At 36.2% G+C, this 57,671-nt stretch carries 56 protein-coding genes and 1 pseudogene (1 of these 57 running past the window's edge); 10 read left to right on the top strand and 47 right to left on the bottom strand.

The features are described from left to right. A protein-coding gene (locus tag ACZLXV_RS04165) for a glycoside hydrolase family 2 protein (protein ID WP_482382579.1) crosses the window boundary here: on the top strand, positions 1-1,273 show its 3' portion. The gene continues 614 nt to the left of window position 1, outside the view; 1,273 of the gene's 1,887 nt are visible here — the last part of the coding sequence; its start codon lies off the left edge, out of view; its stop codon occupies positions 1,271-1,273. Here ACZLXV_RS04165 and ACZLXV_RS04160 read toward each other — a convergent pair. The 5 genes from ACZLXV_RS04160 to ACZLXV_RS04140 all read right to left on the bottom strand — a co-directional run bounded on the left by ACZLXV_RS04160 (position 1,208) and on the right by ACZLXV_RS04140 (position 7,645). Beyond that, entirely contained in the window at positions 1,208-2,371 is a 1,164-nt protein-coding gene (locus tag ACZLXV_RS04160; protein WP_022225476.1) for a YibE/F family protein, read from the bottom strand. The two genes, ACZLXV_RS04165 and ACZLXV_RS04160, sit on opposite strands and share 66 nt — an antisense overlap. 24 nt (positions 2,372-2,395) lie before the next feature. Then, entirely contained in the window at positions 2,396-4,219 is a 1,824-nt protein-coding gene (locus ACZLXV_RS04155; RefSeq protein WP_482382578.1) for an Ig-like domain-containing protein, read from the bottom strand. Between the two features lie 173 nt (positions 4,220-4,392). Continuing rightward, positions 4,393-5,115 (bottom strand): metallophosphoesterase, encoded by a 723-nt coding sequence (locus tag ACZLXV_RS04150; protein ID WP_482382577.1) that lies wholly within the window; start codon positions 5,113-5,115, stop codon positions 4,393-4,395. Positions 5,116-5,181: 66 nt separating this feature from the next. After that, complete coding sequence (locus tag ACZLXV_RS04145; protein ID WP_482382576.1) at positions 5,182-5,850, bottom strand: hypothetical protein; 669 nt, start codon at positions 5,848-5,850, stop codon at positions 5,182-5,184. 220 nt (positions 5,851-6,070) lie between these two features. Further along, a complete protein-coding gene (locus ACZLXV_RS04140) occupies positions 6,071-7,645 on the bottom strand; it encodes a DEAD/DEAH box helicase (RefSeq protein ID WP_482382616.1) in 1,575 nt (524 codons plus the stop codon). A gap of 439 nt (positions 7,646-8,084) precedes the next feature. Here ACZLXV_RS04140 and ACZLXV_RS04135 point away from each other — a divergent pair, with 439 nt between their 5' ends. Continuing rightward, positions 8,085-8,459: a DUF3783 domain-containing protein gene (locus tag ACZLXV_RS04135; protein ID WP_482382575.1), complete on the top strand. Its 375-nt coding sequence runs from the start codon at positions 8,085-8,087 to the stop codon at positions 8,457-8,459. Positions 8,460-8,501: 42 nt separating this feature from the next. On the opposite strand, the gene ACZLXV_RS04130 is transcribed toward ACZLXV_RS04135, so the two are convergent. The 11 genes from ACZLXV_RS04130 to ACZLXV_RS04080 all read right to left on the bottom strand — a co-directional run bounded on the left by ACZLXV_RS04130 (position 8,502) and on the right by ACZLXV_RS04080 (position 17,219). Beyond that, positions 8,502-9,431, bottom strand: a complete 930-nt coding sequence (locus ACZLXV_RS04130; protein WP_022225470.1) for a hypothetical protein — start codon at positions 9,429-9,431, stop codon at positions 8,502-8,504. After that, the gene (locus tag ACZLXV_RS04125; RefSeq protein WP_022225469.1) at positions 9,421-10,032 is read right to left on the bottom strand and encodes an RNA polymerase sigma factor; all 612 of its coding nucleotides are present in this window, start codon (positions 10,030-10,032) and stop codon (positions 9,421-9,423) included. Before ACZLXV_RS04125 ends, ACZLXV_RS04130 begins: the two co-directional genes overlap by 11 nt. 197 nt (positions 10,033-10,229) lie before the next feature. Next, complete coding sequence (clpB, locus tag ACZLXV_RS04120) at positions 10,230-12,812, bottom strand: ATP-dependent chaperone ClpB (protein ID WP_482382574.1); 2,583 nt, start codon at positions 12,810-12,812, stop codon at positions 10,230-10,232. 436 nt (positions 12,813-13,248) lie between these two features. Then, positions 13,249-13,398: a hypothetical protein gene (locus tag ACZLXV_RS04115; RefSeq protein WP_482382573.1), complete on the bottom strand. Its 150-nt coding sequence runs from the start codon at positions 13,396-13,398 to the stop codon at positions 13,249-13,251. An 11-nt stretch (positions 13,399-13,409) separates the two neighbouring features. Beyond that, positions 13,410-13,637: a DUF3791 domain-containing protein gene (locus ACZLXV_RS04110; RefSeq protein WP_482382572.1), complete on the bottom strand. Its 228-nt coding sequence runs from the start codon at positions 13,635-13,637 to the stop codon at positions 13,410-13,412. Next, positions 13,634-14,104 carry a DUF3990 domain-containing protein gene (locus tag ACZLXV_RS04105; RefSeq protein ID WP_482382571.1) on the bottom strand — a complete coding sequence of 157 codons (471 nt, stop codon included), beginning with the start codon at positions 14,102-14,104 and terminating at the stop codon, positions 13,634-13,636. The genes ACZLXV_RS04110 and ACZLXV_RS04105 overlap by 4 nt, the downstream gene beginning before the upstream one ends. Then, positions 14,101-14,340 (bottom strand): DUF3791 domain-containing protein, encoded by a 240-nt coding sequence (locus tag ACZLXV_RS04100; protein ID WP_482382570.1) that lies wholly within the window; start codon positions 14,338-14,340, stop codon positions 14,101-14,103. The genes ACZLXV_RS04105 and ACZLXV_RS04100 overlap by 4 nt, the downstream gene beginning before the upstream one ends. A 12-nt stretch (positions 14,341-14,352) precedes the next feature. Further along, entirely contained in the window at positions 14,353-15,639 is a 1,287-nt protein-coding gene (locus tag ACZLXV_RS04095; RefSeq protein ID WP_482382569.1) for a KAP family P-loop NTPase fold protein, read from the bottom strand. Positions 15,640-15,655: 16 nt separating this feature from the next. Then, a complete protein-coding gene (locus ACZLXV_RS04090; RefSeq protein ID WP_482382568.1) occupies positions 15,656-15,817 on the bottom strand; it encodes a hypothetical protein in 162 nt (53 codons plus the stop codon). Positions 15,818-15,971: 154 nt separating this feature from the next. Further along, positions 15,972-16,208 carry a helix-turn-helix domain-containing protein gene (locus ACZLXV_RS04085; protein ID WP_482382567.1) on the bottom strand — a complete coding sequence of 79 codons (237 nt, stop codon included), beginning with the start codon at positions 16,206-16,208 and terminating at the stop codon, positions 15,972-15,974. A 522-nt stretch (positions 16,209-16,730) separates the two neighbouring features. Further along, positions 16,731-17,219, bottom strand: a complete 489-nt coding sequence (locus tag ACZLXV_RS04080) for a glycoside hydrolase family protein (protein ID WP_482382566.1) — start codon at positions 17,217-17,219, stop codon at positions 16,731-16,733. A 27-nt stretch (positions 17,220-17,246) separates the two neighbouring features. On the opposite strand from ACZLXV_RS04080, the gene ACZLXV_RS04075 reads away from it, so the two are divergent. Next, on the top strand, positions 17,247-17,456 hold the full coding sequence (locus ACZLXV_RS04075; RefSeq protein WP_482382565.1) for an AraC family ligand binding domain-containing protein: 210 nt from the start codon (positions 17,247-17,249) through the stop codon (positions 17,454-17,456). A gap of 24 nt (positions 17,457-17,480) precedes the next feature. On the opposite strand, the gene ACZLXV_RS04070 is transcribed toward ACZLXV_RS04075, so the two are convergent. The 3 genes from ACZLXV_RS04070 to ACZLXV_RS04060 form a co-directional block, all read right to left on the bottom strand. Further along, complete coding sequence (locus ACZLXV_RS04070) at positions 17,481-19,535, bottom strand: ATP-binding protein (protein ID WP_482382564.1); 2,055 nt, start codon at positions 19,533-19,535, stop codon at positions 17,481-17,483. A gap of 105 nt (positions 19,536-19,640) precedes the next feature. After that, positions 19,641-20,240 (bottom strand): hypothetical protein, encoded by a 600-nt coding sequence (locus ACZLXV_RS04065; protein ID WP_482382563.1) that lies wholly within the window; start codon positions 20,238-20,240, stop codon positions 19,641-19,643. Next, positions 20,240-20,767, bottom strand: coding sequence for an RNA polymerase sigma factor (locus tag ACZLXV_RS04060; RefSeq protein ID WP_482382562.1), 528 nt, complete (start codon positions 20,765-20,767; stop codon positions 20,240-20,242). The genes ACZLXV_RS04065 and ACZLXV_RS04060 overlap by 1 nt, the downstream gene beginning before the upstream one ends. A gap of 450 nt (positions 20,768-21,217) precedes the next feature. Here ACZLXV_RS04060 and ACZLXV_RS04055 point away from each other — a divergent pair, with 450 nt between their 5' ends. Then, a complete protein-coding gene (locus ACZLXV_RS04055; RefSeq protein WP_482382561.1) occupies positions 21,218-21,886 on the top strand; it encodes a YoaK family protein in 669 nt (222 codons plus the stop codon). 236 nt (positions 21,887-22,122) lie between these two features. Here the strand turns inward: ACZLXV_RS04055 and ACZLXV_RS04050 are convergent, their stop codons facing one another. From ACZLXV_RS04050 to ACZLXV_RS04040, 3 genes are all read right to left on the bottom strand, one after another. Then, positions 22,123-22,965, bottom strand: a complete 843-nt coding sequence (locus tag ACZLXV_RS04050; protein WP_482382560.1) for a carbohydrate ABC transporter permease — start codon at positions 22,963-22,965, stop codon at positions 22,123-22,125. Beyond that, complete coding sequence (locus tag ACZLXV_RS04045) at positions 22,965-23,924, bottom strand: carbohydrate ABC transporter permease (protein ID WP_482382559.1); 960 nt, start codon at positions 23,922-23,924, stop codon at positions 22,965-22,967. Before ACZLXV_RS04045 ends, ACZLXV_RS04050 begins: the two co-directional genes overlap by 1 nt. Positions 23,925-24,082: 158 nt before the next feature. Next, complete coding sequence (locus ACZLXV_RS04040) at positions 24,083-25,480, bottom strand: ABC transporter substrate-binding protein (protein WP_482382558.1); 1,398 nt, start codon at positions 25,478-25,480, stop codon at positions 24,083-24,085. A 193-nt stretch (positions 25,481-25,673) separates the two neighbouring features. On the opposite strand from ACZLXV_RS04040, the gene ACZLXV_RS04035 reads away from it, so the two are divergent. Continuing rightward, positions 25,674-26,414 (top strand): AraC family transcriptional regulator, encoded by a 741-nt coding sequence (locus ACZLXV_RS04035; protein WP_482382557.1) that lies wholly within the window; start codon positions 25,674-25,676, stop codon positions 26,412-26,414. Positions 26,415-26,526: 112 nt separating this feature from the next. Here ACZLXV_RS04035 and ACZLXV_RS04030 read toward each other — a convergent pair whose 3' ends face one another. The 24 genes from ACZLXV_RS04030 to ACZLXV_RS03915 form a co-directional block, all read right to left on the bottom strand. Next, positions 26,527-29,244 carry a GH36-type glycosyl hydrolase domain-containing protein gene (locus ACZLXV_RS04030; RefSeq protein WP_482382556.1) on the bottom strand — a complete coding sequence of 906 codons (2,718 nt, stop codon included), beginning with the start codon at positions 29,242-29,244 and terminating at the stop codon, positions 26,527-26,529. Positions 29,245-29,291: 47 nt separating this feature from the next. After that, positions 29,292-31,706: a glycoside hydrolase family 94 protein gene (locus ACZLXV_RS04025; RefSeq protein ID WP_482382555.1), complete on the bottom strand. Its 2,415-nt coding sequence runs from the start codon at positions 31,704-31,706 to the stop codon at positions 29,292-29,294. A 295-nt stretch (positions 31,707-32,001) separates the two neighbouring features. After that, positions 32,002-32,829 carry a Cof-type HAD-IIB family hydrolase gene (locus tag ACZLXV_RS04020; protein ID WP_482382554.1) on the bottom strand — a complete coding sequence of 276 codons (828 nt, stop codon included), beginning with the start codon at positions 32,827-32,829 and terminating at the stop codon, positions 32,002-32,004. A 62-nt stretch (positions 32,830-32,891) separates the two neighbouring features. Continuing rightward, entirely contained in the window at positions 32,892-34,550 is a 1,659-nt protein-coding gene (locus tag ACZLXV_RS04015) for an ATP-binding protein (protein ID WP_482382553.1), read from the bottom strand. Next, on the bottom strand, positions 34,543-35,229 hold the full coding sequence (locus tag ACZLXV_RS04010) for a winged helix-turn-helix domain-containing protein (protein ID WP_367336045.1): 687 nt from the start codon (positions 35,227-35,229) through the stop codon (positions 34,543-34,545). Before ACZLXV_RS04010 ends, ACZLXV_RS04015 begins: the two co-directional genes overlap by 8 nt. 36 nt (positions 35,230-35,265) lie before the next feature. Then, positions 35,266-35,901, bottom strand: coding sequence for a phosphate signaling complex protein PhoU (gene phoU, locus ACZLXV_RS04005; RefSeq protein WP_022225101.1), 636 nt, complete (start codon positions 35,899-35,901; stop codon positions 35,266-35,268). A 123-nt stretch (positions 35,902-36,024) separates the two neighbouring features. Beyond that, the gene (pstB, locus tag ACZLXV_RS04000) at positions 36,025-36,780 is read right to left on the bottom strand and encodes a phosphate ABC transporter ATP-binding protein PstB (protein WP_022225102.1); all 756 of its coding nucleotides are present in this window, start codon (positions 36,778-36,780) and stop codon (positions 36,025-36,027) included. Between the two features lie 51 nt (positions 36,781-36,831). Continuing rightward, positions 36,832-37,674 (bottom strand): phosphate ABC transporter permease PstA, encoded by an 843-nt coding sequence (gene pstA / locus ACZLXV_RS03995; RefSeq protein ID WP_022225103.1) that lies wholly within the window; start codon positions 37,672-37,674, stop codon positions 36,832-36,834. Positions 37,675-37,681: 7 nt separating this feature from the next. Continuing rightward, positions 37,682-38,548, bottom strand: coding sequence for a phosphate ABC transporter permease subunit PstC (gene pstC, locus ACZLXV_RS03990; RefSeq protein WP_022225104.1), 867 nt, complete (start codon positions 38,546-38,548; stop codon positions 37,682-37,684). Positions 38,549-38,685: 137 nt separating this feature from the next. After that, the gene (locus ACZLXV_RS03985; protein ID WP_482382552.1) at positions 38,686-39,567 is read right to left on the bottom strand and encodes a phosphate ABC transporter substrate-binding protein; all 882 of its coding nucleotides are present in this window, start codon (positions 39,565-39,567) and stop codon (positions 38,686-38,688) included. Between the two features lie 241 nt (positions 39,568-39,808). After that, a complete protein-coding gene (gene trxB / locus ACZLXV_RS03980) occupies positions 39,809-40,738 on the bottom strand; it encodes a thioredoxin-disulfide reductase (protein ID WP_482382551.1) in 930 nt (309 codons plus the stop codon). 22 nt (positions 40,739-40,760) lie between these two features. Then, positions 40,761-42,203 carry an ATP-binding protein gene (locus tag ACZLXV_RS03975; RefSeq protein WP_482382550.1) on the bottom strand — a complete coding sequence of 481 codons (1,443 nt, stop codon included), beginning with the start codon at positions 42,201-42,203 and terminating at the stop codon, positions 40,761-40,763. A 203-nt stretch (positions 42,204-42,406) separates the two neighbouring features. Next, on the bottom strand, positions 42,407-42,823 hold the full coding sequence (locus ACZLXV_RS03970) for a M67 family metallopeptidase (RefSeq protein WP_482382549.1): 417 nt from the start codon (positions 42,821-42,823) through the stop codon (positions 42,407-42,409). 14 nt (positions 42,824-42,837) lie between these two features. Continuing rightward, entirely contained in the window at positions 42,838-43,644 is an 807-nt protein-coding gene (gene thiF, locus ACZLXV_RS03965) for a thiazole biosynthesis adenylyltransferase ThiF (protein ID WP_482382548.1), read from the bottom strand. Continuing rightward, positions 43,644-43,853, bottom strand: coding sequence for a sulfur carrier protein ThiS (thiS, locus tag ACZLXV_RS03960; protein ID WP_482382547.1), 210 nt, complete (start codon positions 43,851-43,853; stop codon positions 43,644-43,646). The genes thiF and thiS overlap by 1 nt, the downstream gene beginning before the upstream one ends. A 42-nt stretch (positions 43,854-43,895) precedes the next feature. Then, on the bottom strand, positions 43,896-44,216 hold the full coding sequence (locus ACZLXV_RS03955) for a thioredoxin family protein (protein ID WP_022225111.1): 321 nt from the start codon (positions 44,214-44,216) through the stop codon (positions 43,896-43,898). A 60-nt stretch (positions 44,217-44,276) separates the two neighbouring features. Further along, positions 44,277-44,522, bottom strand: a complete 246-nt coding sequence (locus ACZLXV_RS03950) for a sulfurtransferase TusA family protein (RefSeq protein WP_482382546.1) — start codon at positions 44,520-44,522, stop codon at positions 44,277-44,279. Continuing rightward, positions 44,515-45,375: a 4Fe-4S binding protein gene (locus tag ACZLXV_RS03945; protein ID WP_022225113.1), complete on the bottom strand. Its 861-nt coding sequence runs from the start codon at positions 45,373-45,375 to the stop codon at positions 44,515-44,517. The genes ACZLXV_RS03950 and ACZLXV_RS03945 overlap by 8 nt, the downstream gene beginning before the upstream one ends. 56 nt (positions 45,376-45,431) lie before the next feature. Beyond that, a complete protein-coding gene (locus ACZLXV_RS03940; protein ID WP_022225114.1) occupies positions 45,432-46,658 on the bottom strand; it encodes an O-acetylhomoserine aminocarboxypropyltransferase/cysteine synthase family protein in 1,227 nt (408 codons plus the stop codon). 279 nt (positions 46,659-46,937) lie between these two features. Next, positions 46,938-48,458 carry a sodium/proline symporter gene (locus tag ACZLXV_RS03935; RefSeq protein ID WP_482382545.1) on the bottom strand — a complete coding sequence of 507 codons (1,521 nt, stop codon included), beginning with the start codon at positions 48,456-48,458 and terminating at the stop codon, positions 46,938-46,940. A gap of 134 nt (positions 48,459-48,592) precedes the next feature. Continuing rightward, positions 48,593-48,817, bottom strand: a complete 225-nt coding sequence (locus ACZLXV_RS03930; protein WP_022225116.1) for a Lar family restriction alleviation protein — start codon at positions 48,815-48,817, stop codon at positions 48,593-48,595. A gap of 80 nt (positions 48,818-48,897) precedes the next feature. After that, positions 48,898-49,842 (bottom strand): TlpA family protein disulfide reductase, encoded by a 945-nt coding sequence (locus ACZLXV_RS03925; protein WP_482382544.1) that lies wholly within the window; start codon positions 49,840-49,842, stop codon positions 48,898-48,900. A 37-nt stretch (positions 49,843-49,879) separates the two neighbouring features. Continuing rightward, on the bottom strand, positions 49,880-50,767 hold the full coding sequence (locus ACZLXV_RS03920; protein WP_482382543.1) for a 4Fe-4S binding protein: 888 nt from the start codon (positions 50,765-50,767) through the stop codon (positions 49,880-49,882). Then, positions 50,760-50,900 (bottom strand): CD1871A family CXXC motif-containing protein, encoded by a 141-nt coding sequence (locus ACZLXV_RS03915; protein WP_482382542.1) that lies wholly within the window; start codon positions 50,898-50,900, stop codon positions 50,760-50,762. The genes ACZLXV_RS03920 and ACZLXV_RS03915 overlap by 8 nt, the downstream gene beginning before the upstream one ends. A gap of 61 nt (positions 50,901-50,961) precedes the next feature. On the opposite strand from ACZLXV_RS03915, the gene ACZLXV_RS03910 reads away from it, so the two are divergent. The 4 genes and pseudogenes from ACZLXV_RS03910 to ACZLXV_RS03895 all read left to right on the top strand — a co-directional run bounded on the left by ACZLXV_RS03910 (position 50,962) and on the right by ACZLXV_RS03895 (position 55,035). Next, on the top strand, positions 50,962-51,687 hold the full coding sequence (locus tag ACZLXV_RS03910) for a response regulator transcription factor (RefSeq protein ID WP_482382541.1): 726 nt from the start codon (positions 50,962-50,964) through the stop codon (positions 51,685-51,687). 11 nt (positions 51,688-51,698) lie between these two features. Further along, a complete protein-coding gene (locus ACZLXV_RS03905; protein ID WP_482382540.1) occupies positions 51,699-52,907 on the top strand; it encodes a sensor histidine kinase in 1,209 nt (402 codons plus the stop codon). A gap of 193 nt (positions 52,908-53,100) precedes the next feature. Then, positions 53,101-53,704: pseudogene (locus tag ACZLXV_RS03900) on the top strand (substrate-binding domain-containing protein). After that, on the top strand, positions 53,704-55,035 hold the full coding sequence (locus ACZLXV_RS03895; protein ID WP_482382539.1) for an MATE family efflux transporter: 1,332 nt from the start codon (positions 53,704-53,706) through the stop codon (positions 55,033-55,035). Before ACZLXV_RS03900 ends, ACZLXV_RS03895 begins: the two are co-directional and overlap by 1 nt. Before the next feature lie 3 nt (positions 55,036-55,038). Here ACZLXV_RS03895 and ACZLXV_RS03890 read toward each other — a convergent pair whose 3' ends face one another. Beyond that, positions 55,039-56,736, bottom strand: coding sequence for a recombinase family protein (locus ACZLXV_RS03890; RefSeq protein ID WP_482382538.1), 1,698 nt, complete (start codon positions 56,734-56,736; stop codon positions 55,039-55,041). Positions 56,737-57,024: 288 nt separating this feature from the next. On the opposite strand from ACZLXV_RS03890, the gene cptIN reads away from it, so the two are divergent. Then, positions 57,025-57,513 carry a type III toxin-antitoxin system CptIN family toxin gene (gene cptIN / locus ACZLXV_RS03885; RefSeq protein WP_482382537.1) on the top strand — a complete coding sequence of 163 codons (489 nt, stop codon included), beginning with the start codon at positions 57,025-57,027 and terminating at the stop codon, positions 57,511-57,513. The last annotated feature ends 158 nt before the right edge of the window (positions 57,514-57,671 follow it).

Here is a 57,671-nt window from a genome sequence, read left to right as displayed (position 1 = left end):
ACAACCTGACCTCGATAAAAAAATACTGCGTATAAAGATTATAACAAATTCCAGCCAGAGCAGAGATAAAAATAATAATAAACTTAAATACAAATCAACAAAAACTAATGAAATTAAAATCTGTATCAACAATCCCGAAATGTATACAGACATTGATGTTAATAATAATTCAGAAAATGATGTCCGTATAAAAGAAATGCACTCAAAAAAGCACGGCATACCGTTTACATATTATGGGATAAGCGACACATATATCGAAATTCCTCTAAATGAACTCAATATAAAAGCATGGACACCTGACACGCCTTATCTTTACACTTTTTCAATTGATATGGGTAATGACCATGTTGAAAGTTATTTTGCCCTGCGTACATTCACAATAGAAAAAGACAACAATAACATTCCACGCATCTGTTTAAACCACAAACCGCTGTTCCAAAAAGGTGTTTTAGACCAGGGTTACTGGCCTGACGGACTTTACACTGCCCCATCCGACAAAGCACTTATATATGATATAAAAACAATGAAATCACTCGGTTTTAATATGCTCAGAAAACATATCAAAATAGAAAGTGAACGCTGGTATTATCACTGTGACAGACTCGGCATGATTGTATGGCAGGATATGGTAAACGGAGGTTCACACTATAAATCATGGTTTGTAACTTACCTTGCCACCTTTATGAGCATCTTCGATATTTCATGCAGCGACAAAACAACTTATCTTTTTGCCAGAAAATCAGATAACGAAAAAAAAGAATTTATCAGAGAAACTTTACAGACTGTAAGGACACTCTCAAACCACCCCTCAATCGCCACATGGGTTATATTTAATGAAGGCTGGGGACAGTTTGACACAAACCGTATTACAAAGCTTGTCAGAAAAGCTGATAAAACAAGACTTATAGACCAGGCAAGCGGCTGGTTTGACCAGGGAATGGGCGATATTAAAAGCATACACAATTACTTTTTCCCACTCCGCCTTTTTAAGAAAGACAAACGAGCATACGCACTCACTGAATTTGGCGGCTACACACAAATAATAAAGCACCACAACCTTGCACATAAGTGCTACGGCTATGGTGCCTGCAAAAATTCCGCCCATTTAAAGAAGCGTTATATAAAAAGAGAAAATGAGATTTCTGCCCTTATACCATCTGGATTGTGTGCAAGTATTTACACACAGCTTTCAGATGTAGAAAACGAACTAAACGGTATCCTCACTTACGACAGGGCTGTCAATAAATTTAAATTTGATTTTCATAAGCACTGAGGCAAACAATGACACAAGCGGAACCGTAAGGATAATTCCTATACTTCCTGCTACTCCTCTCATAAGCTCTATACCTATCGTATACGAATTTACAATTTGTAAATACGGTAGGTTATAGGCATAATCAAGTAAAAGTTCACTAAGCGAGCCGCCTGCAAAAGCAAGTATCAGTGTATTTGCCATCGTACCCATCATGTCTTTTCCTACATTCATACCTCTTTTAAACAATTCACCCGTATTCAATTCAGGATTTACATCATGTATTTCAGTAATTGTCGATGCAACAGATAACCCCACATCCATAACCGCACCAAGTGACGATATTAAAATTCCCGCAAACAGCAAATCTCCTATTTTTATATTCGTGCAATTTGCAACAGATACAAGATTGTCTATATTACTTACATTGTATCCTGATATGCCTGATATTTTGCCAAAAAGCCATGCTGCAATCCCTGATATTATAACTCCAGATATTGTTCCTAAAATAGCCGCAAGAGATTTTCTTGTGTAACCTGTCAGCACAAATATTGTTATTATTGTAGTCAGAATAACAGTTATAACTGCTGCATTAACAGGGCTCATGCCTCTATATATCGCCGGGAACAAATACAGCAAAACAAGTATAAATGTAATCACAAGACCTATTACAGCTTTTAGACCGTTCTTTCCGCCTACAATACACAACAACAGGAAAAATAAACCGATAAAGCCATATATAAACGGTTCTCTGTTAAGACTGTAAACGGATGTAACTGTCACTTCTCCCGATTGATTTGTGAGTGTAACCACTTTCAAACCCTTGTAACATGTCGCTCCGTAAAGACTGCCGTTCGTGCTTACAGCCTCAACAACCTTACCTTTTCTTTTTCCGCTCAGAAACTTTACTTTCACTTTCTGGTTTCCAACCCTGCTTCCGTCCTCCTGAAGGTTATCCGTTATCACTTCCGTGACAACGGCTTTTTCAAATTCCTGAGATTTGTTTGACACAAGGTCAACCTTTTTTACATCACTCCATTTTGCAAGAAATATGCCAAGCAATGCCAGAAAAAGTATGGGTATCAGATATTTTATAACCTTTAACGGTTTAACTTTCATTTACTTTGTGCCTCCGGTTTCTTATTATTTTACTACAATCTTACATGTAGCCTTCTTTGTGCCTGCTTTTGCAGTAATAGTTGCCTTTCCTGCTTTTTTTGCAGTCACAACACCTTTTGCATTCACTGTTGCAACCTTTGTATTTGAAGAAGTAAATGTCACATTCTTGTCTGTTGCATTTGAAGGTGCAACTGTTGCTTTAAGCTTAACTTTTTTGCCTTTGGACAAAGTAACCTTTGTCTTGTTGAGTTTAATGCTCTTTACTTCTACATTATCCTTTGTTGTATCGTCTTTCTTATCTTCTGCCTTTTTTGTGATTGTGAATGAATTATCAATCTTGTCACCTGTATTTACATCATATGTATTTATTGTAAATGAATCACTTGTAACATTTACAACTGAATATGTCGGTGTCCATGTCTGGCTTCTTTCAGCAATATAATCCTGCTGTGTTGAAATAAGATTATAATACTTACTTCCTGTTGCAGAGTTTGCTTCCATATAAAGTACACCCTCAGGATTATTTATTGTACCCTGTGTCTTATCTACAATTTTATAGCAAAGGTTCTGGTTGAGATATTCCTGCTTAGATGAAAGTGCGGCACTATCGTCTGTTTTTCCGTCTTTTACATTGAGATATTCATCTTTTACATTGTCTTTTGTGTATGCTGTATGTGTATTTCCGTCACTTGTAAGCATATAACTTCTTGAATATGTATGGTCATGTCCCTGAAGAACAACGTCAATGTCGTATTTGTCGAGAAGTGTTGTAAGCTGTGTACGAAGTACAATACCATCTGAATCTGAATGGTCATAACCTGAACCGTAAATGTCATGATGGAATGTTACAATCTTCCATTTTGCGTTTGGAGCTGCCTGTTCAGCCTTCTTGATAAGTGCCTCGTGGTCTGCACAATTATAATTATTTGTATTTAAAACAATAAATAATACATCGCCATATGTGTAATAATAATCGTTTCCTGCCGGTGTTGCATTCTGTTCTTCCGTATATGCATTTGGTACATTGAAATGATTCTGATAGTTTGCGAATTTAGAATCGTGATTACCGATAGTTGGGGCAACAGGAACATTTGAAAGAACATCTGCTGAGAGAAATCCTGCATACTCCCGTTCCTGTCCGTTGTCATCACCTGTATTGTTTATCTGGTCTCCCGCTGACACAATAAAATCAACATCTGAATGTTCACTTATTGCTGCTGTAAGAGTCTTATTCCAGCTGAACGCATCGTTTCTGGCAGCAATATCTGCCGACTGCACTTTTGAACTTTCAGTCGGTGTCTGACCTTTAGATGCACCAATCTGAGGATCTCCAACATAGAGAAAACTGAAATTTGATGTATCACCTGTCTTGAATTTTTTAACTGATGTCCACTTACCGTCAACAAGACACTGATAATAATAAGTTGTATTTTCCTTTAATTCTGTTATTGTAACTTTGTTTGCATAATATGTTACATCATCAATTTTTTTGTATTCTTTAGATGTTCCTGTAAACTCTTTATAATTTTCTGAATATGTATTACTTCCATCTGCTTCTGTTGTTTTTGACATATCAACATTTGTTGAGATGCGAACCTTTGCTTCATCTGCTTTCTTTGAATACCATGCATAATTCAGCTTTGTTGCATCCGCACCCGGCACCATAGAAACTTTTTCATAATCTGTCTTAATTGTTTCCCATTTTGTTTTCCACTGTGACCATTCATCAGAAATTGCTTTCTTTCCTGAATTGTCATTCCAATGCTCTGTTGCCGCAAAACCTGTTACTGCCATTGTACCTGCAAGACAGGCTGCTGCCGCTGACATAAATAATCTTGATTTTCTCATGATTTGCCTCCTTGTGTTGTCTTTTATTATCATGTATTTCCTTTACATGACAGATACTAACACAAGGTTGTAAATCACAAATCATGATATAGTAAAATAAAAGTAAAACATTTTGAGTTTAATGGTTTTAATAATTTTAATACCGTTAATAATTTTTAAATTTTAATTCTAAGTTACATTATAAGTTTTGGTACAAAATCAAGATAATCCGCTGAAACCAGCGTATATTTTATCCCTTTTATCTCACCTGCTAAACTGTAATCAAATCTTTCTTTTCCGTGAAGATGCGAATAAACAACCTGCTCAACCTTAAATTCCTGTGCCAATTTTGTAAATACCCCCTCTTCTTCATACATATTTGTAGGCGGATAATGAAGAAACATGACAAAATCATTGTATCCTGCTTTTTTTGCAGCTTCATACGATTTTGTCATTCTTTTGCACTCATTGTCAAATCTTTTTTCTATTTTATCTGCTGCCAAAAAACAATAGTTATCAGTCGAAAAGCCTTTTGAACCGATAAGCGCATATTTTTTCCCACCCTTTTCATCCGTATACTCATAAAAATTATCCTGAAGGAAGAAAAGTTTGTCTGCAAAAAGTTCGTTTAACTTTTCGGTTTTATTAGTCTTATTCCAAAATCTGTCATGATTTCCACGCAGTAATATCTTTCTTCCCGGAAGTGCTGCGATAAACTCAAGGTCTTTCATACTGTCCTCAAGTTTTTTTCCCCATGAATGGTCACCCGTAACTACTACTGTATCTGTTTCTTTTACAATACTGCACCAGTTTTTTTTTATTTTATATGAATGATTTTTCCACTCTTCTCCAAACACTTCCATTGATTTGTCCGACTGAAAGCTAAGATGTAAATCTCCTATTGCATATAGTGACATAAATATTTCTCCTGCTAATTATATATTTATTTTAAATTTTTCTAAATATAGACAAGAATCACACATTTATTCATTGTCTTGCAGCTCATCAGCCTGCTCAATCGCCTTTTTGTCTTTATTATCCTCAATTTCCATCTTTGTTTCCTGAGCTTTTCTGTCCTGTGCAATAGCACGGAGAATATTTCCTATATCTTCCGGTGAGAACATACCGATTGCCCTGCCAAGTTCACTTATGTTATCACGATTTACTTTAAGTGTTCCTCCTCCTGATAAAGGAATAGTGATTACTTTTGACGGATCACTCATATCGCCTAGACTTATTGAATTATCCTCCTCGTTGCACACAAAGCATACACCTTTATAAATAATATCCGCACCATCTCCGAGTGCAAAATATTCATTTTTATTATTCTTTAATAACTCCTGCTCCTTCTGCTTCTCCTGTATATTTTCATTATTTATCTTCTCTGCCACAAATGTCTGTCCCATCTGCATAAGTTTTGAAATATCTTCAAGCCATACTGCCCTGTTTTCTTCCCGCTCTTTATCAGCTGTTTCGAGATTCTTTTTACCGTCTTCGACAGTAATCTGTTTATAAAAATCCAGTACATTGTCTATTTTATTAAGATAATCATCCCATTCCTTATCATTCATGCTTTTATCCGGCTTTGTCTGTGCATCTGATACACTAAACATTTCACTTTTTTCACTAAATAAACTTTCTACTCCTGTCATATAATTCTTCCTTTCTACACACATCTTTTATAACCAATTGCAAAACTCATTTTTTACATATACCAGATTTGTGTCACATGCGTACATCCGCAAATAAGCAAAACACAATTTAAAAAAATATGCGCCACAATACACTAAAATGTATTATGACGCATTCCCTTGCTGATAGTTATATCGGCACATTATTCTATTTCTTTAATTTACTTTTGAATATAAATTTTTATTTCCTGTTTGCAGGTTCTACATTTACATTTTTTCCTTTTATCTTTGCATGCTTCATAGCTTCTATAACATCAGCCGCATATTCCCTAGGCACTTCAACAAATGTATACTTATCATACATATCAATTGCTCCTACAAGATTTCCCTGCATTCCTGACTCTCCTGCTATTGCACCTAAAATATCGCCTATTCTGACACGGTCTTTCTTCCCTATGTTTACAAAAAGACGCACCATTCCAGGCTCTGCTCCTGTATCTCCGAATTCTTCACCCTGATTGTTGTCAAGTGCCGAGTCTCCCATCTCCATTGAAAGAAGTGCTGCTGCCACTTCAATTGCCGAATAATCACTGTCCTCAAGATGTTCTTCAAGAATATCTACCATTTTTCCAAGATTATCCTGCTCAATTATTCCGCTTATCTTCTCGAGAACTTTTTCAACTTTTATATCTGTAATATCATTTATTGACGGTATCGGCTGACGTTTTATCTTTGTCTTGCAATATCTCTGTATATCCTTGAGTTTATATATTTCCTTTCCGACAACAAGCGTAAACGCCCTTCCTGTTCTTCCGGCACGCCCTGTTCTTCCTATACGATGTACATAATACTCATCATCCTGCGGCACATCATAATTAAATACCGCCTCCACATCATCTACATCTATTCCTCTTGCAGCTACATCCGTTGCGACCAGTATGTCTGTTCTTCCGTTTCTGAATCCATTCATAACCCTGTCACGCTGGCTCTGTTTAAGGTCTCCGTGAAGTCCTGCCGCAAAATAACCTCTTCCTTTCAAATCCTCAACAAGTTCATCAACTTTTCTTTTTGTATTACAAAATACAAGTGAAAGCTCAGGGTCGTACATGTCAAGAAGTCTTGAAAGAACCTCTGCTTTCTTTCTCGGATTTACTTCATAATAATACTGTTCAATCTTAGGAACAGTAAGTTCTTTCTTTACAACCTTTATTATCTCAGGCTCCTTGAGATATGTTTTTGCAATCTCCATTATAGGCTTTGGCATTGTTGCCGAAAACAGGAGTGTCTGGTGTTCTTCCGGAAGTGTCTGAAGCACTGTTTCTATATCCTCCCTGAAACCCATATTTAACATTTCGTCAGCCTCATCAAGAACTATGGTTCCCACTGTAGCCATTTTTAATGTATGACGGTTTATATGGTCAATAACTCGTCCCGGTGTTCCTATAACAACCTGTGTTCCACCTTTAAGTGAACGTATCTGCTTTGTGATGTCCTGTCCTCCATATATAGGAAGCACCTTTATTCCATGCATAAATTTAGCAAATTTACGCATCTCATTTGCACACTGTATTGCCAACTCTCTTGTCGGGCAAAGCACAACTGCCTGTAACTTTTTGTTGTGCGGATCTACTCTCTGTAAAAGCGGTATTCCAAACGCTGCTGTTTTTCCCGTTCCTGTCTGAGCCTGTCCTATCATATCCTTTCCTTCAATAGCAACCGGTATAGCCTGTGCCTGAATAGGACTCGCCTGCTCAAACCCCATCTCCGTAACAGCTCTTAATATACGCGTATCCAAACATAATTCTTCAAAATTCATCTTTATTTTCCAATCTCTGTACGACGCACACATATGCAAATCTACCGTACAGTTATAGATTTGCAAAAACGACCTCGTCGATTATACCACATAAAGACTGAAAAAGAATGAATAAACAGTTAATTTTTCAGCCACCCGCAGCGAAATTTTTTCTCACAAACTTGATTTTCCGTAATTTATCCAATATACTTATTACAATTTTAATGATGTTGGGGGCAAAAAGTATTTTGACCCAACTAATACCACGGATTGCTTCATTGCTATGCAATTTTCGCAATCCTGCAAACACCTCCAATCTCGCATATTTGCAAGCAAATCTGCTACTTGTCGGTGTTTGGCGGGTCAAGCCACCAGATAGCAATTTGTATGTAAACATACATTGCTATCTGCTTTTGACCCTTGTATCATTTTAATGATGTTTAAGAAAGGACAAATCCATATGTCAAAATTACTTCTTATAAATATAACTGATGCCGATAAAATCCGCCGTCTTGTTTCTCCCATGAATATTCCGGCTGAAACAGTACATCCTTCTGATTTTGACAAAACTCTTGTATCTCTTGCTTCAGCAAGACAAAAAGAGACACCTGCACCAATTGGTACAGATGCCTCAGTTTTTAAAGATAGTCTCCTGATTTTTTGCGATGTTCCCGAGAAAAAATTCGATAAAATCCTTTTCAAACTGCGCCAGTCAAAGATTTCCGTTGACTATAAAGCTATACTCACTCCGACAAATTCAAAGTGGACTGTCAAAAGGCTTATGCTCGAACTTGGACGCGAACATGCTGCTTTTATATCAATGCACAAGGGATAGTATAACACTTCCCTGTGCATCAATGTCTGCATATACTTTTTACTACTTCAATTCAAAAGTTGTAAAGTAACTTTTCTCATCTGAAAGCATTTTGATTTTTTTATCACCTTTTCCATGATATGCCTCTTTATATGTCATTATCTTTTCTTTTACGGCAATATCCACATTTTCAGACGTACCATCCTTATATGTGATTTTGCAAGTCACAGTCAGATTATCAAATGCCGCATTTATGCCTTCAACAAGCTTCTCCAAATATACATTATCATCTGAATCCGTATTCCACATTTTTTCAAACACATTTTTAGGCACCTTTTTATAATCATACAAATATATAACAGCTTTCTGCTGGGATTTTGCAGCAATCGTAAATGTAGAATAGAAATTCTTTACCATTTTAACCTTAGATTTCACTTCAGAATCACCGATTTTGCCTTCATCGTCATCATACTTATCTCCGCTTAACACATATGAATTTTTCTCAGGCTCTACAACACGAAAACCTCCATGGTTTACAGAATATGTTATTGTATCAATCTGGTCACCTTCAATAATTATCGGACACGAAATCAAATAATCTATTTCTTTTGTTTTCTCGTCACCGCCCCAGACCGCTCCGTCACTGTCTTTCTCAGAAATGACAGGTATCTCTTTTCCTTTTTCCAGTTTCTGTACTTCTGCTGCTTTTACCTTAACTGCAAAGCTGTTTACCACACTTTCTTTTTCTCCCGGTGCAGATGTGCCTGAATTTGTCGATACTGTATTATTGTTCATAATTTTTCCCGGCACATCGCCATAGGCAACCCCTACTACTAATGCTGCACATGCCACCAATGCCACTGCCGGTTTAATATAAGTTTTTCGTTTTTTCATTGAATAATCCCCCATTTCAAATTTGATTTTTGTTTCATCATCTCTAATATCCTGAGTAAGGGCTTTTTTTAACATTTGGTCCAATTCCTTATCCTTCATAGCGAATATCCTCCAAATCTTTTTTTAACATGTTTTTTGCCTTGCGCATCCTGCTCTTCACGGCACTCTCCGTAATATGAAGACATTGAGCAATTTCTTTAATTTTAAGTTCCGCAGAATAATACAGATAGATAACAACCCTGTATTTATCCGGCAGCTGCTGCACCTTCTGCCTGATTATCTCATCTGTTTCTTTGCGTAAGAACTGCTGCTCAGGTTCTTCTGCCTCTTCTCTGATACATTCTACTCCACCGCTTTCCAAATGTTTTTCATAGCTTTCAAATGCCGCTATTCTATGGCGCCATGCAAACTTTCTTCGTTTATTTTTCCATATAAGGATTGCGACAGAAAGTGCATAACTTTTCAGCGAATCCCTATTATCTAATTTTTCTGTCTGCTCCCACAGTTTTAACATTGTATCCTGATAAAGGTCATCCCCCTGTGCAGTCCCACCTGTAGTCATCCTGCAAAATCGGAGAATGTCTTTTCCATCTTTAGATGCAAACTGTTCAAATTCCTGTTTTGTCACTCCTGTCGTTCCTTTCTCTTCCTTTGACGTCTCGGGTAGAACCCTTACACCTGTATATTGTAATAACTTCAAAAAAAGTTGCTTTTTATTTTTTTACATATAAAAAACATTCCAAATGTGGAATAAATTTAAAAATTTATACTTCAATACACAAGAAGAGACATCTGCACCAATCGAATCGGTACAGACGCCTCTTACTTATAATATATTATGATATTGTGACCAAAAGGTATTTTTACTATTTGTTTTTAACCCTTGCATCATATTTTTTACTTTGTGCTTACTACAAAATTTCCACCAACAACACTTATAGTTATAACATCTCCCGTATGAACCTTATCACCGAGGATTTCTTTGGCAAGAAGTGTCTCTATATTCTTCTGCAGGAAACGCTTCAACGGACGAGCTCCAAATGCCGGTTCATATGCATTATCTGCAATATATTTTATAGCATCATCAGTAAGTTCCACTTTAAGTTCCTTATCTGCAAGCCGTTTATTTAAATCATCCATAAGTATTGAAATAATACCCTGAATATTATTCTTTGTCAGCGGCTTAAACATTACTATCTCGTCAAGGCGGTTAAGGAACTCAGGTCTGAAGCTCGCTCTTAAATCAGCCATTGCATGCTCTCTTGCCTCATCACTTATGCTTCCGTCTTCCTCAATTCCGTCAAGAAGATATGAAGAACCTATATTTGATGTAAGAATAATAATTGTATTCTTAAAGTCTACCGTTCTTCCCTGTGAGTCTGTCACACGTCCATCATCAAGCACCTGCAAAAGTACATTGAATACATCCGGATGTGCCTTTTCAATCTCATCAAAAAGTATTACCGAATATGGTTTTCTGCGGACTGCCTCCGTAAGCTGACCGCCTTCCTCATATCCCACATATCCCGGAGGTGCTCCTATAAGTCTTGACACTGAATATTTCTCCATGTATTCGCTCATATCGATACGAACCATGTTGTTCTCATCATCAAAAAGACTTGCCGCAAGCGTTTTTGCAAGCTCTGTCTTACCTACACCTGTTGGTCCGAGGAAAAGGAATGAACCAATAGGTTTTGTAGGGTCTTTAATGCCCGCTTTTGAACGGAGAATAGCCTCAGATACAAGCTTTACTCCTTCTTCCTGACCGATAACTCTCTTATGAAGTTCATCTTCAAGATGAAGTGTTTTTTCTCTCTCACCTTCGTTTAATTTTGTGATAGGAATCCCTGTCCATCTTGACACAATCTTTGCAATCTCATCGTCTGTTACATTTTCCTGCACAAGTGTCCTGTCTTCCTTCTTAACCTTTGCTTCTTCTGCCTCAAGCTGTTTTTCAAGTTCAGGCAGTCTGCCGTATTGAAGTTCTGCAAGCTTTTCAAGATTATACTCACGCTTTGCCGCATCCATTTCAGTATGAAGTGCATCAATCTGTTCTTTCACTTTGTTTACTTTATCAACAGATGATTTTTCCTGATCCCATTTTGACTTCTGAGCCGTAAAACTTTCTTTAAGTTCGGCAAGTTCTTTTTGAAGCGTTGCAAGTCTCTCTTTTGAAATATGGTCTGTCTCTTTTTTAAGAGCAGCTTCCTCAATTTCCATCTGCATAATCTTTCGCTGTACTTCATCAAGTTCTGCCGGAAGTGAATCAAGTTCTGTTTTTATCATCGCACACGCTTCATCCACAAGGTCTATTGCCTTATCAGGAAGAAATCTGTCTGAAATATATCTGTTTGAAAGTGTTGCTGCTGCAACAAGTGCGGCATCCGTAATCTTTACGCCATGATATACCTCGTATCTGTCCTTAAGTCCACGAAGTATTGAAATCGTGTCCTCGACAGTCGGCTCACTCACCATAACAGGCTGGAAACGTCTTTCAAGTGCAGCATCCTTCTCAATATACATACGATACTCGTCAAGCGTTGTCGCACCTATACAATGAAGTTCACCTCTTGCAAGCATTGGTTTAAGCATATTGCCTGCATCCATGGCACCATCTGTTTTTCCGGCACCTACAATTGTATGAAGCTCATCAATAAAGAGTATAATCTGACCTTCGCTTTTCTTTACTTCCTCAAGAACCGCCTTAAGTCTTTCCTCAAACTCACCTCTGTATTTTGCACCTGCGACGAGTGCCCCCATATCAAGTGCAAATATTTTTTTATCTTTAAGCTCTCCCGGCACATCACCTCTTACTATACGCTGTGCAAGCCCCTCAACTGCCGCTGTTTTACCGACGCCCGGCTCACCGATAAGTACCGGATTATTTTTATTTTTTCTCGAAAGAATACGGATGACATTTCTAATCTCACTATCTCTGCCGATAACAGGATCCATTTTTCCTTCCTTTGCTCTTTCTACAAGGTCGGTTCCGTATTTTTCAAGTGTATCATAAGTTGCCTCAGGATTATCACTTGTCACACGCTGGTTTCCTCTCACCTGTGAAAGCACCTGGAGAAATCTTTCTTTAGTTATCTGACACTGCTTGAAAAGTGCCTTTACTTCTTTGCTAGGATGTGCGAGAAGACTAAGGAACAAATGCTCAACAGAAACATATTCATCTCCCATGCGTTTTGCTTCATCTTCCGCATATATAAGCGTTTCATTAAGATAACGGTCGATACGCATATCTCCGCCTGTCACTTTCGGACGTTTATTTAAAAGTCCATCTATCTGTGCCAGAAATACTTCAGGTTCAATTCCCATCTTTTCAATGAGTTTGCTGATAAGACTGTCATCAACTTTCATCATAGATGCAAGCAAATGTTCCTCGCCAATCTCCTGATGACCATAGTCCATAGCAATCTTCTCACAACCCTGAACTACTTCCTGCGATTTCTGAGTAAATTTACTAATGTTCATGTAATCTCCTCCCCTCTATGAGAATGACATTGTTTTTTATTCAAAACTTATATGTCAATAACATTGTTTTCTTTATCTGCAAGACATAATAGCACTGATTGTTAGCACTGTCAAGAGGTGAGTGCTAATTATTTTTTAAAGAATTTGTGCTACACCTTGCTGAATCTTCTGATTTCATAACCTTATCCCGATAAATACTTACTGTAAACTATCCATCCTACATTATTTTCCTTCCATATTTTTTACATAAATTGTGCTCCGCGCCGTACCTTCTTTTCTCAAGCAACCACTATTAACCATATTCCTTAAAACAACTCTAGCTCTACGCGGTTTGACCTCTAAAAGCTCTGCCGTCTCAGCAGTAGTAATAGATTCATTTTCCGATACATATCTATAAATTTTTTGTTTCTGTTCATTATCCGGCACTTTGTTGGCACTATCCGGCACTATCCGGCACTTTACTCATAGTATCCGGCATTTTATCAATAGTATCCGACATTTTGTTGGCGTTATTGAGATTATCTGTAGCAACCTGACCTCGATAAATATTGATACGCAAATCAACTTCACCACTACTGAACCGCAATTCGGCACCTTTTACTTTATCAAAAATTTATTTTTGTCTGTATATTCCTGTTTCAATTCTTCTGCTAGATACTCATCGCTCATGCAGTGCATATCAGAAACACCGTCACGGATTAGCTGGTAAACCTGGGAATGATAAAAGAAATTCAATGCTGCATCCAGTGAAAGTCCCTGCTGTTTGGCAAAGCATTCGATAACACGGCTATATTTTTTCTGAAGCAAAATCGGATTCGCTGTCATAGTGTTTCACTCCCTTCAAAATGCAACAAAGACAATGCTTTCTCTGTGCGAAAACATATTTGCTGATTCGGCTTTTCATACCGCAAGCGATTGATTGCTTCTGTTTTATCAATAAGTCCATCAAAGAACAATTCCACTGTATTGAACACTTTATCATTGGCAACACCACCTACAACAAGGTCATAATTTGTCAAATCTTTTCCACTTCGACAGTTCAGAATGAAATCCAGCCATTCTTCGGAATAAGAATCGAACTTCAACATTTTCAGTTCGGCTTCCCGGTTTTCATCGTATTCATACCATGAGATAATTCCATCCTTCCCACGGCGTTTGAACTTGCTGCACCATTTCGCCGCCTGTTCATACATCGGTGTGACATAAAAGCCACGCCCAAAATCCACATTGGAACGAGAATGAACCAAATCCGGATTTGCAATTTCCAAAAAAGAGCCATGATAAAGAATCATATTTCCACGCCCCTTTCTCTCATAACATCGAGAATATCAGCTACAATATATTCACGCCCCTGGGTATGCAACACTTCATATTCTGGCACGATATATCCATTCAGAATATCGCTTTGTTCGGTAAAAGCCTGATAAACACGTTCTGCATCCACGCCCAGCTTTGCCGCTACATTTTCAATACAAAATATAGCAAACTCCAACTCATCAGAATTTTTGATTTTTTCATCCGTCATCATACGCAAGCCCTCCTATATTCTTAATAATTCATATACTCTTTTTGAAAAATCCAACTTTTCTTCCATTTCCTTATCCGAACAATAAAACGAACCACACATATTATTTTTATACTCATTATTCAATCCTGAAATTATAAAAATCATTTTGTCAATAAAATAACTTTGCTTGCATACAAATTTGTCGTTTATTCTTGTAGGATATTGTCTGATATTCTCTGCGTAATTCCTTATTGAATCAAAATAATCTTTTCCAATTTCAGTTTCGACATCTGGATAACCCGATGCATCAACTATCCAATTCATACTAACTGTTGACATTTTCTCTTTTATGCATAAAACAAGTAACTCAGATGCTAATATAGCACTATCCATTTTATATTGACATGCCATCAGTTTATGTATAGTTTCTGCTTTTTCAAAAATTTTTTCCTGCGTACGAATTTCTATTCCAAAAGTAATTACCTTTAAAAATTTCTCCAGCTCATCCTTTTCTTGTTCTTGGATGACAAACATTTTCATAAAACTCTCATATTTCTTAATAAAATTAGTAGCCGACCCATTATCCAGCTTAAAACTTAATGAGATTATTTTTTTCATATATCGATCAACATCCATTTCATTCCCATAGATTTGCTTCAATGAATTCGACATTTGTTTTTTCTCCATTGCAATTATAACAACTACATTTTTCAACTCATTGAATACATGATGAATACGTTCCAACACTTTAATCGCATACAAAGGCAAGCACCTATCTAATTCATCAACCATAATAACTACTGTTTGATCTTCTGCTATCTTCTTAATTTGCTCTCGTACTTGTTTAACTACATTTTGAAAGCCAAAATATTTATCATATATTTTTCCAGCATCTTCAGATGTTTCAGTAATACCATCTAACTCTATTCCAGTCTTTGATTTTATTGCTTCGACAGCAATTTTGGTTATTGTATTTTTAATAATCGCTAACATTTCCTTCTTAGTTTCATTTGATAATAAACTCACATACTGTTCAATCTTCTCTTTTAATACAGAAATAATAGCAACTATAGGTTCTTCATAGTAATCGTACTGCCAACAATCATATCTAACAACAAAAAAACGATCTGTATGTGTTGCCTCTGTTTGTTCCTCTTGAAGACATTTCTGAATCTTTTCCAATACAAAGCTCTTACCACTTCCCCATTCCCCTTCAATAGCAAAACAACAATTCTTATGTTTGTCTGAGAGGAGCTTTGTCAAATCAACTATCTGTTTGACAAATGGCTCTCTATTTAAAACATCCTCTTTTGACTCCACTTTCCCACCATCTTTCCTATTTTATTTTAGCCAAAACATCCTGAAAAATTGCATAATTCTTTTTTACACCATCGTCTAAATCAATCGAAATCATCTGGTCGACAATATGATGAATCTTTTTCTCATAAATTCTTATTTCATTATCCTTTACCTGCAATTTGCACAATTTCTTTTTCAATTTCACACACTCACTCACCAGTAGATGCATTTGCAATACACTGTTCTAGTTCAGCAATAGCACCAACATACATAAGTCCTTCTTTGTAAATAGAATAATTTCATTCTCCGGTTCTTAAATCAATGCCCGAACCTTGTCCAGGCATTCTTTAATATCACTTATCGGGTACCTTCTCACTATTCCTCTTTTTTTCAGGTACAAATTCCATAATATCTCCAACATCGCAATTTAATACAGAACAAATTTTTGATACAATTTCTGTACCAACATTTTCGTCTTTTGATAATCGAGACATCGTTGTTGTACTGACTCCTGTCATTGCACGCAGATCTTTCTTCATCATGTCTTTATCAATCAATAATTTCCATAATTTCTTGTAACTAATTGCCATCTTTTCACCTCAGTCTTATTTAAAATATCTGTTTACATTGTATTTATTATCATATCACAGAAATGCGTTTTAGACAATTTAACACAGCAAAAACACAATAAAATTCTGAAATATCGCATTTTATATCTTATCTGACTGCAACTTCATTCTTTTTTCTTCAATCTTCAAAACTTAGCGAAACTTAAACTTATTGGCATTTTCACCTTTTATCATAACAAAAAAGCACTTAAAAACGCATAAATTGTATGGCTTTCAGTGCTTTTTCACATATATTATTTTATCCAATTTTTTCCATCAAGCTACACAAGTGAAACTTAGCGAAACTTAACGTAAATTCAAAAACAAATGCCAGACCATCTGCAACAGTGCCATCCAATAAGACACCTTTGATTGTCATATAATTGCACAGAATCATTACAGTAGGAATCAAAAATACTATCTGACGGCTCAAAGAAATTGCACCGGATAATACAGGCTTTCCAATAGCTTGAAAAAAAATTGCAGCAACCGTTTGAAATCCATTTAGGAAATTCCCTTTGTTTCTTCATATGGATTAAATGCTTTTATCTGCGAAACTCCGGTAAGATGCTGTTTTACCGGCTCGAGTGTACCATCTGCGTTTACTGTAAGTTCATTTACATGACTGCTTCTGAAACCGAGGTCTGAACCAAGTGCTGTCTCCAATGCTCTTGTATGATAAAACATGTAATATTTATCATTAAACTTTATTATTGAGTGATGATTATTACCCGCTACTCCAAATACATTTCCGCAATTTTCCAATTTTTCTCCCCTTTCATAATGCTGGGAATCATTTGTCATATATACATATATTCTTCCGTTGTATTCCATAACCGCCGGGTCTGCCACATAACAATTTGTAAGAATAGGATTGTTTTCTGTTGCCTTTTTAATTTCAGGAGCAAAGGTTGGCTCTGACTGTGATGTACCGGTCTGCTTAACAATGACCTGACATGTCTTTTTTACTGTATCTTTTCCTTTTTTATACAATATGGACATCACGATTCCGATGCGAAAATGCATTATCATGCAGATTTTTATGAACTGATGATTGTTCTTGACGTAACTTCAATGCAACAGGTGAATAATAAAACATACTATATAAAGCGTGGCGACGTTTTTGTATTCGGCGAGGGAGTTTCGCACAATTTTACAGATGTTCACGACCTTCATATATGTAATATACTCTTCCAGCCCTCTTTCGCTTTTGACCGGTACAACAAATAAATGATATATTGACCAATCTATCATTTAATCATCAAATATACTTCCGAGTAAAAGAACAAGTTTTTTTATATCAATAGGCTTTCCTATATGAGCATTCATTCCGCTTTCGATTGCTCTTTGCTTATCTTCTTCAAACGCATTGGCAGTCATAGCTATGATAGGTATCTTAGAACGTCTTCCATCCATCGACCTTATTTTCTTTGCCGCCTCATATCCATTCATATTTGGCATCTGAATATCCATAAGTATTGCGTCATAATAATCTTCAGGCTTCTGTGCCAAGTTTTCTACACACGCCTTTCCATCGGCAACACATTCTGCCTGGATTCCATTCTCTTTCAATACAGTCATAGCTATCTCGGCATTTAATTCATTATCCTCAGCGATAAGAATATTTTTTCCTTTTACATTTTGGATAATACGATTTGTCACTTCCTTACGCTGCTTTTCAGCCTGTTCTTTCATTGCAATAGGAAATGTCAGGGTAACAATCATTGTAGTTCCAACATTCACTTTACTTTCAACATCTATTGTTCCACCCATAAGCTCCACCAGCGATTTTACTATCGGAAGTCCAAGACCTGTACCAGCTATTTTGGTCTCTGTGCTTGTATGTTCTCTCGAAAATTCCTCAAAAATGTGCGGAAGATATTCTTTACTCATACCGATTCCGGTATCTTCAACTTTGCTCACATATGTTGCATAACCTTCCCTGTCACACGGTATTTCCCGAAATTCAACATTAACACTTCCACCCGGATTTGTGTATTTTATTGCATTACTTATTATATTAAGATATATCTCTTTAACTTTCGTCAAATCACATATAATATACCCATGCTCAATATTACACTTACAAGTATATTTAAGGTTTTTATTTTTTATATCAGATTCAAACACAGCATTAAGAGAATCTATAAGCACTTTTATATCCGTTATTTCTGATTTTAATTCGACCTTACCGCTCTCTATTCTTGCCATTTCAAGCACATAATTGATAAGCGACAGCAAAAATGAACTCGATTTTTTAATCTTTGCAACATAATCGGCTGCTCTTTCCTTATCATCAAGATGTTTTTCAAGAAGCTCCGAAAAACCTACTATAGCGTTCATAGGCGTTCGTATATCATGGCTCATATTGAACAAAAATCTTGTTTTTGTCTCATTCGCAATCTGAGCCTCTTTTGCCGCTTTCTTAATATTTTCAGCATATACCGCATCTTTGTAACGTCTCACAAAATACTGCCAAAATGCACTGTATACTATTATGAGAACAGATACTGCTACTAATGTTCCGATAAACAACTGCATTTTTGTAATCCATCCGGCTTTCGGTGCAATTTCAAAATACCATGTATCATTTGGAACCGCACATACAACCTCGAGAGGACTTTTAATATTTTTGCTGTTTCCCTCCGCAATTGTAACTTCTGTTCCCTCAGAAAGATTTTTCTTCCATATCTGATAATCATATCCTGCATCTTCAAGATTGCTTAAATTTATCTCATCTATAAATTTATCCCAGTCTATTACAAGAATAACAAATCCCCAAAATTTCTTTTCTCCGTTTTCAGATATGTAAACCGGGTCAAATAACAGCGCTCCTATACCACCCTGTTTTAATTCATACGGGCCTGCTATCGTATACTGTCCTGTTTTTTCAGCTATCTTTGCTTCTTTTTTTCTTTTTGGATTAGTCAGCATGTTTAATCCCATCGCAGGTTCATTTCCCTTTAACGGATAAATATTTCCCACAATACCATCTTTAGCAAGCTCAATGGCTTCAATGACATCCTTTTTATCATACAAAAGTGCAGCTGTCTGACTAAATTTTTTATCATCAAAGTCATATTTCTCTTCAATTATATTTTTTATAAAATCCGCTCTTTCCAAATATTTATCAAGTCTTGACTCTATTCTGCTGACAGTCATCCTTGCCGTATATCTTACTTTCATCTGTTCAGATTTTTTGTTATTACTTCCCAGATAATGACCGCATGCCAATATTATTGAAAGTGTCACCATAAAAACACAGAATAATTGTATTTTCATCCTTTTTTTATTCATTCTGTTATCCATAAGCTAAACCTCATAATACATAAATTTCCATACTTTTTAATCCAAATTATATTATAACAGCTATATAAAAAATGATAAATACAATTATCGGTCAATTCCTAACTATTATCTCTCTCTAAACATCTGAATAAGAAGCAATATAAATGCCGCTCCCCATAAAAGAAATGCCGGCAGTAAACTCAGGCTGCACGAACTTTTAACTCCGTCCAGAAAATAAGCTATGGCAAATCTGTTCATTTTTAAAGCATTTGGTACTTCTACTGACAGCTTATTTATATACACCATCGGCTGAATCAGTCTGTCCGTAAAATAATACTGAAAAAATATAATCAAAGCATATGAAAACACATAAAATATTCTGCCTTTTTTGCAATTCTTAATATTAAAATATTGCTTTACGGTAAATATTACACATAATAAAATACTAAACCATAAAGTAAGCATGGAAACATAAAATGAACTGTTTTCAAATAAATTTCCAATCTCTAAAAAAGTCCTATCGACATTCATATATCTGCAGCTTCCCGCAAATATATATGTACCGGTTATAAGATAACACCCTGCTGCCGCCATTAAAATATACATTATTATTATTCTTATCCCAATTTTTTTTTGAAATTTAAGCTCTGTCTCTCTGACATCAGGCGACATTGAACTGTAAAGAATTTTTTCCAATTTATCATCTGTTATTTTTAAGTCAGCCATTACAATTCCTCCTCAAGCTTCTGCTTTAATATTTTTTTCGCTTTAACAAGTCTGCTTTTTATCGTACTCTCAGGAATTTTATATAGTGAAGCTATATCTTTTATTTTCATATCTGCCGTATAATACAGATACACCACCATCCTATATTTTTCCGGAAGTTCTCTCACCTTATTTCTGACAAATTTTATAAGTTCACTTCGTATGACTTCCTCTTCAGGATTGTCAGCATTATATTCAATAAATTCAAGTCCACTCTCAATATGTACTTCATAGCTCTCCTGCTTTGCAATTCTCCTTCTCCATGCATATTTTCTTTTCTTATTTTTCCATAAATTTATTGCTGTAGAAATTGCCCATGCTTTTATATTTTCTGATACCTCAAGTTTTTTATAATGCTCGACCATCCTCAACATTGTTTCCTGATAAAGTTCCATTGCAAGTTCATCATCATTTGTAGTTATCTTGCAAAACTTCATCAAATCTGTTCCATATTTTAAAATAAATTCTTCCAATTCTTCCTTTTTCATGTCTCTTCTCTCTTTAACTGTCTTGTTATCACTGCTTCTATATATTACATTGTAACAAGCAGATAAAAAGTTTAAAATATCTGTATTTTTAATTTTTATTTATCAAAAACTTCCAATTTTTCAAGCTTTTTTAAGTCCATTTTAAACTATTTTCAACATTATATTAGCTTAATTAGTCAATATATTTTATAAAAGAATAAATTTCGCTGTGTATATTTCAACGCCATTTTCCACCCACCATATAATATCCACTGCAATTACATTCTGACAGTTTAACCGGTCTGCATCATTTCATATACATAACATATATCTCACATATTATATATACATTGTACATATATGGATTATATAGTATATAATTAGTAAAAATGCTATGGACTGTTTCATTGCTGTGCAATTTTCACAATCCTGCAAGCACCGACAATCCCGCATATAACGGAGTACAAAAAGATGAAAAAAAACAAATTAAAAAAACAGACTTCAGAAACTTTTAGACTTAGTGCAATCCTTGCCATATCAGGCGGTTTTCAGGATGCATACACATACAATGTCAGGGATGAAGTATTCTCAAATGCCCAAACCGGAAATGTAGTGCTTATGAGCCAGAATTTTATGTCCGGCGAATGGCTACGCGGGTTACATTATCTTTTTCCTATAATAGCATTTGCTCTCGGAGTCTTTGTTGCAGAAAGAATACAGAAAAAGTTAAAATATGTGAAAAGAATACACTGGCGGCAGATAATCGTACTTATGGAGTTAGCCATATTATTTATTGTAGGTTTAATTCCCGGACAATATAACATGACAGCAACAATGCTTGTATCCTTTGCCTGTTCAATGCAGGTACAGACTTTCAGAAAAGTAAACGGCTATGGCTATGCAAGTACCATGTGTATCGGAAATCTCAGAAGCGGTACAGAAAGTCTTTCTATTTATCTGCGTGAAAAAAAGCCGGAAATCTTAAAAAAAGCACTTCACTATTACGGTATAATACTTGTTTTTGCAATCGGTGCAGGTATCGGAGGAATTTTATCATTATATATAGGTATCAAAGCTATATGGGTATCATCAATTCTATTAGCAGCAGTATTTATAATGATGTTTACCGAAAAAATGTAATATTTCTTAAAAAATGATATTGTGGTCAAAAAATATCATTTTTATATTCAATACCTATTCTCCTTGACATATAAATCAAATGTGCCCCGCAAAACATACCCAAAAAAGACCTCTAAACTTTAGAGGTCTTCTTCTATCTCATTTATTATCCAAAAACATTTTCCATTTAATTTTTTGCTTCATACTCCAAATTTTATAATAATATAAACAACATATATTTTATAACATATCAATTCTTACTCTTTTACACCACCAAGTGTGACACCCGAAATGATAAATCTTGAAAGTAAAAGATATACTACTACGATAGGTACGATTGCTACTGTTATCATCATATAAATCTTACCCATATCAAAATTCATATAATCAGCTCCACGAAGTGTTGCTATAAGAATAGGTACTGTCATCTTCTGTTTTGACTGAATCACCAATGCCGGAACAAAATAGTTATTCCAAGAACCTACAAATGTAAATATTGCCTGTACTGCAATTGCTGGTTTCATTATCGGAATAACGATCTTGTTAAATGTCCTGAATTCTCCTGAACCGTCAATTCTTGCTGCTTCAACAAGTGAAATAGGAAGTGATGACTGCAGATAACTATACATAAAGTAAAATACTGCCGGTGATGCGATTGATGGAACTATAAGTGGTGCCCATGAATCATACATTCCCATATTTGTTACAAGTCTTAAAAATCCCATTGCCGTTACTTGTGTTGGCATAACAAGTATCGCCATAATAAAGGTAAATGCAACTTTTTTTAACTTAAAATTATATGCATAAAGTCCATATGCAGTAAGTGATGAAAAATATGTACATATAGCTGCTGAGGCTGCTGATATAAACAAACTGTTCAATATTCCACGCACCATTGGAAAACTTCCATCATTCACTACATTTTTCAAATTGTCCAGGAAATGTGTACCCGGCAATGCCGAAAAACCTTTTTGTAATTCTGAATGTGAACGGGTTGCATTAACAATAAGTATATAGAAAAAGAACAGGCATAAAAATGCTAAGACCACCAAAACTATATGTGCCAAAATACTTCTGAATCTGTTATGTCCTTTTTTCATTATAATAACCCCCTTCTTCTTCTACGTTTTTCTGCTTTTGCAGCAGCTTTGGAGCCATCAGGATCATTGTCATTTGTCATCTTATAAACTATGAAACATAATATAGCACTTACTATAAACAGATATACTGATAAAGCACCCGCCATTCCATAATTCTTACTCTTCAAATGGTTATTGAGGAACATTATAAGCGTCATAGAAGTTCTATCCGGATTTCCCTGTCCATTTGTAAGTATCTGTGGAACATCAAACATCTGAAGTCCACCGATAATAGATGTTACTAATGTGTATGCAAGGATTGGTCTTATCATCGGAAGTGTAATATAAAAAAATCTCTGTATGCTATTACATCCATCAAGATCACAAGCTTCAAAAATTTCCATGCTTATTCCGTTTATTGCTGCTATAAGCATGATTGTTGTATTTCCAAACCACATAAGGAAATTCATAAATCCTATAAGCGACCTCGTTCCAAATATAGAACCTAAAAAGTCAATCGGCTTCTTAATAAATCCAACAGACAACATTATTGAGTTTACAGGTCCGTTTGTAGAAAAGAGTGTAAAGAACAACATCGCAAACGCTGATGCCATAATCAGGTTTGGAAGATAAATAACGACCTTAAAAAACTGTTTGCCACGAATCTTTAAACGAATATCAGTAAACCAGTTTGCCAAAATAAGTGCAAATACTATTTGAGGAATAAATCCTATAACCCACATTATAAGTGTGTTTTTTCCATATACAATCATATCTGATTTAAGAAGACTTGCATAATTCTTCATTCCAATAAAGTTTGGTCCTACTTCTTTTATTCCGGTACGATAATACTCAAAAAAACTATACCTTATTGTATCTAACAGCGGTATTAATGAAAATATAATATAAGTTATGAAAAATGGAAGTATAAATATATAACCCCATTTAGCGTAACTTACACTTTTTTTCTTCTTTTTCATAATCCCACTCCTTTCCTAAATATCATTATAAACTTGAAGTATTTCATTTCTTATAACAGGATTCAGCCATACTTTCATTATAACTAAATCCTGTTATATTGCCACATCTTTGTGACTGTATAATACAATATTTTTATTTGTCCCTTTTATAATTGCTGCTACTTAGCCCAATTTACCTTCTTAACATCTGCATAACGCTCTTCAATTGCTGTCTCGAAGTTTTTCTTTGCCTTGTCATAAGTAACTTTTCCCTGGAAATAATCACTGAATGAGTTTTGTATAAGCTCTACACACCCCTGATCATATGCTGACAATGGTGCAATTTTAATATTTTCTGCAACAGGTGCGAAATACTTAAACGGATTCTGACCACCAAGGAATTTAGAAGCATATTTTTCATCATTTTCTGCTGCCTCTTTCATTCCGGATTTCGTGTTTGTAAAGTCAGAATATTTTTCTGAAATCTTTAAAAGATTGTCTTTATCTGCTGTGAGTGCAAGAATAATTTCTTTTGCATGCTTAGCATTATCTGTCCCTGCTGCTGCGTGTATGTAAGAACCGCCCCAGTTATATTCCTGTGGAGGATTTGTAACAGCCCACTCGCCTTCTTTTCCATCCCAGTTTGGCTTTAATGTAAAGTCAATTCCCCATGCTGGGAAGAGGAATGCAAATACTTTAGATTTTGAACCCATGGCTTTATTCCAGTCATCATTCCACTGCCCCTTTACAGTCTTGTCAAAGTATCCTGCATCAAGCCACTGTTTTGAATCATTTATCCAATCCATGACTTTTGAATCTACATCAACTGTAGTATCTGGTGAATCACCAGGTGTAACCCATGATTTTGAAATACTGTTTCCATATAAACGGAATGTGTCAGCATATGATGAAAATGTATAATATCCTTTTGCTTTTAACTGTTCTGCTGATTTCTTAAGTGTATCCCAATCCTTAACCTTCTCACCAATCTTTTCCGGATCATCTGTTCCAAATACTTTCTTTGCGATGTCTCTTCTATAAACGAGAAGTCCCGGACAGCACTGCCATGTAGAACCTCTCATAACACCATCGCTGTCTGAAGCTGTTGTCTTTGTAAAGTCATACTGATCTTTAAACTCTTTATCCGTATCAATTCCAAGATCTTTTAAAGGCATCGCAACATCCGCATCTTTATCAGTATATTTGAATACATAATCTGTCTCTGAAAGGAAAATATCAACTTTGTCATCTGCTGATGCATCAGCCTGTCTTCCAAGTGCTTCGTCAAGTTTCTGCTGATATACACCATCCTGATTTGGATTGATAATCCAGTGAATCTCACAACCATCCTTAAGTTTTGTAACTGTTCCATCCTTTGATGTTGATTCTACCTGTGGATAAACAGCCTCTAATCTCTGACGAAATTCATCGTTCCATGAATAGATATTTATTATCTTTCCCTCTTCTGTCTGAGCACTTTTTCCTGATGTCCCATCATTTGCCTTGTTTCCACATCCGGCAAGCATTGTAACACTCATTGCCGATGCAAGCACTAAACTTAAAAATCTACGTTTCATTTCTCATTCCTCCTAGAATATATTTTTAATCGTTCGACATAACTTTATGTCATTTCTCGTTTACAAGTCATATATTACTCCATTTGTCGCATACCTTATACTAATTCACTTGTAAAAATAACAGATTCATGTCATAATGTTAAATATTAACACTATCATATCAGATTTTAGCACTATTTTAGGAGGAAAAGTTATGTCATTATCAGAAGAATGGGTAAATACAGAACTTTCAAACAGCGAATTCGAAATACTTCATCGTGCTCCTGATGTTGAATATTCTTTTTATAATTCAGTTAAAGCAGGTGATATGGACGCTGTAATTGAAAATTGCAAACAAGATGCTTTTATAAACCTTGAAGGCACAGGCGTTCTCTCGCAAAATCCTCTGACAAACATAAAATACCATTTTGTTGTCACTACTGCTATGATTACAAGATATTGTATTGATGGAGGTCTTGAAGCTGAGCAGGCATATCGCCTAAGTGACTTTTATATACTAAAGATGGACTCATGCAGTACAATACGCCAGGTAGCCGATCTTCATCATGAAATGGCAAAGGATTTTACCGGAAAAATGGTTCTTTTAAAGAAAAGTTCAATTCTCTCCAAACCTGTTATGCAATGTGTAAACTATATATACAGTCACATCAAAGAACGTATCACAATAACCACTCTTGCTGATTATACAGGGCTTTCAGAGAACTATCTTTCCCGTGTATTTAAACAAAATCTTGGTGTTTCCATCAGTGATTATATTCGCGAAAAAAAAATAGAAAAAGCAACTCATCTGCTCCGCTATTCAGATAAATCATTGATCGATATAGCAAACTATCTTTCTTTTTCGTCACAAAGTCATTTCACTAAAACTTTTGAAAATTTTATAGGTTTAACCCCAAAGAAATATCGTGACAAATATTATAAATCAATGTGGTAATGGTACACCATTTTTATTCATAAAAAACAAAAGAGAAAATTAATTTTCACATCAATTTTCCCTTTTGTTTTTTAATAACATCTTATTATAAGATATATTTCAATTATCTTCTTTAGTATTTTATAAAAACTTCAATTTCATGACATTTTTTACGAGACATTTCTTCAATCGTTTTTTTCATTATTACAACTTTCCCTAAATCAGCAGTCTCAAGTTCATTTCCATCACACTCTACCCTTATTATTTTGTCATACACTCCATTGTTATGATGTATATTGTCAACATCCGCATGAATCGTAATCTTTAACGTTGTTCCTGCAAATTTAAGTTTTATTGCAGCTTTACCCTCTTTATCGAACTGCTCTGGAAGAAGTGCTGGTTTTATAACAAGATTTCCAAATTCTCCTCTTACTCCAAAAACTTCTGTTATCATTGTAAGCATATACCAGCTCGCTGCACCTGTAAGATACGCATACAGTCCGCGTCCCTCATTGTCAAAATACTCAGGTATTCCCGGATACATAACACTTTTTTCAAAATCCATTGCACTGTCAAGCAAATTTTTAAGTACCTTGTAACCCTCTTTTATAAATCCTCTCTTATATAATGCATTTGCATACATGACTGCCATATGTGAAAATACGGCTCCGTTTTCCTTTTCACCATATGCAAATCCAAACATCCTTCCAAAATCAAATTTTTCTTCTTTAAAATCTGTATTAAGACGGTATCCTCCTGCATTCTTTTCATAGAGGTATTTATCTGCACTATTACAAATTGCTTTTACCTGCTTTTCATCTGCAGTACCACTCATTATCGCAAATACCTGGCTTGTAAGCATCATACGAACATCATCTTTTTTATAATACTCTACTTTTTTTCCATGATTATCATAATAACCGTTAAACCAGCCCGTATTGTCATCTTCTTTTATCCATTCATTTTCACGAATGTTTTTCATAAGCCAATCTGCTTTTTCTTCGAGATTTTCACATATACTGCCTATTTTTAATACAGCTTTTTCACCACTTATATTGTGACTGCACAGTGAAGTATATTCAGAAAGAAGCTCCTGTTTTTTGTGAGGACTTTCATACAATTCCTCCCCTTTTCTAAACAGACATTCCATTTCCTTTGCGACCTCAATAACACAAATTCCATCTTTACTTTCAAACTTTCTTAAATAATATGCAATATCTTTTAAATTTCCCGCATATGCACATGTAAATGCAACACTTTCACCCTTTTCCCATGCCATATCAAGAGCATCATTCCAGTCGGCTCCGTGAAGTCTCATTTCATTGTGTTCTCCAACATCATAGAACGCACAAAGATTTTGTAAAAGAATATGCTCAATAACAGTTCCAAAATAATCAGCACCACAAACCGTTTTCTGAGTATTTCCATATTCAATTTTCCAATCATCATCATGTGCCATTCCTCTTAATGACTGTCTATCCTTAAAATATGACACTTTATCAAGAAATATATTAAGATCACCTGTCTGATCTATATAAAGCTTAGTCGTAACAAACGGCCAATAAGCATGATCCATCCATACACGCGTTATATTATTTCTATCTGCTATAAACTCACCCTGTCCGTTTCCTATTATTGTTGCATTTGTTCCATCAATCCTCACACCGCCATAATTAGAAACTATCATTTTGCGAACCATATCAGGTTCCATAACAAGAAGTGCAAGACAATCCTGCCATAAATCTCTCCAACCTCTTCCTCCTTTGCCATAGTCATGATAAGGAAGGAAAGAACAGCCGTAAATTCTTCTAAGTATTGGCTGGAAACATATCCATTTAAGATAATTGTCAACTGAGTCATCGTTCATTTCAAAGTCAATATTTACTTTTTCAACCCAATGTCTTTTTGTATTTTCAAAACATTCAAGCACAGCTTCTTTTGTTCTGTATAAAACAGTAGTTTTTTCTATTTCTAAAACATCATCAGTTATACCTGCCACTACTATATAACCTGTCTTTTCACCTGCTTTTAATTCTACACTTTCAAACGCTAAAGCTCCGACAGCTTCCTTTCCTTGAATCTTTGCTCCAGCCTTTACACCTTCCTTTACAGTTCTTACTGCTTCCGGATTCAGAAAACTTCCACCTTCACCTATAAACATTTCATTTGTAGGATAAAATGTTTCAGGCTTTGTTCCATCCTCTTTTGAACCATAAACAAAATATGTTGTACTATTTTTCTGATGTCCTCTTTCATCAAATGATAAAACAGGTGAAACCTCAATACCATATTCCTGTGTTGAAATTCTGTGTAAAAGAGAAGTCACATGTCTATGGTCTCTGATATTATCTGCACTTCTTCCATATAATGGAATTGCTGCAACAGGTGTAAATTTAATACTCTCAGCCGATGTATTTTCCAATGTAACATACATAATCTCAATATTTTTATCAGTTGGCACAAATGATAGCACTTCTGATTTAATTCCATATTTTTTTGAGATTCTTGTAAGTTTTTGCCACATAAGTCCTGCTTCTATTTTACTTTCGTCCTGAGAAGCCGTAAATTTCTCAGCTTCCTGCAAAGCAGATGCTCCTGATACAGACCAAATACCATTTCCCTCTATACGACACCAGAAATTTCTTCCATTTTTATTGTTATGTAAATTTTCAATACTGACAGGCTCAAGTAAAAAATGATTCTGATCTGTCTTTGCATCACCTGCCATAGAAGGTGTAATATTTGATTTTAATCCCATCTCCCCTGCTAATGGAAGATATAAGCCACTGTAATTTTCAGGATTTTCAATAACAAAAGATCCATTCTTATCCGTAAATTTGATTTTGCCCATCTATAAAACCTCCTGTGATTTTTTCAAACTTCAAACAACTTTGAAGCTTATGACATCATAAGCTCTATTTCAGTATTTTCAGTAAGCATATCCTGAGTTATATAACTTCCTTCAACTTCAATACCATTGACAACCATCTTCTTACAGCCACTCTGTATATGTCCCGGATTTTTAATAACAATATGAAGATTGCTGCCTCTGAAACTCTTTGTAATTTCAAATTCACCCCATTCTTTAGGAACAGAAGGTTCAATGTGAAGTCCTTCAAAATCCGGACGCATTCCAAGAATCCCCTCTACACATCCTACCATTACAGTAGAGGCTGTTCCTGTAAGCCAGTGAACATGTGAACGTCCAAAGTTTGGACTTGCTTTTCCTTCCGTAAACTGTCCATAGCAATATGGTTCAAGAACCCTTGTTTCCGCCCTGTCATTCTGTGCAGCAGGTGAATTCTCCATAAAATATTCAAACGCTCTGTCGCCATGTTTTAATAATGCTTCTGCAAGTATAAGCCAGCCCTGTGACTGTGAAAAAATACCTGAATTTTCTTTTGTACCTGCATTGTAGATAACTGCAAGCGCACCTGAGAATGCTTCTGCATGATATGGTGGATCCATAAGAATAGCACCATATTTAGTATTTAATCTGTCATGTACACTGTTCATTATAATCTCGCCCTGCTTTTCATCTGCAACTTTACTGATTACAGCCCAGCTCTGAGGGTTAAGCCACATATTAGCCTCTGCATCCGTGCGCTTTCCGATAACTTTTCCTTCTTCTGTAAAGCCTCTTATGAAACGATCCTCGTCATAGCAGATTTCCTGAATAAGCCTTCCGAGTTCCTCCTGCTGTTTATCAAGCTGTTTTACATATTCATCATCATTTTTGTATTCTGCAAATTTTCTGAGTATTGTCATTGCATAATAATACTGCATTGCAACAAATGAAGATTCTCCGTCTTTTCCAAGTCTTAAACAGTCATTCCAATCTGCATAAAGACCTGCCGGCATTCCATGTTTTCCAAGATGCTCAGCAGAGAATTTAACTGCACGCTGTAAATGCTCATATACTGTTGCTTCATCTTTGTTTGCAAAAGGAATTACCTCATCTAAAAATTCCATATTTCCTGTCTCAGAAATATATTTATATACTGTTGGGAATAACCATAATGCATCATCGGCACGATATGCAGGATGTCCTGTTTCCTGAACATAAGATGCATCATCAGGTGTATCTTCATGACCTGGGTTGTGTGTGAATTTTACAAGTGGAAGTCCTCCACCGTTGTCTACCTGAGCTGAGAGCATAAATCTTATCTTCTCTACTGCCATTTCAGGTGCAAGATGTATAATTCCCTGAATATCCTGTACTGTATCACGATAACCATATCCATTTCTAAGACCACAGTATGTAAATGATGCAGCTCTTGACCAGATAAATGTCATAAAGCAGTTATATGCATTCCATGTATTTATCATTGTATTAAATTCTTCGCTTGGTGTTTTAACCTGGAATTTTTCAAGTTTTCCATGCCAGAATTTCTTTAACTCAACAAGTTCTTCCTCACATAAATTCTCATTTTCATCATATCTTGCAATTATCTTTGCTGCTTCATCATCGTATTTCATTCCGACAATAAAGATAACTTCCTTTGTCTCACCCGGTACAAGTTCAAGTTCTGTTGTAAGCGCACCACAGCCATTTCCATTGTAATTACCCTTATTATCAAGTGCTCCGTTAATTACACCGTTCGGATTTGAATAATCATGATATCTTCCTAAAAATCCTTCTTTACTTCCACACCAAGATGAAACCTTCTGTCCTGCCATTCCTAAAAATCTCATCGAAACATTTTTATTGTCAATGTATTCGCTTTCTTTTAAAGCATCAAGATTTCCATGTACATGATGCATTACACGATTTCCAGCAAAATGAGTTGATGTAATAAACTGTGAATACTGAAGATTTACCTGATCCTGCTCATAATTACAGTTATTTGTAAACTCAGCATAACCTGTTACATTAAGTTTTCTGTTCTTGTCTGAATTGTTTGTAACCTTTAAATCCCATATTTCATAAGATTTATCAAGTGGTACATAATAAAGAACTTCCGAACTTATACCTGCATATTGTGCTATCATTCTTGTATAAGCTGTTCCATGATGACATTCGCTCTTATATTCCTCTAAATCTTTTCCAACCGGCTGCCATGATGCTGACCAGTAATCTTTTGATTCATTATCCCTAATGTAAATATATCTTCCTGGTTCATCAAACTGATTAAATACATATCTTAAAATTCTTCCATTTGCACCTGACTTCTCAAAACTGTATCCCCCCGCATTATTTGAAATAATAGCACCATACTCAGGTGAACCAAGATAGTTTACCCAAGGTGCCGGTGTGTCAGGTCTTGTAATAACATACTCCCTTTTCTCATCATCGAAATAACCGTATCTCATTTTACTCCTCTTTTCTTCATACAAATAATTTTCTCGCCGCATTTTCTGTATCATATATGCACGATACAAAATTTAATTTTTTTATAAAATATAACTGACTCAAAAAAAATTATATACAATATTTTTCATTAAAATAGCAGATTCATGACATACCTTTTTTTAACATAATATGTTACACATTTGATTAAGATTAAATGAAAAGAACTAAAAAAACAGACTTTCAAGATAATATTAGAGAAAAACTTTTTTCAAAATATATATCAAAAAAATACAGTCTGAGCATAGAAATAACTTTCTATGCCGGGCTGTATTTTTCTAAAATATAAGCAACACCGTCTTCATCATTGCTTTTAGTAACAATATCTGCAATCTTTTTAAGCTCTTCACAGGCATTTGCCATTGCAACTCCACATCCTGCTGTCTTTATCATATCAATGTCGTTGCCGCCATCACCAAATGCTATAAGTTCCGATATATCAATGTCAAGCTTTTCACAAAGCCATTTAAGGGCATTTCCCTTGTTTACCTCACCATGGTTTATCTCGATATTGTTAGGCATGCCCGAGCACACCTTAGATGTCTTAAGTATTTTAAGTTCTTCAAGTGTTTTTCTTCTATCATCCATATCACTGAAAAACATGTTTATCTTCTCGACGCTCTCAAGTTCTTCAATATTCTCCCAAAGATTTTGTTTTGAACCTCTGCTTGAAAGATAATATTTTCTAAAATCATCATTTTTTATATAGTTCTCTGCTCTGTCATACGTTTTTTTATCACCGATGCCAAGTCCTCCGGAAGCAACATCCGTAAGTGCATCGTGTCTTAGAACTATATTTCTTACAAGCATAACTTCTCTTTTATCAATACTTTTTCTGTAAATAATACTGTTGTCGGCAAGTTGATATACCAGACCGCCATTTAATGCTATTGCATAATTTGTCCCGGGAATGCTTCTCAATTCCTTTAATATACCTGCAATCGGTCTACCCGTTGTAAATACAATCTCAGTCCCTGCTTTTCCGTATTTTTCAAGTATTTTTCTTGTCCTGTCAGTCATCTCTCCCCTGCTGTCAAGGCATGTTCCGTCAAGGTCAAGTGCTATCATTGATATTTTCATGTTCATTATCTTCAACTTCCTGTTATTTAATCTGATGAACAAAGTATATCATATTTATTATTTAACAGCTACTCCTCCCGCGGAAAAATAACCGTAAACTTACTGCCCTGTCCTTCTTTGCTCTCCAACACAACTTCTGCATTATGATACATTGCCGCATGTTTCACTATAGACAGACCAAGACCTGTTCCTCCGGTTTCCTTTGACCTGCTTTTGTCTACTCTGTAAAAACGTTCAAAAATTCTTGACTGCTGTTCTTCTTTTATTCCAATTCCTGTATCTTCAATAACAATAATATTTTTTTCAGCTTCCTTAGACAGCGTCATGTCAACTCTTCCTCCGTCTTTATTATACTTTATACCATTTTCACAAAGATTATATACAATTTCATAAAGCAGACTTCTTACACCACGGAGTTTTATGTCGTCCCCGCTTACATTTATTGTCACATTCTTTTCTTTCGCCGCATTTTCCAGAACTTCTTTTGTCTCTTCAGCAATATCTTTTAAGTCGACAAGTTCCATTTCCATGTCCCTATTTTCATCAAGCCATGAAAGACGTATAATATCTTCTACAAGTTTTACAAGTCTCTCTGCCTCCTTACGGATATGTCCGACAAATCTTGGCATATCTTCCTCTTTTACAAGATTATTTTCCATAAGTTCTGCACTGCCAATAATCGACTGAAGCGGTGTTTTTAACTCATGTGATACATTTGCCGAAAATTCTCTCCTTGTCCTTTCTGCATTACTTTTCTCTGTTTCATCTACAGCAAGTAATACTGCACCAAGTGTCTTTCCGGCTGATTCTATCTTACTTATTCCAAGGCGGTACTCAAGTCCATATCTTTTAAGTACCATCTCTGATTTTCCTTTTTCCATTGCCTCTTTTATCGTTTTTCCGACAGAGAGATTTCGTTCTATCATAAGAAAATCTTTTCCGACACACTCATCGGTTGCGCCAAAAATCTTTTGTGCTGCCGGGTTTATACTGATTACATTATTTTTTGCATTGAGAAGTATAAGTCCCTCATCCATATTTTCAATAGTAGCCTGAAATTCATCTTTCTTTTTCTGAAGTTCTTCAAGCTGTTCATCTATTTGTCTGTGCTGATGCTCTATATGTCTTAAAAGCGGTGAAATTTCCCCATATGCATCATTTTTCAAAGGTTCATCAAGATCAAGATTATTCAAAGGTTCTACTACTTTCTTTGATACCCCCTTTGCAAGAATTGATGATAAGATTATTGCTAAAACTATTGTTATAACTATAGGTGAAATCATCGAAAATAAAAGCTTAAAAACCGTATCCTGGCTTACTGATATTCTTACAACACTTCCGTCACTTATTTTTTTAGCATAATAAAGTGTTTTCTGCATAAGTGTAACTGAATATCTCGAGCACTCGCCCCTGCCAAATTTCAACGCATCTTTAACCTCTTCCCTGTCTGCATGGTTTTCCATTTTCGATATATCTGATTTATTGTCAAACTTAACAGTTCCGTCTGCTTCTATCCATGTAATCCTATATTTCTTTTCTTCAAGATTTTTGAGATAGTCCTCCCCCTGATTTTGAACACCCGTGACAACAAAACCAAGCTGTGATTCGAGCTGTTGTTCTTCTATGTTTGTAAAATGCCTGTACAAAATTCCAAGAATAAATGTACAGCAAAACAGCACCATAATTACCGCAATCAAAAGTACCGATTTAAATATTTTTTTAGTCATTGTATCCCTCCATTTTATATCCGACATTCCTAACAGTCGTGATATATCTGCCACCATCACCCAGTTTCTGCCTGAGCGTCTTTATGTGCATATCTACTGTCCTTGTCTCTCCGTAACTGTCAATGCCCCATACTTCTGATAAAAGCTGATTTCTTGTATATGCCATCCCGGGATGCATAAGGAATATTTTTAATATTTCATATTCTTTATAGGTGAGACTGACACTCTTTCCATCAACCAATACAGTATGTTCTTCAACATTCAGCTCTATTATACCATTGACATATTTGGTTTTGTTTTCTTTTTTGGGCATACATCTTCTAAGTACAGCCTTTATCCTTGAAACCATCTCCATCATTCCAAATGGTTTTACCAGATAATCATCTGCCCCAAGGTCAAGACTTTTAATCTTATCGTACTCAACACTTTTTGCCGTAGCCATAATAACCGGTATATCCTTAGTTCTTGAGGATGCTTTTATCTTAGTTAAAAGAGAAACACCATCCTCCCCCGGAAGCATTATATCAAGTATCACAAGTTCCGGAAGCTCGTCTGTCGTTGCAAGTTCCATCCAGAAACTGTCTCCATCACCAAATCCTTTTGCTATAAAACCTGTCTGCTCCAAAGTGTATACTTCTATGTCTCTTATGCTCACATCATCTTCTACACACCAAATCATATCATTCCTCATTTCCGTGCACTATGATATATACTCTTAATGATTTCCGGTTACTGAAAATACAACCCACTTAGCCACATTTACCGCATGATCTCCAATACGCTCAAAATATTTTGCAATCATCAGAAGATCAAGTGCATACTCACCGTCTTTCGGATTTTTAGCTATCAAATCTATAAGAAAAATTTTAACCTTGTGAAAATAATCATCCACAACGTCATCATAATCAATAATACTGTTTGCAAGGTCAAGATCACTTTTTACAAATGAATCAATCGACTCAGTAACCATTTTTATTGTTGCAGATGCCATCTGATCAAGATATTCACACTCTTCACTTGTTCTTCCATTTAAAAATCCAATAATCTCCGCAACATCTGATGCCTGATCACCTATTCGTTTTATATCAGTTATCATTTTAAGAGCTGTTGATACCTGTCTCAAATCTTTTGCAACAGGCTGCTGCTGAAGCAAAAGCTTCAGGCAAAGCGACTCAACATTCCTCTCAAGGTCATCAAGTGAATTGTCAAGCGGCTCGACCTCCCACCTTATATTAACATTACCTTCTTTCAACGCCTTAGCAGCAAGAGATATGCATTCTTCACACATTGCACCCATCTCAATAAGTTTTTTATTTAAATCCGCAAGCTGCTCATCAAATCTGCTTCTCATTTCCAAAATCCTCCTATTATTAAATTCAACTTTATTGCGAAACTCTCTTATCCTTCACCGGCTTGAATGAATATAATAAATAATGCAAGCTGTCACAGCATAACAACAGTTTCGCAATCCAAATTAACCGAATCTTCCTGTAATATAATCCTCTGTTCTCTTATCCTCAGGTGATGCAAACATCTTTTCCGTATCACCGTACTCAATAAGATCACCAAGCAGGAAGAATGCTGTTCTGTCAGAAATACGAACTGCCTGCTGCATATTATGTGTAACTATAACAATCGTATATTTTTCTTTAAGCTCACTTGCAAGTTCCTCTATCTTTGATGTAGATATAGGGTCAAGAGCACTTGTAGGCTCATCCATAAGAAGTATCTTCGGTTCAACGGCAAGAGCTCTTGCTATACAAAGTCTTTGCTGCTGGCCGCCTGACATACCAAGTGCCGACTTTTTAAGCCTGTCCTTTACTTCATCCCAGATTGCTGCACCTCTCAAAGAATTTTCAACAATCTCGTCAAGTCTTGCCTTATTTTTTATTCCGTGTGTTCTTGGTCCATAAGCAATATTGTCATATATGCTCATCGGAAAAGGATTAGGTTTCTGAAAGACCATCCCTATATCTTTTCTAAGTTTATTTACATCCGTATCAGGTGCAAAAATATCCATATCTCCATATTTGACTTCACCTGTTATTTTTACATCCTGAACAAGGTCATTCATTCTGTTCAGTGTCTTTAAAAATGTTGATTTTCCACATCCTGACGGACCTATAAGTGCAGTAATACTCTTTTGTGGAATATCAATATTTATATTTTTCAATGCCTGTGTCTGTCCATACCACAAACACAAATCCTTAACTGTCATTATGTTATTCATCTGCTTCCTCCTGCTATTTCCTGCAAAATAATAAATACCGGCTGCCTTAATTTATCGTTCTACTTTTTTCTTAAAATATAAACCGGTAAACTTAGCGGCAAGGTTTACCAAAAAAGCAAGTATCATCAATATTGCCGCTATTGCAAAAGCAACTTCAAATTCTCCCTGTTCTTTAGCGTATACATAAAGTGCTACCGTGAGTGTTGCTCCTGCTCGTCCGAGTCCGTCTATAAAACCGTTTATTGTATGAGCAAAACCTGCCGTAAACAATAATGCCGCTGATTCTCCGAGTATTCTTCCTACTGCAAGAATACATCCTGTCATAATACCATCTACACAACTCGGAAGCACAACTGTCCTTATAACTCTCCATTTGCCTGCACCAAGTCCAAAAGCACCTTCTCTGTAACTTTGCGGAACTGTCTTTAAACTTTCCTGCGTTGTTCTCATTATTGTTGGAAGATTCATAATAACAAGTGTCATTGCTCCTGCAAGAATTGAAGTCTGCATTTTAAGAAACTCACAGAAAAATAACATTCCTACAAGACCATATATTATTGACGGAATACCTGAAAGTGTCTCCGCTGCATATTCTATAACTGCAACCATCTTTTTATTTGTCGCATATTCCGTAAGGTAGATTGCTGCCCCTACTCCAAGCGGAAGAACAAATACAAGTGTTGCTATCACAATATAAAATGTGTTTAATATATCCGGCAGAATACCTATGCTCTGCGTAAGATAACTTGGTTTCGTCGAAAGAAGTTTCCATGTAATATTAGGAAGTCCTTTATACAATACAAAACCGATAACAAATATAACAAGGCTGCATGTTATAGCAACTGATAGCAACATTAAAATTTTCATTATCCAAATATAAGCTTTTCTCTTCATTTTCCAATCACTCCTTTTCCTTCTTCAAAAGACTGTTGAGCAATGCATTTATCAACATGATAAACAAAAATAGTACAAGGGCAATCGAAAACAATGCCTGCTTTTGTAATCCGGATGAATATGACATCTCACTCGCAACCGCTGTTGTAAGGAATCGTACACTTTGAAAAAGCTTTGGCATATTTGCCACGTTTCCTGAAACCATCATTACAGCCATTGCCTCTCCTATAGCACGTCCGACTCCGAGTACCACCGCTGCTGCTATGCCGCTTTTTGCCGCCGGAACTGATACTTTAAAATATGTCTCAATAGGTGTTGCGCCAAGCGCAAGTGATGCATCCTCGTATTCGGGCGGAACTGCTTCAAGTGCCGTAAGTGACACACTTATAATAGAAGGTAATATCATTATCGCCAATACTATAATTGCTGAGAAAAGACTGGCACCGTCTGCTATATTAAATGTATCTCTCACCCACGGAACAAGTACCAGCATACCGACAAGACCGTAAACAACTGACGGAATACCGGCAAGCAGACTTACCGCCATCTCTACCACTGCCTTTACTCTCCTGTTTGCAACCTTTGCAAGATATACTGCTGTAAGAAATCCTACCGGAACACCTATTATAATAGCTCCCGCCGTACCATATACACTTGTAAGAATAAATGGCAGTATTCCATATGAAGGTGTTGCTGCGGTTGATGCCCATTTCTTTCCAAATAAAAATTTTAATATCCCTATTTCCCTTATTGCCGGTATTCCTGCAATAACAAGATAAACAGTTATAAGTAAAACAAAACCAACCGTTATCAATCCAAGTATCAAAAATATTCCATGGATAATTGTTTCAAATTTGTTATGACTTTTTCTCATATAAAAGCTCCATTCCGCAGACGCTTTACAAACATAGCCGATTTGTGACGCCTGCGGCACAAATTGCCTGATTAAAACGGGCAAGCCTTACGACTCACCCTTAATGCAGCATATATAAATATTACTCTTATTATTTATTACTTTTCGTTAGCCGGCACTACACCTGCTGCTGTGATAGTATCTGCTGCGCCCATTGCATAATCAAAGAATGCCTGGGCTGCGTCGCTGAGTTTTGTATCTTCTTTTGTTACAAATACAAATGGTCTCTGAATTTTATAGCTTGCATCTTTTACAGTATCTTCTGATGGTGTTACCCCGTCTACTGCGAGAGCCTTTACACTGTCATCAACCGAAGCAAGTGACGCATAACCGATTGCATTTGGATTGTTTGCAACTGTTGTGATAACATCACCTGTTGATGTAAGTTCCTGTCCATATTTACATTTATCTTCTGTTCCTGTAATAGATTCAAATCCATCACGAGTACCGCTTCCTGCTTCTCTACCTATAAGAACGATGTCTCCTTTATCTCCTCCGACATCACTCCAATTCTTAACTTTTCCTGTATAAATGTCAGCAATCTGCTCAACCTTTAAGTCTTTTACTTTGTTTTCAGGATTTACGATAATAGCAATTCCGTCATATGCAATGATTGTTTCTTTAAGTCCCTGTTTTTTCTCATCGTCTGTCAATGCACGGCTTGAAAGTCCTATATCACATCTTCCCTCTGTTACTGCTGTGATTCCTGAACCTGAACCTGTAGGATTGTATGTAAATTTTACATCTGGGTTTGCTTCCATAAATGCCTCACCCAAAGCACCAACTACTTTTTCCATTGATGTTGAACCGTCTGTTGCAACAGAACCACTGAGGTTTCCGCTTGATGATGCATCTGCACTGCTTGATGAACCTGAAGAAGATTTGTCACTGTTTCCTGATGAACTTCCACATCCTGTAAGTGATGTAAGTGTTAATGCTGATACCATAGCAGCTACTAATAATCTGTTTTTTGTTCTCATAATTTTTTGTCTCCTTTTGTTTTAAGTTTATTTGTTTTTTGTTTTCCTTTTTACAAATATTATGATATAGCCGCAAAGTAAAATTCAAAAGGCAGGTTTTGTAAAAGATATGTAAAGAATTTTGAGAAATCAAATGGGCTTTTTGGAGAATTGTAATTTCTATAGGTTTATATTTTAAAGCAGAAAGAGGATATAATAATCATGCAATTATTACATCCTCTTTTTTATCCGTTCTTATTTATTATCTCTGATGAAGATACCTTTCTACTGACTGTACGGCAGTTGCTCCGTCTGCCACTGCTGTTACTATCTGTCTGAGTGGTTTTGTTCTTATATCTCCTGCCGCATATATACCCTCACTGCTCGTCTTGCAGTCCTCGCCGGCTTTTACATATCCCTTTTCATCCAAATCCACAAAATCTTTAAATATATCTGTTTGAGGATTCATTCCTACAGCTATAAACACTGCCGATACTCCAAGTTCTTTTTCCTCACCTGTTTTGTTCTGAACAAGTTGTACTGATGTTACTTTTTTGTCACCTTTTATTTCTTTTATTTCATAAAACGGAAGTATCTCTATATTTGCTGTTTCCTTTACTTTCTGCTGGATATTTACTGCTGCCCTGAACTCATCTCTCCTGTGAATTATATAAACTTTTTCACATAATGATGAAAGATGGAGTGCATCTTCAAAAGCAACATCCCCACCGCCTGCTACAGCAGTTACTTTATTCCTGAAAAATGCTCCGTCACATGTTGCACAATATGAAACTCCCATTCCCATAAATTCTTCTTCACCTGCTGCACCAAGTTTTCTGTGTGACGCTCCTGTTGCAGCTATAATTGTCTTTGTCTCAATAGCTTCACCCTTGTCAAGCATAACTTTATATGCTTTTTTTCCTTCTGAATCTGTAATTTCTTCTATTTTTAATGCCTCATCATCTATAAACTCTGCTTCAAGCTTATCCGCATGTTCTCTAAATCTGTTCCCCAATGAAAATCCATCAATCTCAGGCAGTCCAAGGTAATTGTCAATCCTCTCTGTTGTAATTATCTGACCTCCACTGTATCCTGCCTTTTCGATTACTACCACATCAAGTTTTGCTCTTTTTGCATATATTGCTGCTGAAAGACCTGCCGGTCCGCTTCCTATAATAACTAAGTCTCGCATATTTCCTCCAATTTAAATAAAATTATTTTAAAGTAACCATTTCAGGTTTAGTTCTGTAAAACATTGCTCTTGAAACCTTATTCTTTTCTAGATACCCGTTTGTTTCCAAATTTCCAATTACTTTTTTTCTTAAATATGTTGAATCACTAATTCCAAGATACTCTGCTATATCTGAAACTTTGTGTGATTTATAATAGCAATATGACAACACTTTCTCATCAAACTCTGTGCCATTCGGGACAGGAACAAACACTAATGCCGGTATGTTACTATTTTCCAAGCCGGCATCATAAGTCAAATCCGGGAGTACAAGTGTAAAATGGTCTGATGAAGAATATACATATGGTTTATGCTTTTCATCTGCATCTGTATATTCTTCTATTATTTTATCAAATCCCGTTCCTGCTGCCTCCATAACATTACATGCTACAAGCACACCTGTTATAAGCTCATTTCTTCTTTTTGAAATTATTCCTGATAAATCATATGTTTTTCCGATTTTTTCTCCCCTATAAAATCCTCCGGGTGATGAAATTTCAAGCCTGTCCTTAAACATATCTATCTTAATTTGTGTTCCATCAAGAAAATAGTCACGATGTGCAACCGCATTTATAACTCCTTCAAATAGTGCTCTTTTTGGATATGCATCTATGTTTTTTCTTCCATCCTCAAGTTTAATCAATGAATGATTCATTCTTTGATTAATAAAATCTATAATGTATTCAATTGATGCTATTAAATTTCCGTTAAAACGGTTTATGGTCACAATTCTCTCGCTGCCTTTAGTAAAACCTGAAAATACAGAGCATTGTACTTCCGTCTTTTTTCCATCATAATCATCCAAAAATAATATTGCACCATTAAGAAGATAACCATTTTCATTATAAAAACCAAGTGACTGTAACGCTTTTTCTTTCAGTATCTTTCCGTCATTGTGCTCGGAATAAAACTTCCGTAAATCTGAAATTTTTGACGAATCATATTTTTCATCCGAAACAAGAATATCATACTGTGTATTTTTACTCTTCACACTCATTTCTATTATTTCTTCATATGTCGCACCATTTGTAAAACCGTCACGCCTCATAAAAATAGCCGGGATATTTCTATATTTTAAAATCACAGGTTTTACAGCAGATTCAGGAATTTTGACTTTTATAATAAATCTTTCACTGCTTCTTATTTCATATCTAATAAAAGAAATATTCATCTGTGGTCTTGGCACCAAATGTTCATTTACCTGATTGTTAAAATAATTTCTCTCATTGTCAGCAGTTTTTCTGTCAAAGCCTATCAACTTATTAGTTTTGTCCTCAACTCCTATATAAAACTCACCACCCGATGCATTAGCAAAGCCCGCTATACTTTTAAGCCACCCTACAACATCTTCTCTATTTAAAATGCTTTTACATTCAAGTTTGTCACTTTCTATCTGTAATCCCTCAACAATTTCATCCAAATACAAACAATCACCTCACTCATACCTCTTTTATTACTCCACTTCAATGTAATTTCAATTTTACTTCAATATCACTTCAACGTCAACTTCAATATCACTTCAAGCAAACTTCCATTTAATTTGAACTAAATGAAGTATTCCACATATCAGCTTTCTCTATACCAATAATCAAAAAGAGGCTGCATATTATACAGTCTCTTTCGCTCAGTCTACTCTGTAATCTTAATTTCTTCTATAGTCACATTTTTTTCTTCATCAATTATAAATGCTTTGAGAACAGGATTTTCTCTGTCCATCAAAGATAAGATAAGATAATTGACTTTTGAATCATATGCAAGTCTTTTGTCTTCTTCAGATGGTCTTGATGGTGATTCCGGATGTGAATGGAAATTTCCAAGCAATTCAAGTCCGTTCTGACGCATATCTTTTACAGCCTGAAGCTGTTCTTTTGGATCCATTGAAAAATGTTCATTACTATGGTCGATATTTGTAAGAAGATACACCTTCTTGATATATTTGTCATTGCCTTCCTTTGTTCCTCCGATAAGACCACAAGCCTCATCAGGAAGTCCGGTTTCACAATGTTTTAAAATCTTGTCATAATCATTTTTTGTTAAAAAAAGCATATTCCCCTGCCTTTCTATTTACCGTCACATTCTGCCTGCTCATAATCAATAAGCTCTGTGATTGTAGGATGGTCACCGCAGATTGCACATTTACCGTCAGCTTTTGGAAGCTTAACTGTTCTAAACTGCATTGTAAGTGCATCGTATGTAAGAAGCTTTCCTACAAGAATGTCACCTACACCGATGATGTATTTGATTGCCTCCATTGCCTGAAGACTTCCGATTACACCACCCATAGCACCGATAACACCGGCCTGCTTACATGTTGGAACAGCATCCTTTGGAGGTGGATTTTTGAATACACAACGGTAGCATGGTCCTTCTCCCGGAACATAGGTCATGAGCTGACCTTTAAATCTGATAATTCCTGCATGTGAGAACGGTTTCTTTGCCATTACACAAGCATCATTTATAAGGAATTTTGCCGGGAAATTATCTGTTCCGTCAATGATAAAGTCATAATCTTTTATAAGATCCATGATGTTTTCTGATGTTACAAATGTACGATATGTATTTACTGTAACATCCGGGTTCATAGCATTGATTGTCTCTTTTGCAGACTTAACTTTCGCTTTGCCTACATCAGCAGTTCCATGAATTATCTGACGCTGAAGGTTTGAAAGGTCAACCTCATCAGCATCTGCAATACCGATAGTACCAACACCTGCTGCTGCAAGATACATTGCGGCAGGAGCTCCAAGTCCGCCGGCACCAATGATAAGTACCTTGCTGTTTAATAATTTTTTCTGTCCTTTAACGCCCACTTCCTGCAATATAATATGTCTTGAGTAGCGTTCCATCTGTTCATTAGTAAATGCCATTAGAAGCTTCCTCCTCCCATGAAATAAAGAAATTCGATAGAATCTCCTTCTTTAACTGTTGTTGTATCGAATGTGTCTTTATCAACAAAATCATCATTTAATGAAACTGTTACATAAAGTGGATTTTCTACCTTCTCAGTTTCAATAATCTGTGCAATAGTTGTTCCGTCTGCGTATTCTTTCTTCTCGCCTGCTATTGTAATAGTCATTTTTAATATCCTCCTGCTTTTAATTTTTATTTTATATGTTTTTTACACTAATAAAGCACTAAGTTTTTCTTCTATCTCGGCTTTCTTTACAAGACCTCTTGTTCTGTCTTTTTCTTCTCCGCCTTTAAAAAATACAAGAGTTGGCGAAGCCATGACTTCATATTTTTCCATAAGTTCTTCATCAAAATTGATGTTTACTTTTACAACTTTTGCTTTATCCTCGTAGTCATCCTCAATATCACCAAGAATAGGTGAAAGCTGTTTACACGGAATACATGAATCTGAGTAGAAATCTACAATTACCGGAAGTTCTGATTGTAATACTTCCTTATCAAAATCATCTTTAGAAACTCTCTTTGCCATTACTCGCCCTCCTGTTTTTAATTGATATGCTGTTTTCAAATGACATACCACTTTTTATTTTTATTCTTCAACCTTTTTAACAATAAGGTCATATGTTCCATTTTCATTGTCAATAAGTTTAAGAATCTGCTGTCCCTCTTCCTTAAAACTTCTTGGAACGTTCTGAACCGGCTCACCATCATTCATAGTAACGGCAAGCACCTGTCCTACTTTGATTTCTTCCATTGCCACTTTTGCCTTAACAAATGTCATAGGGCAGACAACATCAGTAATATCTACTCTCTCATCAATTTCAAAATCAGCCATTATATGCCTCCTTTATAACCTTTTCAAATTTATCTAATCCTACTCTGTCCAAAGTAAATTTAAATCTCTCACTTGGTTTCGCATTATCATCAAAGAACTGAATAGCCGCATCTGTAATTCTGAAAAGCTGCTCTTCTGATTCAACAACAGGAAGTAATTCCTTTCCCTTAACAATCTGATTTCCAAACAAGCCGCCAAATGATACAAGATATCCTGTCTTGACATCCCATGCGTCAGTAGGACAGGCTTTGGCACAACGGCCGCAGTAGTTACATTTTGACTCTTCAACTTTAACTATGCCATCAGCTATAGTGATAGCACCCTCTCTACAGGCTTTCTCACATACTCCACAATTTATGCATGCATCCTGTTTCCAGTCAACGATTGCAGCTCCCTTAATTCCTACATCATTTTCCTCTGCCTTAAGACAGTTGTTCTGACAACCTGTTACACCAAATTTAAATTTATGTGGAAGCTCTCTTGCATAATATCTGCTGTCAAGTTTCTTTGCTATATCATAAGAATCAATGTTGCCACCCGGACAAATCTGATTTCCCTGACAGGCTGTAATAGTACGAACTCTTGGTCCACATACACCCGGCTTACATCCACCCTTTGCAAGTTCTTCTTTAACTTCATCTACATTTTCAAGTTTGATAAATGGAATTTCAACACTCTGTCTTGATGTAAGATGTACATGTCCGTCTCCGTATTTCTCAGCTACTTCAGCAATCTTTATAAGATTTTCTGCTGTAAGATTTCCACCTACAACCTGTAATCTGAGTGAAAAATTATTCTTCTGTTTCTGACGCATAAATCCGCCTTTTTTTAATGCTGCATAATCAACTGCCATATTTTCCTCCTTGTTTGCGAAACATTTATATAAGAAGTTTCACATTTGATGGTATTTTAGTTTTCTTTTAGTACTCTGTCGAAATCTTCAATAAGATCTTCAATATCTTCTATTCCGACACTTATACGAATCATATCATCAAAAACATTAGCATCCTTCTTTTCCTGCTCAGTGCTGTGAACGTTGAGCGTTGATGAAGGGTGAACTATAAGCGTCTTTGTATCACCTATATTTGACACGATTTTTGGAATTTTAAGACCATCCATTATCGAGAATGCTCTTTCCTTGCTTCCTACTCTTACTGTTATGATAGCTCCAAATCCATTGTGAAGAACTCTGAGTGCTGTCTCATGCCAATTGCTGCTCTCAAGTCCCGGATAATTGACCGTAAGGTCGTTATATTCTTCAAGATGTTTAGCAAGTTTAAGTGCATTACTACAGGCTCTCTCCATTCTAAGACCGAGTGTTTCCATTCCGAGAAGATTGTAAAATGCTGTCTGCGGTGCAATACATGCTCCTATATTTCTAAATAATCCGTTGCGGAGTTTCGCTGTAAATGCAAGTTTTCCAAACACTTTAAATTCTTTTATTCCGGGATATTTTTCCAAATCCCACTTGAACTTTCCGCCATCCGTGATAACACCGCTTATCGCATCACTGTTTCCGTTTATATACTTTGATGTTGAATTGATAACAATATCAGCTCCAAGTTTTAACGGCTGTGTAAGATATGCTGACGCAACCGTATTGTCTATAATAAGTGGAATTCCTGCTTCATGTGCAATGGCTGCAAGTGCCTCAATGTCAGCGACATCAAGTTTCGGATTTCCGATTGTTTCAGCAAATACAAGCTTTGTCTTTTCGTTTATGGCAGATTTTACAAGCTCAAGATTATTTATATCTACAAATTTTGTAGTAATTCCATAAGCTTCAAAATCATGGAAAAGGTCGATGGTTCCACCATACAAACCTGTACTGACAACAATCTCATCACCTGCCTGAGTAATATTTAATAAAGCACATGATACTGCTGCCATACCAGATGCACAGGCAATGGATGCCATACCACCCTCAAGAACGGTCATCCTGTCTTCAAATGCCGCTATCGTCGGATTTCCAATTCTCGTATATGAAAAACCCGGTGCTTTGTTTGCAAAAAGTTTTTCATGCTGTAAAGCTGATTCCTGATAAAATGCACTGGACTGGTAAATAGGTGTAAGCGTAGCTCCTGTAGCCTTATCTCCCGGTGCAGCACTATGTAATAATGCTGTATTAAATCTCATAATCTTTATCACCTTTCCTACTAAACATATAATTCCTATCTCTTTAATATGAATTACTATGTTTAGTAATATACGCTACTTTAATGCTCTTGTCAAGATAAAAATTCGCAATTACCTGATAATTATATTAAATTTTGGGGTATGGGGCAAGTTTATGAAGAATTTTTGTGTTTCAAATTAACGAAAAAACAGGGATTGTTTTGTAACCTTTGATTTACAAAACAATCCCTGTTTCTGTACTATTTGCAAAATGTTCTAAATTAAAAAATTATATATACACTACTTTTCTGCCGCTTTATCAAATTCAGCTAACACTTCTTCTGAAGGCTTCTGAGTAAGAAAACTTACTACTACTATTACAACTAATGATACAAGGAATGCCGGTAATAATTCGTATATGTCAAATGCTCCTCCCAGCGGACGCACAAGGTATTTCCATACAAATACCATTACTCCTCCTGCTACCATTCCTGATATTGCACCTGCAAGTGTACTTCTTTTCCAGAATAATGCACAAAGCATTACTGCTCCAAAAGCAGCGCCGAATCCTGCCCATGCAAATGATACTATACCAAACACGCTTGAGTTTGGATTTCTTGCCATAAATACCGCAACAACCGCTATAGCTACTATTGTAAGTCTCGCTGTTAAAAGGCTTTTCTTTTCATCCATTTCTATATGGAAGAAATCGTGAAGTATATTCTGTGATACACCTGATGCCGCTGTCAGAAGCTGGCTGTCTGATGTCGACATTGTCGCTGCAAGTATTCCTGCAAGTATAACACCCGCTATAAGCGCCGCAATCACACCATGTCTGCTTATAAGGCCGGTGATTCTTACGATAACTGTCTCACTGTCTGCAAGATTTTCAAGTGAACCTGCCTTTGTCATAGCAAGTCCGACAACTCCGATAAATATACCGACTGTCATGGCGATAACAACCCATACACTAGCAATTCTTCTTGAAAGTGTAAGTTTTTTCTCATCCTCAATAGCCATAAATCTTACAAGAATGTGAGGCATACCGAAATATCCGATTCCCCATGCAAGTGTTGATACTATTGAAATAAAACTAAAACTGTTTGACGCATTGTTTGCAGCATCAAATGTATTATTTAATGAAAGATAACCTGGAAGTGCTCTCGCGTTATCCATAACTGCCGCAAATCCACCTGCGGAATTGATACCGTATGTAACAACTGTTACAAGTGCAATTGACATTACAATACTCTGTATAAGGTCTGTAGTACAAACTGCACCAAAACCACCCATAATTGTATATCCTATGATAACAAGTGCAGATACAATCATAGCTGCCATATAATCTACACCAAATAATGTGTGGAAAAGTTTTCCGCATGCTGCAAAGCCTGAAGCTGTATACGGTACAAAGAATATTATAATAACAATTGCCGCAATGGCATTGATAATATTTTTCCTGTCATGATACCTCTTTGAAAAGAAGTCAGGAACCGTAATAGCTCCGATATTACTTGAATATCTGCGAAGTCTTCTTGATACAAAGAACCAGTTAAGCCAAGTTCCTATTCCAAGACCTATGGCAGTCCATGCGGCACTGCATATTCCCGAAAGGTAAGCAACTCCCGGAAGTCCCATAAGAAGCCAGCTCGACATATCGCTCGCCTCTGCACTCATCGCTGTCACAAAAGGTCCCATTTTTCTTCCTCCGAGATAAAAATCCTCGGCATTACTGTTATTTTTGCTGAAAGCAAATCCTACATACAACATTGCTCCAAGATAAACAACAATTGCTATGATAATACATACATTTGCACTCATAGATAATTCTCCTCATTCATTTTTTTAGCGGTCAATTTCTTATCTGACCACTCAATGAGATATATTATCACAAATTGTTATGTTTGTCATTACATTTTGTAATAGTATCGCTTTATACCGTAACAACTCAGCTTTTATTCCCCTGGACTGCTTGAAATTACTTTTCCAGTATTCCAAAGCATAACCGTTTTTTTGGCTGCTTCCAATCTTTCATCTTCTGAATGAAAATCAATTGTTACTGAATGACATCCACATTCCATGCACATAACATAATAACCACATCCGCATTCTTCCTCTAACAATGCTCCTCCGTCACATAATGGACAGTCATTGATATCTAACATTTCCTCAATATTCATGTTTTACCTCTTTTCTTTTACCTCTTTTCTTTTACCTCTTTTCTTTTGCTATCTTACAGCTTTTTTCCATATAAAACAAATTATTTCTGTCCAATTGCAGACTTAATTTGTTTCATAAGCTTGTCATAATTTGACTGATCATCAATTCCACCCATAAACGGCTTTCCAACGATATTCCCATCTTTATCTACAAGAACTGTTGTAGGAAATGCCATGATGTTGCCTGCATATTTTCCAACAGTTGAATCAGAGTCGAAAGTCAGATTCTTATAAGAAGCACCTTGAGCTTTTAAAATTTCTTTTGCTTCTTTGATACCATCCTCATTGTTATCCAGAGTATCAGTATTGATGCCAACAACTTCGCCACCCATTTTTTTCAATGTCTCATTTAATTCATTCAGCTTAGATAACTCTCCAACACAAGGTTTACAACCGCTAAACCAAAAGTTTACAACTGTAACTTTATTTTTAGAGAAAAAACTGCTGTCTACATCGTTTCCATCCAAATCTTTCCCTTTAAAATCGTGGAACACACCTGTTGATTCCCCTGATTCAGAAGATGCACTGTTGGAAGATTTGGCAGCAGCGATTTTTTTCTCAACCTTTGCAATCTCCTCTTCAATACCACGAATTTTCTCAATATCTTTGCTCAAAGTTTTGTATTCTTCTTCGGAAAATGAATCTTTGTTTGCTTCTACCGTACTTGCAAGGAAGTCTGCATAGTTTTCGCTCTGGGCATCCCCTGCAGTATTTTTACTCATAAAACTAAATGCTTTGTCCCATACATCTTTGTGATCGGCAAAAAACTGATTCTCCTGCTGGTAAAGATTATCCCGTTTTTTGTTGAGTTCATCTGAACTGCTGACGTCCGCTGTCGAAGCGGCTTTCTGTTTCTTGTTTTCAGTAACAGCAGAATCAGATGATTTTCCACAACCTGTGCATACAAAAAATATTGAAATGACAAGAACTGCTGCAATTACCTTTTTTAACCTGATTAAATTCATTCTAATTGATTTGTTTTTCATGATTTTAAATCTCCCTTTAAATTTTATTAGTTTTATCTTATTTATCGTCATCCTGTTTTTTATTTGAAAATCCATACTGGTAGCAGATTGCACCGGTTTTGCATGCTTTCATACATTCCCCACACCGGATACATTCCGGGTGATTTGGTGTATCTGTTACATTGACATCCATTTTACAGACATGACTACATTTCTGACAGCCAACACATTTCTTGTGATCTACATGGATCTTAAGAAATGAAACTCTGTTAAACAGTGAATATATGGCACCAAGTGGACAAATCCATTTACAGAATGGACGATAAAACAAAATACTTAAGATGATAACAAGCACAAGGACTGTAAACTTAAAAGTAAATAAATGTCCAAGTGCAGCACGTATTCCCGAATTGGCAAGTGACAACGGAATTGCGCCTTCAAGTACTCCCTGTGGGCAAATATACTTGCAGAAGAACGGATCTCCCATACCAAGTGAATTTGTTACAAATGCCGGAAGCAGTATAACAAATATAGCCAAAATTATGTATTTCAGATACCGCAGAGGTTTCAGCTTTGCTGTTGATAACTTCTTTCCCGGAAGTTTATGCAGCAGATCCTGAAACCATCCAAACGGACAGAGAAAACCACAGATAAATCTTCCTAACATAACTCCTATAAGAATAAAAAATCCGGTAATGTAATAGGTGAATTTGAATTTTGATGAACCTACTACAGCCTGGAAAGCACCAATCGGACATGCACCTGTGGCAGCAGGACATGAGTAACAATTCAGTCCGGGTACACACATTGTCTTTACATTTCCCTGATAAATCTTCCCTTTAAAAAGATTTGGGATATGAATATTGGTCAGCAGCGTTGCAACTGCCTGAATCAGTCCTCTAAAACGGACTATATAATTTTTTTTAAATTTCTTTTTCTTATCCAATTCCAACACACTCCATACATAACTTTATTGCCTTACTTAATACAACTGCCGCTTCTCCACGAAAAATTCCAACAATGAAAAATATCAGACCTGCCGCAAGTAAAAAAAACTGTGATGCTCTTTCACATTTCATAAAATACTCCTTTCAATACTATTTCAATGTTACCGTTTAAATTCAGTTCATTGACCTTTCGATGTATACATTATACAATAGAGAATGTAAAATTCCTGTTAAGAATACGGAGGAAAATAAATTGAAATTATTAGTTGTTGAAGATGAAAAGAAATTATGTGAGATGATTGCAAAAAGTCTGCACCGGGCAGGCTATGAGGTAGATACATGTAACGACGGTGAAAAAGCATTAGATATGATTTATGCTGAAATGTATGATTTAATCGTACTTGATCTTAACCTTCCGGGAGTGGATGGAATGGAGATTCTCCGGGAACTTCGCAAAGAAAATGAAGAAACAAAGGTATTGATTTTGTCCGCAAGAAGCCAGATTGCAGATAAAGTTGAGGGATTAGATTCCGGTGCAAATGATTATATGGAAAAACCATTTCATCTGCAGGAACTTGAAGCCCGCGTAAGAAGTTTGACAAGAAGAACGTTTGTACAGAAAAATATCTGTCTGGAATGTGGCAGCCTTCGATTTGATACCAGAGAAAGAGTTGCATATGCAAACAGCAAACCTATAACTTTGACCAGAAAAGAAAACGGAATACTGGAGTATCTTCTTCTGAATCAGGGAAGACCAGTCAGTCAGGAAGAGCTGATTGAGCATGTTTGGGATTCTTCTGTAGATAGTTTTAGCGGTTCAATCAGAGTGCATATGTCCTCTCTTAGAAAGAAACTGAAAACAGGACTTGATTATGATCCGATTGTCAATAAAATCGGTGAAGGCTATAAAATAGGATAAGGAGAAAACACATGAGAAAAATATCTCTCCAATGGAGACTGACGATACTTACTACCGTACTGATTACCATATTGTGCGGATGCCTTACATTTTTCTTGTATAAGAACGGAGTCTATTACTTTGATACGCTTCAGGAGTCTGTAACTGATCATGGCACAAAACCGGAAGCAGTATACATTGATATTCCGGATAATGAATGGGATGACTTTGTAGCACAATTTTCCACAAAAGTTTATAATTCAAAATCAGACTACAGAACCAAAAGCCTTCTGATTACTGTCGTTGTGGCACTGTTTGGTGGAGCAGTCACTTATTTTATCAGCGGACGGGCATTAAAGCCACTCAGAGAATTTTCAGAAACCGTTGAGAAGGTTCAGATACAAAATCTGACAGACTATACAATTGAAGAAACTAAAATTGCAGAACTTGACAGACTTCGTACTTCTTATAATAAGATGCTTTTGCGGCTTTCGGAATCTTTCGAGATACAACGTCAGTTTACCGGCAATGCAGCACATGAACTGCGGACTCCTTTGGCATTAATCCAAGCTCAACTTGATCTCTATCATTCGACAGAAAATGATGCAGACTTAGACGCAGCTCAAGAGACAATACAAATGATAACGGAGCAAAACGAGCGTCTCAGCAAATTGGTCAAAACACTTCTGGATATGAGTGAGTTACAGACAATAATGCGCAATGACAAGATTGAACTTTTCGGACTAATTGAGGAAGTACTGACAGATTTGGAACCGTTAGCACTTGAAAAAGGTATTGCACTAATACAGGAGCCACAGGATATAACTTATGATAAAGAATATATCATAAGTAATGAGCTGATGCTTACGGGCAGCGATATTTTAATTTACCGTATGCTTTATAATCTTGTTGAAAATGCGATTAAATATAATCATGTAAACGGAAAAGTTATAGTGTCGGCAAAACAAACAGGAAACGATATTGTTATTACAATTGCAGATACGGGAAGCGGGATTGATGAAGCATTCCGTGAGAAAATTTTTGAACCATTCTTCCGGGTTGACAAATCAAGAAGCCGTGAAATTGGTGGCGTAGGTCTTGGTCTCGCAATGGTACGCGAGATTGTGCGGGCACATGACGGAAAGATTGACGTTCATCAAAATGCGTATGGTGGAACAACATTTGAAGTAAAACTCGGCTTTTCAGCATCCTTGGAACTGTCAACTCCATCCTCTGAATAAAATACAAGCCAATCATTTCTAAACTGCCAATAGTGGGCTGACAATATTTTACATATGATGATTTCATTGTTTTAAAGTAAAATGTCACAAAAATCTGACATAAATTTTGTTATTGGTTACACGTTTAACCTTTGTAAAACCCAAATTTCTGTTGTAACATATAATTAGAATATCAGAAAAAGAGGAAATAAATATGGCACAGAACAGGGTTCGAATCGTAGATGTTGCAGATTCGTTAGGTCTTAGTACCGCAACTGTCTCAAAGGTAATTCATGCTAAAACAGAAAAGATTTCGGAAGAGACGGTAAAACGTGTCCAGCAGGAACTTGAAAGTTCAGGATATATTCCTAATATGGCGTGCATTTTACTTGCGAGAAATAATTCCAAAATTATTGGAGTGGTGGTGAATGACCATGTTAAATATGAGGGCAATGTTTTAGAGGATGGATTTGTGATGTCATCACTAAATGCTCTTTTATGAGGAAAAATTTCAGGAGCTGTTAAAGAACAGCGTTACCGCTGTTTTTGCAGTGTCAGATTTTTATGCATTGGAATTTATGCGTTTTTTACAGGGAAAGGGCATACAAATTCCAAATGATATTCAGATAATCGGCTTTGATGACAACATGGCAAGCAGGGAAAGTAATCCTACACTTACAACGATTCATCAGGAGGCATCTCTCAGAGCAAAAATTGCAATTGAATGCCTGGAGGCAATGCGCGATGGAGCAGAATGTGAGAAGGAAATAGTGTTACCTGTTGAGCTAATAAAGAGAGAAAGTACGGGTGAATTATAATGTCAGAGTTTATGAAATCGTTATGTAAAATAGCAATTCCTGTCACGTTACAAAGTATGCTACAGGCATCTTTTTCTATCGTTGACCAGATTATGATAGGACAGCTGGGAGAGACAAATATATCAGCTGTTGGATTATGTGGTAATTTTTCCTTGATTTTTTCTGTGGTGATTGGTGCAGTAAGCACAGTTGCCGGGATATTAATTGCACAATTTATTGGAGCTGAAAACATAAAAGAGGCATGGAGCAGCTTTGATCTGAGTCTCATTTGCGGAATTATAATATCAGCATTGTTTCTTTTGGCAGCTGGAGTTTTACCATTGCATATACTTAGATTGTACACTAAAGATATGAGTATTATAAATACTGGTGCGGTCTATTTTAGAATTGTAGCATTTTCTTATATCCCGATGGCAGTCAGCCATATTTTATCAGCATGGCTACGCTGTAGGGAGCATGCCACAATACCATTTTTAGCAAGCTTTGGAGCAGTTGCGATAAATACCTGGCTTAATTATCTGCTGATATTTGGAAAATCAGGATTACCCTGTATGGGAATAAAAGGAGCTGCGATAGCAACACTTATTTCGCAGTTATTTAACCTTATATTTATTGTTATCGGATTTATTTACAGTATCAGAAAGGATGGAGATAAACCGGTACTGTCACTGCATTTTAAAAAGCTCACAATCAGAGATTATCTGATTATGATTATGCCGATTCTGGTCAGTGAATTTTTATGGAGTCTTGGACAGAATGTAGAGTCCGCAGTATATGGTCATCTTGGAATATCAAATCTGGCAGCATACACACTTACATGTCCTATACAAGGACTTATTGTAGGCGCATTGAGTGGATTATCAGCGGCTGCTGGTGTGATGATTGGTAAGAGACTTGGTGGAAAAGAATACGATGAGGCTTACGAAGAGTCTACGAAGATTATGTATGCGGGTTTAATCGGTTCGCTGGCTGTATCTGCATTACTCATACTGTTAGCAGGAGAATATACCGGACTGTACCGTGTGGATCACAGCGTAAAGGAGCTTGGAAAAGTCCTGCTTATCATATTTGCTCTATATGCACCGGTCAAGGTGGAAAATATGATACTTGGAGGCGGTATCATAAGAAGTGGTGGCAATACTAAAATCATCATGGCGATTGATATTGTTGGTACATGGTGCATCGGAATCCCATTGTGTCTGCTTGCAGCATATATATTTAAATGGGGTATTGTTGGGGTGTATACGCTGCTTACCACGGAAGAAATATTCAGGCTTGTTGTATCGTTAATTATTTTTAAGAGGCGTAAATGGATGATTAGTTTATCATAGCCTTTAATTTAAAGATGCCAGCTCCTGTTTGGACAACAAAACCACACTCTCAACGGTACTTTCGTTGTCCCAACAAAGTTCCTGTGTCTCCCTGTCTCCAAAATACACCGGAAAACGAAACTTTATGTGCTTCAGGAATCTGCCATCTGGCTGCTCCTGCTCATAAATGTCCACCTGTTCTACAAAACTGTTAAGAAATTCTTTCTTCTCCAGGTCGGTGAACTTATCATATAGTTTATCAAAATATAAAAGAAATTGATAGACGTTTTCTTCTGATATTTTCTGTTGCTGGATATTCAGCAGGCGGTTCTTAACTTCCTCTATACTGTTCTCCACGCCTTCGATCTCATCGTACAGACGGTATAACCTTGTCTCCATATCCTGATATTTCTTCTCATAAAATTTATCCATGATATCCAGACTATCCATCTGCTGTCCAAGTCTTGCTTTTGCTCCGGTCAGCTGCCTGTGCTGTTTTTCCAGTCCTTCAATCTCTTTTTCTATTTCCTCTGTATCTATTCTTGAACCGATTTTATTCAGAATTGCTTCTTCAAATTTCGGATTCTTCACCAGCTTCCGAATAACTTCTTCCACTGCATTGTTAATCTTCTCCTCACTCCATTGTTTACGATATCCACATTTATGACCGTCTACCAGACGACGATGTTTACAGGCATAATAGAAATAATCTTTATATAAGGTTCCGTCTTTCCTTTTCTTTCGGTTCACGTTCCCATACATACCGCTTCCACATAACGGACATCTCAATATTCCAGATAAGATATGCTCATGATCCAGACTATGCGTCTTTTCATATTTCACACCTGTTTTTTCCCGTTTTTGATGTGCCAGCTCCCAATCTGTTTCTGAAATAATCCCTTCGTGGATACCATCATGCAGCATATAATTTTCCTGTTTTACAATGCGATATTCATTTCTTGTTCCAGAAACTTTCTCGTTCTTCCTTCGTCCATAAGCCAACTTTCCACAGTATACCGGATTATTCAGAACGCCTTTTATAAAGGAAGAGGCAAATGCGTCCAATGTATTATTCTGTCGTTTTTTCTTTTTATATCCATGCTGGTTCAACCATGCAGCAATCGCAGAGATTCCCATATTTGTATGAATAAATTTGTCATAAATCAAACGAATAATCTCCGCTTCGTCCTCTGCAATCTGTAATTCTCCATTTACCAATTCATAACCATATGGAGCGAATCCTCCGTTCCATTTTCCTTCCCTGGCTTTCTGCTTACGTCCTTCCATTGTCTGAACAAGGATATTCTCTCGTTCAATCTCTGCCACCGCAGACAGAACAGAAATCATCAGCTTTCCACTATCTTTTGAGCTGTCAATTCCATCTTCTACACAGATCAGATTCACTCCAAAATCCTGCATCCTCTGCAAAGAGTTTAATACATCTGCCGCATTACGACCGAATCTGGAAAGCTTGAACACCAGTACAAACTGTACCTCATCTGTTCCATTCTCAATATTATCCAACATTCTCTGAAATTCCGGTCTGCCCTCTACGCTTTTTCCAGACTTACCTTCATCAGAATACTCATTTACGATTTCCATATTCTGAAATTCCGCATATCTCTTCAGTTTTTCTTTCTGAGCATCCAGACTGTAGCCATCCACCTGCATGGTTGTGGATACTCTGGTATATATATCGCATTTAATCTTTTTATTCTTCATAATCTTCTTCGCAATATAATTCCGTTTTATTGTCCCAACTTTATTTTAGTACTCATTCCAACCATTTTCAATACTTCTTTTTATTTTTTATTGACATATTTTCGTTATAACCATATAATAATGATAGAGACAGGATTTCTGTCATCGAAAATATTGTTCGCTCACCGGAAGCGTCTAATAAATGTCCGGCTCGAAAATATTGTTCGCTCACCGGAAGCGTCTAATAAATGTCCGGCTCGAAAATTTCGGCCCTGCCGCATGGCAGGGCTTATTTTATAGGTGATGAACATGATATATCAAGAAGGGTATGTTTACCATATTAAAGATGAATATTTTGAGAAAGTACAGGATTCCAACTTAATGCAGAACAAAGAGGGCGGTACATACCGTCCTACTTTTTACTGTCTGCGTGACAATAAAACTTCTCTGTTATGGATGGTTCCACTCAGTTCTCGTGTAGAAAAGTTTAAAGCAATACACGATAAACAGGTGGCTAAATACGGAAAGTGCCTAACGATTGTTTTAGGTGAATTTGATGGAAAAGAAGCTGCTTTTCTTCTCCAGAATATGTTTCCAATCAGAGAGTACTATCTTGACCATATACATACTCGAAATAATAATCCGGTTCCTGTTAAGCATTCCATTCACAGTGAAGTAACAACACGTATGAAAAAAATTCGTCAACTTCATTCCAGAGGCAAAAAAGTGGTATTTCCAGATATTGACCGACTAGAGCAGATTATGCTTGCAGAAGTAAAAGATAACGCAACCGAATAATTTCACAAAAAAGCGACAGTCTGATTTACATTTTGTATTTCAGGAAACTGCCGCTTTTTTTTCTTCCTTATTCTGTTTTTCTTCCTCCAACTCCCGGAGGACTTCAGCGCCGTACTTATCAATCATCCGTACCAGAAAATCAATGCACCGCTCAAATT

The organism is Butyribacter sp., assembly GCF_056818865.1.
This window is presented reverse-complemented; position numbering and strand designations above follow the sequence as displayed.

Excerpts from the sequence above, each read along its gene's own strand:
- ACZLXV_RS04070 (WP_482382564.1), bottom strand. The coding sequence starts at position 19,535 with ATGGATAACAGAATGAATAAAAAAAGGATGAAAATACAATTATTCTGT.
- pstC (WP_022225104.1), bottom strand. The coding sequence starts at position 38,548 with ATGAGAAAAAGTCATAACAAATTTGAAACAATTATCCATGGAATATTT.
- ACZLXV_RS04105 (WP_482382571.1), bottom strand. The coding sequence starts at position 14,104 with ATGATTCTTTATCATGGCTCTTTTTTGGAAATTGCAAATCCGGATTTG.
- ACZLXV_RS03930 (WP_022225116.1), bottom strand. The coding sequence starts at position 48,817 with ATGAATATTGAGGAAATGTTAGATATCAATGACTGTCCATTATGTGAC.
- ACZLXV_RS04145 (WP_482382576.1), bottom strand. The coding sequence starts at position 5,850 with ATGACAGGAGTAGAAAGTTTATTTAGTGAAAAAAGTGAAATGTTTAGT.
- ACZLXV_RS03925 (WP_482382544.1), bottom strand. The coding sequence starts at position 49,842 with ATGAAAAACAAATCAATTAGAATGAATTTAATCAGGTTAAAAAAGGTA.
- ACZLXV_RS04015 (WP_482382553.1), bottom strand. The coding sequence starts at position 34,550 with ATGACTAAAAAAATATTTAAATCGGTACTTTTGATTGCGGTAATTATG.
- ACZLXV_RS04085 (WP_482382567.1), bottom strand. The coding sequence starts at position 16,208 with ATGGCAATTAGTTACAAGAAATTATGGAAATTATTGATTGATAAAGAC.
- ACZLXV_RS04075 (WP_482382565.1), top strand. The coding sequence starts at position 17,247 with ATGCATTATCATGCAGATTTTTATGAACTGATGATTGTTCTTGACGTA.
- ACZLXV_RS03915 (WP_482382542.1), bottom strand. The coding sequence starts at position 50,900 with ATGAAATGTGAAAGAGCATCACAGTTTTTTTTACTTGCGGCAGGTCTG.
- ACZLXV_RS03940 (WP_022225114.1), bottom strand. The coding sequence starts at position 46,658 with ATGAGATTTAATACAGCATTATTACATAGTGCTGCACCGGGAGATAAG.
- ACZLXV_RS04150 (WP_482382577.1), bottom strand. The coding sequence starts at position 5,115 with ATGTCACTATATGCAATAGGAGATTTACATCTTAGCTTTCAGTCGGAC.
- ACZLXV_RS04065 (WP_482382563.1), bottom strand. The coding sequence starts at position 20,240 with ATGGCTGACTTAAAAATAACAGATGATAAATTGGAAAAAATTCTTTAC.
- ACZLXV_RS04010 (WP_367336045.1), bottom strand. The coding sequence starts at position 35,229 with ATGATTTGGTGTGTAGAAGATGATGTGAGCATAAGAGACATAGAAGTA.
- ACZLXV_RS04130 (WP_022225470.1), bottom strand. The coding sequence starts at position 9,431 with ATGAAGGATAAGGAATTGGACCAAATGTTAAAAAAAGCCCTTACTCAG.
- ACZLXV_RS04060 (WP_482382562.1), bottom strand. The coding sequence starts at position 20,767 with ATGAAAAAGGAAGAATTGGAAGAATTTATTTTAAAATATGGAACAGAT.
- phoU (WP_022225101.1), bottom strand. The coding sequence starts at position 35,901 with ATGAGAAGCAGATTTGATGAGCAGCTTGCGGATTTAAATAAAAAACTT.
- ACZLXV_RS04100 (WP_482382570.1), bottom strand. The coding sequence starts at position 14,340 with ATGATGACGGATGAAAAAATCAAAAATTCTGATGAGTTGGAGTTTGCT.
- pstB (WP_022225102.1), bottom strand. The coding sequence starts at position 36,780 with ATGAATAACATAATGACAGTTAAGGATTTGTGTTTGTGGTATGGACAG.
- ACZLXV_RS04110 (WP_482382572.1), bottom strand. The coding sequence starts at position 13,637 with ATGACAGCGAATCCGATTTTGCTTCAGAAAAAATATAGCCGTGTTATC.
- ACZLXV_RS03985 (WP_482382552.1), bottom strand. The coding sequence starts at position 39,567 with ATGAGAACAAAAAACAGATTATTAGTAGCTGCTATGGTATCAGCATTA.
- ACZLXV_RS03935 (WP_482382545.1), bottom strand. The coding sequence starts at position 48,458 with ATGAGTGCAAATGTATGTATTATCATAGCAATTGTTGTTTATCTTGGA.
- ACZLXV_RS03890 (WP_482382538.1), bottom strand. The coding sequence starts at position 56,736 with ATGAAGAATAAAAAGATTAAATGCGATATATATACCAGAGTATCCACA.
- ACZLXV_RS03895 (WP_482382539.1), top strand. The coding sequence starts at position 53,704 with ATGTCAGAGTTTATGAAATCGTTATGTAAAATAGCAATTCCTGTCACG.
- pstA (WP_022225103.1), bottom strand. The coding sequence starts at position 37,674 with ATGAAGAGAAAAGCTTATATTTGGATAATGAAAATTTTAATGTTGCTA.
- ACZLXV_RS04050 (WP_482382560.1), bottom strand. The coding sequence starts at position 22,965 with ATGAAAAAAGGACATAACAGATTCAGAAGTATTTTGGCACATATAGTT.
- clpB (WP_482382574.1), bottom strand. The coding sequence starts at position 12,812 with ATGAACATTAGTAAATTTACTCAGAAATCGCAGGAAGTAGTTCAGGGT.
- ACZLXV_RS03945 (WP_022225113.1), bottom strand. The coding sequence starts at position 45,375 with ATGGCAGTTGATTATGCAGCATTAAAAAAAGGCGGATTTATGCGTCAG.
- ACZLXV_RS04135 (WP_482382575.1), top strand. The coding sequence starts at position 8,085 with ATGTCAAAATTACTTCTTATAAATATAACTGATGCCGATAAAATCCGC.
- ACZLXV_RS03950 (WP_482382546.1), bottom strand. The coding sequence starts at position 44,522 with ATGGCTGATTTTGAAATTGATGAGAGAGTAGATATTACTGATGTTGTC.
- ACZLXV_RS04040 (WP_482382558.1), bottom strand. The coding sequence starts at position 25,480 with ATGAAACGTAGATTTTTAAGTTTAGTGCTTGCATCGGCAATGAGTGTT.
- ACZLXV_RS03970 (WP_482382549.1), bottom strand. The coding sequence starts at position 42,823 with ATGCTTTTTTTAACAAAAAATGATTATGACAAGATTTTAAAACATTGT.
- thiF (WP_482382548.1), bottom strand. The coding sequence starts at position 43,644 with ATGGCATTTACTAATGAACAGATGGAACGCTACTCAAGACATATTATA.
- ACZLXV_RS04045 (WP_482382559.1), bottom strand. The coding sequence starts at position 23,924 with ATGAAAAAGAAGAAAAAAAGTGTAAGTTACGCTAAATGGGGTTATATA.
- ACZLXV_RS03955 (WP_022225111.1), bottom strand. The coding sequence starts at position 44,216 with ATGGCAAAGAGAGTTTCTAAAGATGATTTTGATAAGGAAGTATTACAA.
- ACZLXV_RS04025 (WP_482382555.1), bottom strand. The coding sequence starts at position 31,706 with ATGAGATACGGTTATTTCGATGATGAGAAAAGGGAGTATGTTATTACA.
- ACZLXV_RS04140 (WP_482382616.1), bottom strand. The coding sequence starts at position 7,645 with ATGAATTTTGAAGAATTATGTTTGGATACGCGTATATTAAGAGCTGTT.
- cptIN (WP_482382537.1), top strand. The coding sequence starts at position 57,025 with ATGATATATCAAGAAGGGTATGTTTACCATATTAAAGATGAATATTTT.
- ACZLXV_RS04030 (WP_482382556.1), bottom strand. The coding sequence starts at position 29,244 with ATGGGCAAAATCAAATTTACGGATAAGAATGGATCTTTTGTTATTGAA.
- ACZLXV_RS04155 (WP_482382578.1), bottom strand. The coding sequence starts at position 4,219 with ATGAGAAAATCAAGATTATTTATGTCAGCGGCAGCAGCCTGTCTTGCA.
- ACZLXV_RS03910 (WP_482382541.1), top strand. The coding sequence starts at position 50,962 with ATGTATACATTATACAATAGAGAATGTAAAATTCCTGTTAAGAATACG.
- ACZLXV_RS04055 (WP_482382561.1), top strand. The coding sequence starts at position 21,218 with ATGAAAAAAAACAAATTAAAAAAACAGACTTCAGAAACTTTTAGACTT.
- thiS (WP_482382547.1), bottom strand. The coding sequence starts at position 43,853 with ATGACTATTACAATAGCAGGCGAGAAGAAAGAATACGCAGACGGAACA.
- trxB (WP_482382551.1), bottom strand. The coding sequence starts at position 40,738 with ATGCGAGACTTAGTTATTATAGGAAGCGGACCGGCAGGTCTTTCAGCA.
- ACZLXV_RS03905 (WP_482382540.1), top strand. The coding sequence starts at position 51,699 with ATGAGAAAAATATCTCTCCAATGGAGACTGACGATACTTACTACCGTA.
- ACZLXV_RS04035 (WP_482382557.1), top strand. The coding sequence starts at position 25,674 with ATGTCATTATCAGAAGAATGGGTAAATACAGAACTTTCAAACAGCGAA.
- ACZLXV_RS04160 (WP_022225476.1), bottom strand. The coding sequence starts at position 2,371 with ATGAAAGTTAAACCGTTAAAGGTTATAAAATATCTGATACCCATACTT.
- ACZLXV_RS04020 (WP_482382554.1), bottom strand. The coding sequence starts at position 32,829 with ATGAACATGAAAATATCAATGATAGCACTTGACCTTGACGGAACATGC.